Source organism: Dermacoccus sp. NHGro5, from assembly GCF_017565385.1.
Classification (GTDB): Bacteria; Actinomycetota; Actinomycetes; order Actinomycetales; family Dermatophilaceae; genus Dermacoccus; species Dermacoccus nishinomiyaensis.
The window spans coordinates 57672-103251 of the sequence record NZ_JAGEKQ010000019.1; the positions used below are offsets into that span (position 1 = coordinate 57672).

Annotated in this window: 40 protein-coding genes and 1 pseudogene (1 of these 41 running past the window's edge); 16 read left to right on the forward strand and 25 right to left on the reverse strand. The window is 69.3% G+C overall.

Features of this window, described 5'->3' with window-relative positions:
* The 3 genes from J4Z35_RS09585 to J4Z35_RS09595 form a co-directional block, all read right to left on the reverse strand.
* On the reverse strand, window positions 1-856 hold the 5' portion of the coding sequence (locus tag J4Z35_RS09585; protein WP_144693940.1) for a class I SAM-dependent DNA methyltransferase. 1097 nt of this gene lie to the left of the window's left edge; only the first 856 of its 1953 coding nucleotides appear in the window; the start codon lies at window positions 854-856; its stop codon lies beyond the left edge, outside the window.
* A 149-nt stretch (window positions 857-1005) separates the two neighbouring features.
* The gene (locus tag J4Z35_RS09590) at window positions 1006-1563 is read right to left on the reverse strand and encodes a hypothetical protein (RefSeq protein WP_208065538.1); all 558 of its coding nucleotides are present in this window, start codon (window positions 1561-1563) and stop codon (window positions 1006-1008) included.
* Window positions 1564-1887: 324 nt separating this feature from the next.
* Entirely contained in the window at window positions 1888-2034 is a 147-nt protein-coding gene (locus J4Z35_RS09595; RefSeq protein WP_200874248.1) for a hypothetical protein, read from the reverse strand.
* A 245-nt stretch (window positions 2035-2279) separates the two neighbouring features.
* Here J4Z35_RS09595 and J4Z35_RS09600 point away from each other — a divergent pair, with 245 nt between their 5' ends.
* Window positions 2280-4856 (forward strand): DNA topoisomerase IV subunit A, encoded by a 2577-nt coding sequence (locus J4Z35_RS09600; protein ID WP_243754996.1) that lies wholly within the window; start codon window positions 2280-2282, stop codon window positions 4854-4856.
* 386 nt (window positions 4857-5242) lie between these two features.
* The gene (locus J4Z35_RS09605; RefSeq protein ID WP_208065540.1) at window positions 5243-6124 is read left to right on the forward strand and encodes a sucrase ferredoxin; all 882 of its coding nucleotides are present in this window, start codon (window positions 5243-5245) and stop codon (window positions 6122-6124) included.
* 27 nt (window positions 6125-6151) lie between these two features.
* Here the strand turns inward: J4Z35_RS09605 and J4Z35_RS09610 are convergent, their stop codons facing one another.
* The gene (locus J4Z35_RS09610; RefSeq protein ID WP_208065541.1) at window positions 6152-7426 is read right to left on the reverse strand and encodes an AI-2E family transporter; all 1275 of its coding nucleotides are present in this window, start codon (window positions 7424-7426) and stop codon (window positions 6152-6154) included.
* 98 nt (window positions 7427-7524) lie between these two features.
* On the opposite strand from J4Z35_RS09610, the gene J4Z35_RS09615 reads away from it, so the two are divergent.
* The gene (locus J4Z35_RS09615; protein ID WP_208065542.1) at window positions 7525-8100 is read left to right on the forward strand and encodes an HhH-GPD-type base excision DNA repair protein; all 576 of its coding nucleotides are present in this window, start codon (window positions 7525-7527) and stop codon (window positions 8098-8100) included.
* 58 nt (window positions 8101-8158) lie between these two features.
* Here J4Z35_RS09615 and J4Z35_RS09620 read toward each other — a convergent pair whose 3' ends face one another.
* From J4Z35_RS09620 to J4Z35_RS09635, 4 genes are all read right to left on the reverse strand, one after another.
* Window positions 8159-8557: a hypothetical protein gene (locus J4Z35_RS09620; protein WP_241724650.1), complete on the reverse strand. Its 399-nt coding sequence runs from the start codon at window positions 8555-8557 to the stop codon at window positions 8159-8161.
* A gap of 177 nt (window positions 8558-8734) precedes the next feature.
* A complete protein-coding gene (locus J4Z35_RS09625) occupies window positions 8735-9361 on the reverse strand; it encodes a DNA-binding protein (protein ID WP_208065543.1) in 627 nt (208 codons plus the stop codon).
* 212 nt (window positions 9362-9573) lie between these two features.
* Window positions 9574-10854: an MFS transporter gene (locus J4Z35_RS09630; RefSeq protein WP_208065544.1), complete on the reverse strand. Its 1281-nt coding sequence runs from the start codon at window positions 10852-10854 to the stop codon at window positions 9574-9576.
* A complete protein-coding gene (locus J4Z35_RS09635; protein ID WP_074039166.1) occupies window positions 10851-13022 on the reverse strand; it encodes a DNA topoisomerase IV subunit B in 2172 nt (723 codons plus the stop codon). The genes J4Z35_RS09630 and J4Z35_RS09635 overlap by 4 nt, the downstream gene beginning before the upstream one ends.
* Before the next feature lie 282 nt (window positions 13023-13304).
* Here J4Z35_RS09635 and J4Z35_RS09640 point away from each other — a divergent pair, with 282 nt between their 5' ends.
* Together J4Z35_RS09640 and J4Z35_RS09645 are read left to right on the forward strand one after the other, a co-directional pair.
* Window positions 13305-13502: a hypothetical protein gene (locus J4Z35_RS09640; protein ID WP_006946873.1), complete on the forward strand. Its 198-nt coding sequence runs from the start codon at window positions 13305-13307 to the stop codon at window positions 13500-13502.
* 211 nt (window positions 13503-13713) lie between these two features.
* Window positions 13714-14214: a DUF456 domain-containing protein gene (locus tag J4Z35_RS09645; RefSeq protein ID WP_243754990.1), complete on the forward strand. Its 501-nt coding sequence runs from the start codon at window positions 13714-13716 to the stop codon at window positions 14212-14214.
* A gap of 69 nt (window positions 14215-14283) precedes the next feature.
* Here the strand turns inward: J4Z35_RS09645 and J4Z35_RS09650 are convergent, their stop codons facing one another.
* The 5 genes from J4Z35_RS09650 to J4Z35_RS09670 all read right to left on the reverse strand — a co-directional run bounded on the left by J4Z35_RS09650 (window position 14284) and on the right by J4Z35_RS09670 (window position 20642).
* Window positions 14284-14751, reverse strand: a complete 468-nt coding sequence (locus J4Z35_RS09650; protein WP_006946879.1) for a DUF3040 domain-containing protein — start codon at window positions 14749-14751, stop codon at window positions 14284-14286.
* A 162-nt stretch (window positions 14752-14913) separates the two neighbouring features.
* Complete coding sequence (gene dinB, locus J4Z35_RS09655) at window positions 14914-16062, reverse strand: DNA polymerase IV (RefSeq protein WP_074039165.1); 1149 nt, start codon at window positions 16060-16062, stop codon at window positions 14914-14916.
* Complete coding sequence (gene dnaE, locus J4Z35_RS09660) at window positions 16059-19805, reverse strand: DNA polymerase III subunit alpha (RefSeq protein WP_074039164.1); 3747 nt, start codon at window positions 19803-19805, stop codon at window positions 16059-16061. Before dnaE ends, dinB begins: the two co-directional genes overlap by 4 nt.
* 3 nt (window positions 19806-19808) lie before the next feature.
* On the reverse strand, window positions 19809-20285 hold the full coding sequence (locus tag J4Z35_RS09665) for an SAV_6107 family HEPN domain-containing protein (RefSeq protein WP_006946864.1): 477 nt from the start codon (window positions 20283-20285) through the stop codon (window positions 19809-19811).
* A gap of 51 nt (window positions 20286-20336) precedes the next feature.
* Complete coding sequence (locus J4Z35_RS09670; RefSeq protein ID WP_136788344.1) at window positions 20337-20642, reverse strand: DUF6504 family protein; 306 nt, start codon at window positions 20640-20642, stop codon at window positions 20337-20339.
* A 165-nt stretch (window positions 20643-20807) separates the two neighbouring features.
* Between J4Z35_RS09670 and J4Z35_RS09675 the strand changes: the two genes are divergently transcribed.
* Complete coding sequence (locus J4Z35_RS09675) at window positions 20808-21902, forward strand: polyprenyl synthetase family protein (protein ID WP_074039162.1); 1095 nt, start codon at window positions 20808-20810, stop codon at window positions 21900-21902.
* A gap of 15 nt (window positions 21903-21917) precedes the next feature.
* On the opposite strand, the gene J4Z35_RS09680 is transcribed toward J4Z35_RS09675, so the two are convergent.
* A complete protein-coding gene (locus J4Z35_RS09680; protein WP_074039161.1) occupies window positions 21918-22292 on the reverse strand; it encodes an Rv2175c family DNA-binding protein in 375 nt (124 codons plus the stop codon).
* A gap of 86 nt (window positions 22293-22378) precedes the next feature.
* On the opposite strand from J4Z35_RS09680, the gene J4Z35_RS09685 reads away from it, so the two are divergent.
* On the forward strand, window positions 22379-23272 hold the full coding sequence (locus J4Z35_RS09685; RefSeq protein ID WP_074039160.1) for a transglycosylase SLT domain-containing protein: 894 nt from the start codon (window positions 22379-22381) through the stop codon (window positions 23270-23272).
* A gap of 49 nt (window positions 23273-23321) precedes the next feature.
* On the forward strand, window positions 23322-25343 hold the full coding sequence (pknB, locus tag J4Z35_RS09690; RefSeq protein ID WP_074039159.1) for a Stk1 family PASTA domain-containing Ser/Thr kinase: 2022 nt from the start codon (window positions 23322-23324) through the stop codon (window positions 25341-25343).
* 77 nt (window positions 25344-25420) lie between these two features.
* Here the strand turns inward: pknB and J4Z35_RS09695 are convergent, their stop codons facing one another.
* Window positions 25421-26761: a 3-deoxy-7-phosphoheptulonate synthase class II gene (locus J4Z35_RS09695; protein WP_006946641.1), complete on the reverse strand. Its 1341-nt coding sequence runs from the start codon at window positions 26759-26761 to the stop codon at window positions 25421-25423.
* Between the two features lie 191 nt (window positions 26762-26952).
* Window positions 26953-27984, reverse strand: a complete 1032-nt coding sequence (locus tag J4Z35_RS09700; protein ID WP_074039158.1) for a lysophospholipid acyltransferase family protein — start codon at window positions 27982-27984, stop codon at window positions 26953-26955.
* Window positions 27985-28159: 175 nt separating this feature from the next.
* Here J4Z35_RS09700 and J4Z35_RS09705 point away from each other — a divergent pair, with 175 nt between their 5' ends.
* Window positions 28160-28720 carry a hypothetical protein gene (locus J4Z35_RS09705; RefSeq protein ID WP_006946580.1) on the forward strand — a complete coding sequence of 187 codons (561 nt, stop codon included), beginning with the start codon at window positions 28160-28162 and terminating at the stop codon, window positions 28718-28720.
* A gap of 71 nt (window positions 28721-28791) precedes the next feature.
* Here J4Z35_RS09705 and J4Z35_RS09710 read toward each other — a convergent pair whose 3' ends face one another.
* The 4 genes from J4Z35_RS09710 to J4Z35_RS09725 form a co-directional block, all read right to left on the reverse strand.
* The gene (locus J4Z35_RS09710) at window positions 28792-29472 is read right to left on the reverse strand and encodes an endonuclease/exonuclease/phosphatase family protein (protein ID WP_074039157.1); all 681 of its coding nucleotides are present in this window, start codon (window positions 29470-29472) and stop codon (window positions 28792-28794) included.
* On the reverse strand, window positions 29469-30455 hold the full coding sequence (locus tag J4Z35_RS09715) for an ROK family glucokinase (protein WP_074039156.1): 987 nt from the start codon (window positions 30453-30455) through the stop codon (window positions 29469-29471). Before J4Z35_RS09715 ends, J4Z35_RS09710 begins: the two co-directional genes overlap by 4 nt.
* Window positions 30452-31417, reverse strand: a complete 966-nt coding sequence (locus tag J4Z35_RS09720) for an ROK family glucokinase (protein ID WP_074039155.1) — start codon at window positions 31415-31417, stop codon at window positions 30452-30454. Before J4Z35_RS09720 ends, J4Z35_RS09715 begins: the two co-directional genes overlap by 4 nt.
* 121 nt (window positions 31418-31538) lie before the next feature.
* On the reverse strand, window positions 31539-32027 hold the full coding sequence (locus J4Z35_RS09725) for an SRPBCC family protein (protein WP_006946556.1): 489 nt from the start codon (window positions 32025-32027) through the stop codon (window positions 31539-31541).
* 107 nt (window positions 32028-32134) lie between these two features.
* Here J4Z35_RS09725 and J4Z35_RS09730 point away from each other — a divergent pair, with 107 nt between their 5' ends.
* Entirely contained in the window at window positions 32135-33940 is a 1806-nt protein-coding gene (locus J4Z35_RS09730) for an AMP-dependent synthetase/ligase (protein ID WP_074039154.1), read from the forward strand.
* 35 nt (window positions 33941-33975) lie between these two features.
* Here J4Z35_RS09730 and J4Z35_RS09735 read toward each other — a convergent pair whose 3' ends face one another.
* Window positions 33976-34830: a hypothetical protein gene (locus J4Z35_RS09735; RefSeq protein ID WP_006946609.1), complete on the reverse strand. Its 855-nt coding sequence runs from the start codon at window positions 34828-34830 to the stop codon at window positions 33976-33978.
* Between the two features lie 20 nt (window positions 34831-34850).
* A complete protein-coding gene (locus tag J4Z35_RS09740) occupies window positions 34851-35018 on the reverse strand; it encodes a hypothetical protein (protein ID WP_006946593.1) in 168 nt (55 codons plus the stop codon).
* Window positions 35019-35350: 332 nt separating this feature from the next.
* Here J4Z35_RS09740 and J4Z35_RS09745 point away from each other — a divergent pair, with 332 nt between their 5' ends.
* Window positions 35351-37177: a DEDD exonuclease domain-containing protein gene (locus J4Z35_RS09745; RefSeq protein ID WP_062258765.1), complete on the forward strand. Its 1827-nt coding sequence runs from the start codon at window positions 35351-35353 to the stop codon at window positions 37175-37177.
* Here the strand turns inward: J4Z35_RS09745 and J4Z35_RS09750 are convergent.
* Both J4Z35_RS09750 and trpD read right to left on the reverse strand, forming a co-directional pair.
* A complete protein-coding gene (locus J4Z35_RS09750) occupies window positions 37126-37407 on the reverse strand; it encodes an Lrp/AsnC ligand binding domain-containing protein (RefSeq protein ID WP_074039153.1) in 282 nt (93 codons plus the stop codon). The two genes, J4Z35_RS09745 and J4Z35_RS09750, sit on opposite strands and share 52 nt — an antisense overlap.
* Window positions 37404-38489, reverse strand: coding sequence for an anthranilate phosphoribosyltransferase (gene trpD / locus J4Z35_RS09755; protein ID WP_006946543.1), 1086 nt, complete (start codon window positions 38487-38489; stop codon window positions 37404-37406). Before trpD ends, J4Z35_RS09750 begins: the two co-directional genes overlap by 4 nt.
* 246 nt (window positions 38490-38735) lie before the next feature.
* On the opposite strand from trpD, the gene J4Z35_RS09760 reads away from it, so the two are divergent.
* The 5 genes and pseudogenes from J4Z35_RS09760 (at window position 38736) to J4Z35_RS09780 (ending at window position 45008) form a co-directional block, all read left to right on the forward strand.
* Complete coding sequence (locus J4Z35_RS09760; RefSeq protein WP_006946553.1) at window positions 38736-39389, forward strand: heme-copper oxidase subunit III; 654 nt, start codon at window positions 38736-38738, stop codon at window positions 39387-39389.
* Between the two features lie 61 nt (window positions 39390-39450).
* Entirely contained in the window at window positions 39451-40230 is a 780-nt protein-coding gene (locus J4Z35_RS09765) for a cytochrome c (RefSeq protein WP_006946652.1), read from the forward strand.
* 50 nt (window positions 40231-40280) lie between these two features.
* On the forward strand, window positions 40281-41390 hold the full coding sequence (locus J4Z35_RS09770) for a Rieske 2Fe-2S domain-containing protein (RefSeq protein WP_006946571.1): 1110 nt from the start codon (window positions 40281-40283) through the stop codon (window positions 41388-41390).
* Window positions 41387-43048, forward strand: coding sequence for a ubiquinol-cytochrome c reductase cytochrome b subunit (locus tag J4Z35_RS09775; RefSeq protein ID WP_006946606.1), 1662 nt, complete (start codon window positions 41387-41389; stop codon window positions 43046-43048). The genes J4Z35_RS09770 and J4Z35_RS09775 overlap by 4 nt, the downstream gene beginning before the upstream one ends.
* 940 nt (window positions 43049-43988) lie before the next feature.
* Window positions 43989-45008 (forward strand): annotated as a pseudogene (locus J4Z35_RS09780) (transposase).
* A gap of 405 nt (window positions 45009-45413) precedes the next feature.
* Here the strand turns inward: J4Z35_RS09780 and J4Z35_RS09785 are convergent.
* On the reverse strand, window positions 45414-45580 hold a 167-nt coding region (locus J4Z35_RS09785), incomplete at its 5' end, for an integrase core domain-containing protein (RefSeq protein ID WP_208065546.1).

Here is a 45580-nt window from a genome sequence, read left to right on the forward strand (position 1 = left end):
AGTCGAAGTGGTCGGCGCCGAACGCGTCCTGCGTCAACGAGTTGCCGTTGCGCATCTGCTTCGGGTCGATGTCCAGCATCATGAGGTCGGATTGCGCGATGGCCCACGTCTCGTCGTTGAGCTCCTGCCCGTGCACCTTCACCTCGGTGTTCGGGTTGAGAGCCAACATGTGCTCCATCGCCATCACGAGCATGCCGCCCGTGCCCGCCGCGGGATCATAGACGGTGCGCACCGGCAGGGGGCTCTCGACGAGCTCACGGTGCGCCTCGCCGCCGACGAGCAACTCGACCATGAGACGGATCACCTCACGCGGCGTGTAGTGCTCACCGGCCGTCTCGTTGCTCATCTCCGAGAAGCGCCGCAACAGGTCTTCGAAGATGTAACCCATCGCCTCGTTGCTCACGACGCTCGGCCGCAGGTCGAGGTCGGCGAAGTCGGCGAGCACGCGGTAGAGGATGCCCGCGCGATCCATGCGCGCGATCTTGTCGTCGAGGTTGTATGCCTCCATGACGACGTAGGCGTCGTTGCTCAGACCGCGGATGTAGTTCGACAGGTTCTCCGCGAGCGCCTTGTCGTCGCTCAGCAAGCTCGTGAACGTGAAGCGCGAGATGTTGTAGAACCGCTGCTCCGCCACCTTCTTCAGCATCATCGCCTGAGGGGCGGCGATCGTCTCGAACGTCTTCGCCTTGGCGAGCACGGCGGGCTTGGTGTCGACGAGCACGGCGTCCATGCGGCGCAGCACGAGCAGCGGCAGCATCACCTGGCCGTACTCGTGCTGACGGAACGTGCCGCGCAGCGTGTCGGCGACCTTCCAGACGAAGGCGACCTTGTCCTCGAAACCCTGCGGTGATGCCATGCGGGCCATTCAATCAGCACGCCCAGCGCGATCGGGCGTCAACGTGCGCGCACGACCTCCATGTCCAGGTGAAGCCGCAAGGCGGCGTCCGGCCACCATGGGGCCGACCGGGGTCTGAACGGCGAGCGGGGCGACGACACCCGAGCCATTCAGCCGGCCCGGCTGCCTTCGGCGTCGAGCCCATCCCCTGCGACGGCGTCCCACAGTTCAGCGTCCCCGCCTGCTTCCCACTCGCGTGACGCCTCTGCGTAGTCGTCTTGTGGACCCGAGGCGTCCATCCCGCTGGGATCCCATGCGAAACGCGCTGGCCACTCCTGCGGAGGCGGCCCGAATGCACGACGAGCCGTGCGGATCGTGAGCTGGCCGAACGCCGCGTTTCCTCCCGCACCAATGGCGGCCCCCACCCCGAAGGGGGCGACTCGGCCAAGGACCAGCACCCCGCGCCTCGTTCCGTACTTCGTCACGAAATGGGGTCCGAGAACGCCGTTGATCTTCGCGAGGGTGTCCCTGCTCACCGCGTTGACGGCACTTTTTGCCCAGTGCGGTCCGGTTCTCCCGGCGATCTTCTCGACTGCGACGCTGCCGGCGTTGCCGAGGGCCACGCCATAGAACAGGGCACGGCGTCGTTCCAAGTCGTCCACATCGAGATTGTGAATCGCCGCGTAGGTGAGGACGAGGAGCGCCGTGGTTTCCAGGTTGGCGCCCATTTCGGCGGTGGAAACGACAAGGCTCAGGGCTGTCCCGACACCGGGCGCGGCAGCTGCCGCGCCGAGCCTGCCCCCATGCCTGTCACGGCTGCGAGGTACTGCTTCTCAGCCGCCCGAAGGGCCGCCGCAGGTGAGCCGTCGCGCTTACCCCCGTTTGCTCCCTGACTCCATCCGCGCAGCTTCCGCACGTATGCATCCACCGCCGCGTTCTACTTGGTGAGCGCACCATCCACGACGCGCGTGAGGGCTCCTGGGCTCGCCGCTCCGTCGGCACCATTGGTGTTCTGAGTCACGTCAGCCATCATGCCAGCCAAGCCGGCACCCCTACAGCAGGTTCGCGCGAATCTGCCGCATGAGGTCGGGGTACGGGTCGACGAGGGTGCGCTCGCCGCGCGCCTCGCGTACGACGTTCTTCGAGAGTTCGCCCGGAAGGTAGTAGCGGCCGCGCGTCGTCCCCTCGGGGCTGAGCAAACCCGCGGCTGCCCGCGCAGCGCGGGAGCGGCGTGCTGTGGACGACGCCTGGGGCGTCTTGTGTCTCTATGTCCTAATGCAAAAGACATAGAGACATGACTGCCACGAGCGCGCTCACGCCCCCGCCGCGTGTCGCGAACCCCCGTCAGCGCGCGGATGCGCGAGGATGAGCGATGCACCCTGCCCGGGCACCGGGCGTCAGCGAGCTAGTGAGGAACGCAGTGGCACGCACGAAGAAGCCCGAGATGCCGGACGAGGACATCGTCGAGAACATCATCGACATCGATGTCGAGGACGAGATGCGGGCGGCTTTCCTCGAGTACAGCTACTCCGTCATCTACTCGCGTGCCCTTCCCGACGCGCGTGACGGGCTCAAGCCGGTGCAGCGGCGCATCCTGTTCTCGATGGACGAACTCGGCCTGACGCCGAACAAGAACCACGTCAAGTCCTCGCGCGTCGTCGGGGAGGTCATGGGCAAGTACCACCCGCACGGCGACTCGGCGATCTACGACACGCTCGTGCGCATGGCGCAGGACTTCACGATGCGCCTGCCGCTGATCGACGGCCACGGCAACTTCGGCTCGCTCGACCAGGGCCCCGCGGCGTCGCGTTACACCGAGGCGCGTCTCGCGCCCGCATCGCTGACGCTCGTGGCCGGCCTCGACGAGAACACCGTCGACTTCGTGCCCAACTACGACGACTCGCTGCAGCAACCGTCCGTCCTGCCCGCCGCGTTCCCGAACCTGCTCGTCAACGGCGCGAGCGGCATCGCCGTCGGCATGGCGACGAACATGGCGCCGCACAACCTCGGCGAGGTCGTGCAGGCCGCGGTCCACCTCATCAAGAACCCCGACTGCAGCCTCGACGACCTCATGCGCTTCGTGCCGGGCCCCGACCTGCCGATGGGCGGGCGCATCATCGGCCTCGACGGCATCCGCGACGCCTACCTCACCGGCCGCGGCACGTTCCGCACGCGCGCGACGGCGACGATCGAGAACGTCACGCCGCGCCGCAAGGGCATCGTCGTCACCGAACTGCCGTACCTCGTCGGGCCCGAGAAGGTCATCGACAAGATGAAAGACCTCGTCGGGCAGAAGAAACTGCAGGGCGTCTCCGACGTCAAGGACCTGTCCGACCGCCACCACGGCCTGCGCCTCGTCATCGAACTGAAGAACGGCTTCAACCCCGAAGCGGTGCTCGAGCAGCTCTATAAGCTGACGCCGATGGAGGAGAGCTTCGGCATCAACAACGTCGCACTCGTCGACGGCCAGCCGCGCACCCTCGGGCTCAAGGAGCTGCTGCGCGTCTACACGGACTTCCGCATCGACGTCGTGCGCCGACGCACCACGCACCGCCTCGGCAAGAAGGAGGACCGCCTCCACCTCGTCGACGGCCTGCTCATCGCGATCCTCGACATCGACGAGGTCATCCAGATCATCCGCTCCTCCGACGACTCCGCGACGGCGCGGGCGCGCCTCATGCAGGTGTTCGACCTGTCCGAGGCGCAGGCGACGTACATCCTCGACCTGCAGCTGCGCCGCCTCACGAAGTTCAGCCGCCTCGAGCTCGAGAAGGAAGCCGACGAGCTGCGCGCCGAGATCGAGAAGCTGCGCGCGATCCTCGCCGACGTCAAACTGCTGCACAAGGTCGTCTGCGACGAGCTGCTCGCCGTCGCCAAGGAATTCGGGACGCCGCGTCGCACTGTCCTGCTCGAGGGGAACGGCACGCAGGCGGTGGCGAAGACGGCATCCAAGTCGTCGATGCCGCTCGAGATCCCCGACGACCCGTGCTGGGTGCTGCTGTCGTCAACCGGCCTCATCGCGCGCACCACCTCGGCCGATCCGCTGTCGACCGACGGTGGCCGCCGCAAGCACGACGTCGTCCTCGCCGCCGCGCGCGCCAGCGCGCGCGGTGAGTTCGGCGTCGTCACGTCCGCAGGTCGGCTGTTCCGTGTCAGCGCGCTCGAACTGCCGCACCTCGTCGACACGCACGAGGCGCCCGTCCTCGACGGCGGCGCGCCCGTCGCCGCGTTCGTCGACCTCGCACCCGGCGAGAAGGTGCTGACGGTGACGTCGCTGCGCGCCGACTCCCCCGGCCTCGCACTCGGTACCGCGGCGGGCGTCGTCAAGCGCGTGACGACGGAGTACGCGAACAAGCCGACCATGGAGGTCATCACGCTCAAGGGCGACGACGTCGTCGTCGGTGCCGTCGAACTGCAGACCGGCACCGAGGAGCTGACGTTCGTCACGAACGAGGCGCAACTGCTGCACTTCAACGCTGCGAACGTGCGCCCGCAGGGCCGCACCGGCGGCGGTGTCGCCGGCATCAAGCTCGGTGCCGGCGCACGAGCGATCTTCTTCGGATCCGTCTCGCGCGACGGCATCGTCGTCACCGGCGCGGGGCACCCGAGCTCGCCGAACGGTGAGATCACCTCGCTCAAGGTCGCGCCGTTCACCGAGTTCCCCGCCAAGGGACGCGCGACAGCCGGCGTCCGGGCCCACCGCTTCCTGCGCGGCGAGAACCACCTGACGTTCGCGTGGGTCGGCTCCGCGCCGGCGCGCGCGGCGGATGCTTCGGGCAAGGCGATCGGCAAGCTGCTCACCCTCGACGACGCCGACGGCAAGCGCGACGGTTCCGGCGACACCGCCCCCGGCCAGATCGCCGCGATCGGCACGACGGCCCCCTACGCGTCGGTGGCCGCCGACGCGTCGTCCGCCGAAGTGGCCGAGCAGACGCCGGTGACGGCGGGCGAAGAGACGGGCGACGGTGCGATCGGCGACGACGGAAGCCGCCTCAGTCTGTTCGACGGTGACGACGCCTGAGGTTTGACGGGGTGGGTGCTGGCGCGGGGCGCTGCGGGCCTCTATGGCGGCGCCTGGTGCAGTTCGCATCGACAGCTGAGTCACGTGGTTGCCGCTGTGTCAGTCAGGACTGACTCAACCATCACCAAGTGACGCAGCTGCGTCGCCTCCGTCCGTTGATGGCGAGGGTGGCACTCCGAGCCACCGCGGTGCATCAGCCTGTGTCGGCCAGCTGAGTCAGTTGTTCGCCCGTGCGGCAGTCAGGACTGACACAACCATCACCACGTGACGCAGCTGCGGCGGGCGCGCGGGGCGACGGCCAGGGTTCTGCTGAGCGCGTGTCATCTGAGGCGCTCGCATCAGAGCGCGAGACCCATCGTGCCTTGGCGCGCCTCTAGGCTGGGGGCATGATGACGTCACCCAGTTCGTGCTCGCTCGATTGGGAAGCGGCCGGCATGCCTGCGTGGGGGACGGCGAAGGTGGCGCGCGTCATCGTCGCCGTCGAGGTGCCGGGCGCGTGGGGACGCGATGCCGTCGGCGACTCCGGGCTGCCGCAACCTGCAGACGCAACGCTGTACCTCATCCGTCGTGTCGGGCGACATGCCGTGGCGGGTGAGGCGGCCCGGGTGTTCGTCGGCGGTGGTTTCGGTGACGAACCGTGGCTCGTCGAAGCGACCCTGCGACGCGAAGACGTGACAGGTCTGCTCGCCGGCGATGTGGCAGATCGCGCGCGGTTGGCGTCTTTCGGTTTCGCCGCACGCCCCGAGCCTGTGCTGCTCGTGTGCACGAACGGCCGCCGCGATGCCTGCTGTGCCGTCCGTGCCCGGCCTGTCGCGGAGGCTGCGCATGCCGCCGCACCCGACAACGTGTGGGAGGTCTCGCACATCGGCGGACATCGGTTCGCGCCGACGGCAATTCATCTGCCGAGCGGCCAGACGTTTGGCCGGCTCACTGGTCAGGCGGCCGCTCACCTCGCAACGACGACGATGACTTCGACGCTCGATCCTGCTGTGCAGCAGTCGTTCTCATCGACCACACACCGCGGGCGAATCGACCTGCCGCCCGTCGCTCAGGTGGCAGAGACGTGGTGGCGCGAGCGCCATCCGGGCCTGACGATGGCCCCCGTCAACGACATCGGGGTGCCCGTAGCCGACCGCCAGGATGGGTGGCTCGTCTCCCTGCCCGACGGAACGACCCTGGCCGTCACGTCGGTCGTCGGTGAGCCGCTTCGCGACTCGTGCCTCAAGGACGCGAAACCTTCCGCGTCCTATAGCGCGCGCGTGAGCTGAGTTCTCGTCGATCACATGCTCAGGGCGTCATGCCTTCGTCGACCCGCCTGCTTCCGTGTTGACGGCACGGTCAGGCGCAGCATCGGCTGTTGAGTCGGCCCCCGCGAGTTCGACCGGGTCGCGCTGGCCCGGTGGGTCGTCATTCGTCGCAGAGTCGTCGTCGTCGAGATCCTTCTTCGCGTCGCGTTGCGCGGCGTCGAGCGTCGAGCTCGTCACCTCGTAGCGCGTCTTGTAGAGGTCGAGGATGGCCATGGCCGTCGCGGCGGCGGGCACACCGAGCAAACCGCCGGCGAGGCCGAACATGTTCGCGCCGGCGAGGGCGGATGCGAACGAGACGGCCGGGTGGACGTCGACGGCGCGTGCGCTGATGTTCGGCTCGATCGTGACGTTCTCGATCTGCTGGTAGACGATCGCGAAGATGAGGATGAACAGGCCGTTGATCGGTTTGTCGCTCGTCGCGCCGACGAGGACGGGCAGGACGATCGAGATGTACGTGCCGATGTTGGGCACGAACTGCGCGATGATGCCCGTCCACAACCCGAGCGCCAGCCAGTACGGCATGCCGATGAGCATCATGAACGTGCCGTGGATCGTCGCCGAGATCGTCGCGAGGATGAAGCGCGCCGCGACGTACCCGCCGACCTTTGCGACGAACACCTCCCACACCGTCAGCACGACGCGCTGCTGACGCGGCGGGAACAGCCCTGCCACCCAGGTGCGCAGACGCGGTAGGCCGGCCGAGATGTAGCAGGTGAAGAAGATGAGGACGAACAGGTTGAACGCCGTCGACACGACGCTCGTCACGAGCCCGAGGACGCCGCCGGCCAGCTGCGAACCGTAGTTCGCGACGTTGTCGGGCGTCAGGTTGACGCTCGAGAGCAGCTTGTTGATGTCGTAGTCGGTGTCGAACTTGCGGTTGACCCAGTCGACGCAATCCGTGACGAGGCCGGGTGCCGCACTGATGAGCGCCTGCACCTCGTCGACGAGGAGGCCCCCGAACGCGACGAAGAACCCGACGACGGCGCACGCCAGCAGCAGGACGACGAGACCCGTCGCGAGCGCACGCGGCATGTGCTTCGCGAAGCGCGACACGGCCGGTTCGATGGCTGCGGCGAGGAAGAACGCCATGACGACGTTGAAGACGACCGATCCCGCCGACCCCGTCAGATAACCGAGGGCGGTGAGCAGGGCGAGGGCGCCGATGACGATCCAGGTGGCATGCCACACCGACTTGAGGTCCAGAGCGACCTTGAGGTGCTGCGGTTCGTCGTCACCGACATCGGCGCGCCTGAACAGTGTCATGTCGTGGTCGTTTCGCTCGCTGAGTGGTCTGGCGTGATCCTCTCACGAGGTGGTGACATCGACATGTTCCTTGCGCCGAGCCGCCCTACGATGCCTGCATGCCCCGATTGCACATCGCCCAGAACGACCGTGCCGACGCCGTCATCTCGGGGCACTCGTTCGGGCTGCTCGTCGGGATGCTGCTCGAGCAGCAGATCGCGATGGAGGTGGCGTTCTCCGGCCCCGCCAAGATCTACGACCGGTTCGGCACGCTCGATCCGACGAAGATCGCCGCGATCGAGCCGGGTGAGTTCGTCGAGAAGTGCACGACGCCTCTCGCCCTTCACCGTTACGGCCGCTCGATGGCAGAGCGCGTGCAGAAGCTCGCCGTCGCCGTGCGCGACGACTACGACGGCGACACCCGCGCCATATGGGCGACGGATGACGCCGCCGAACTGCTGAGGCGACTCAAGGCGCTGCCCGGATTCGGCGACCAGAAAGCTCGCATCTTCGCGGCCCTGCTCGGCAAACGACTCGACGTCCGCCCCGACGGCTGGCGCAAGAGCGTCGGCCCCTACGCCGAGGACGGCTCGTTCCGCTCGGTGGCCGACGTCGTCGACGCCGACTCGCTGCAGAAGGTTCGCGAGACGAAACGTGAGATGAAGGCGGCGAAGAAGGCCGCAGCCCGATCGTGACGGCGGCGTCAGCGGCACCTCGCCAACGTTGGGCGAGGGACGCCGCGCTGCCAGGGGCTCAGGTGCGCAACCACGCCACGAGACCCGCGCAGCCGCACGCCCACAGGACGCTGACGAACGTGCCGATGATGAACCGCTCGGCAACGGCCGACTTCTCGCCGCTGCGCAGCTCCGGATAACGCCCGAGCCCCTTGACGGCGAGAACGATCGCGATCGCCTCCGGCCACGACGCGACGAGCCCCGCGAAGATCGCCAACCGCTCAAGCGCACCGATCCACGCGCCGCCACGCAGGATCGTGGCGGCCTGTTCGACCCCGTCCGAGGACTCCGGCAGGCTCTCCCCCACCTCGGACGACCGACGATCGACGCTGCGGAACACGAGCGTCGTCATGACACCACCACCCGCGAGCGCCAGTGACCCGAACAGCGTGACGACGAGAACAGCCCTGACATCCATGACCCGACGGTAGACGCCGCCACCGACAGTGGTGAAGACACAGGCCGGGACGACCCGTTCCGTCAGGCGCAACGCCGAGCCGGGTGAGGGCCGGGCTGGTGATCCGAGCGCGCCCACAGCCGTCATGCCGCGGGCGCACACGCTCAGACCATGTCGCCTCTCGAGCGGCGCCGCCCCTCAGCAGGGCTGAGCGCGCGCAGCGTCCATGAGTCGCACGGCGAGGCGCATGCCGGCGTCGCTCTCCTCGACGGCTGCGGCCCGCGCGCGTTGGCTGACGGCCGAGGGGGTGATGTCGAGTGCGGCGGCGACCTCGCGCCCCGTCAGCCCCTGCCCCAAGAGTTCGGCGACAGCCCACCCCGCAGGTGTGCGGCGATGCCAGAGCAGGTGCAGCAGCGCCAACGCCGCGTCGAGGTCGGCCCCCGCCTCGGGCGCCGAAGGAGCCCGAACGGCCACGCGCGCCGGCACGAGCCGGGACGCCTCGACCGCCTCACGCGCCGCGATGAACGCCTCACCCGAGGCGGCACGCACATCGTCGGGTACGGGCGTCACGACCGCGCCGATGCCGACCCCCACCCGCCAGCACCCGAGGCGCGCCAGCTGTTCGAGCGCCTCGACCGTATCGCTCGAACGCGTGAACAGGGCCTGGATCTCATCCCCCGCCGTCCGCGCGAAGCCGCGCGCAGACCCCCCGCTCGACGGGAGGGCGCGCAGCGCTCGCAGGGCGGAGGGCACGGCGTCGTCGCCAGAGCGGCTGTCGACCTGATCCGCCGTCAGCACCACGAGAGAGGATCGGAGTGAAGGCATGGACCTAAACTAGCGGAAGTTAAGGGGAAAAACTTCATTCGTAGAATCGTCCAGATCGACCATCCGCCGACGCTCAGCCTGACCACACGGCGCCAGAACGACGGGGACGGCCCCACTCCCCCGGCCAGCCGTCATCGCGGACACCCCTGCCCGAGACCGACGAAGCCAGATCACGGTTGCCGCACCCCGCTCGGCCCGGCGCGCCCCACGAGTCAGGCAGCGAGTCGATACCGCCGGAAGGACGGGACAAGCAGGCCCACGAGCACGACACCGATGACGACGCACACGCCGCCGAGCCACGCCGTCGTCGCCGCTCCGATCGCGGTCGCGCCGGCGCCGTGGATGACGTCCGCGATGCGTGGGCCGCCGGCGACGACGACGAGGAACACGCCCTGCAGCCGCCCGCGCACCTCGTCGCTCGCCGCCGTCTGAAGCATCGACGTGCGGAAGGCCGCGGAAACCATGTCGGCCGCACCTGCGATGACGAGGGCGATGAACGCGAGCCAGAACACGACGTCGACGCGCCCGTTCGCGAGCGCTACCGCCGCACCGAACCCGATGATGGCGAGGCCCCACACGAGCACCGCGGCCAGCACGGCGACGCCGTGTCGTCGCACGCGCGACACCCACCCGGAGAACACGCCGCCGAGCACGGCGCCGACAGGGATCGCCGCGAACAGCCACGCGAACGCGAAACCACCCCCGAGCGGACCGCCGAACGACTCGTGCGCGATCTGGGGAAACTCCGAGCGCGGCATGCCGAACACCATCGCGATGAGGTCGACGACGAAGCTCGCGAGCAGGACGGGGTGACGCGTCAGGTAGCGCAACCCGTCGAGAACCGACGAAAAACCGGCCTTGATGACCTCACCGATCGGCGGCAGCGCGGGCATGCGGAACACGGCCCACAGCGTCGAGAGCAGGCAGATCGTGTCGATCGCGTACATCCACGAGAACCCGAGCACGGGGATGAGCGCGCCGGCGAGCAGCGGGCCGGCAATGCCACCGGCCATCGCGACCGTCATGAGCAGCGAGTTCGCGGCGGGCAGCAACTCGGGTTCGAGCAGGCGCGGCAGCGACGATTGCAACGCCGGCTGGTGCAGCGCGAACAACGCCTGCTGTGCTGCGAACAGACACAGCATCACCCAGACGTTGACGCCGCCGGCTGCCGCCTGCGCCCAGAACAGCGCGCTCGCGACGACCAAGCCACCTGAGGTGAACAGCAGGATCCGTCGACGATCGTGCGCGTCGGCGAGCGATCCGCCGTACAGGCCGAACACGATGAGCGGCACGAGGCCGAACAACCCCGTCAGCCCGACGTAACTCGAATCGCGCGTCTGCGCGTAGATCTGCGCGGGCACGGACACGATCGTCAGCTGGGCGCCGATGACGGTGACGATGTCGGCGATCCACAACCGCCGGAAGGCGGGGTTGCGCAACGGCCGCGTGTCGGCGAGAACCGAGCGAAACCGTTGCAGCCGAGTCGAACTCATGCGTCGATGCGCTCGGTATCGAGATCGCTGGCGCTGGAGATGATGAAATCCTTGCGCGGCGCGACCTCGCTGCCCATGAGCAGGTCGAACACCTGCTCGGCCATCTCGGCGTCCTTGAGCGTGACACGACGCAGCGTGCGGTGGCGCGGGTCCATCGTCGTCTCCGCGAGCTGGTCGGCGTCCATCTCACCGAGGCCCTTGTAGCGCTGCGGCTGCTTGAACGTGCGGCCCTTCTTCTCCCACGCCGCGACGGTGGCTCGCATCTCGTCCTCGGAATAGGTGTAGATGACCTCACCCTTCGCGCGGCCCTGCGCGCTCACCTCGAGACGGTGCAGCGGCGGCATCGCGGCGTACACGCGCCCCGCCGCGACGAGCGGACGCATGTAGCGGAAGAACAACGTCAACAGCAGCGTGCGGATGTGGGCGCCGTCGACGTCGGCGTCCGTCATGAGGATGATCTTGCCGTAGCGCACCATGTCGAGGTCGAAACTGCGTCCCGAACCCCCTCCGACGACCTGGATGATCGAGGCGCACTCCGCGTTCTTCAGCATGTCGCCGACGGACGCCTTCTGCACGTTGAGGATCTTGCCGCGGATCGGCAGCAGCGCCTGGTACTCCGAGTTGCGCGCCGCCATGCCCGTACCGAGCGCCGAGTCGCCCTCGACGATGAACAGCTCGCTGCGCTCACCGTCGGTCGAGCGGCAGTCCTTCAGCTTGCCCGGCAGGCTCGAGGATTCGAGCGCCGTCTTGCGACGCTGCGTCTCCTTGTGGGCGCGCGCGCTGATGCGCGACTTCATCTCGGCGACGACCTTCTCCAGCAGTAGCCCGGCCTGCGCCTTGTCGTCACGCTTCGTCGACGTCAGGTGCGCGCTCAGCTCCTTCTCGACGACCTTGCTGACGATCGCGCGCACGGCCGCGGTGCCGAGCACCTCCTTCGTCTGGCCCTCGAACTGCGGCTCCGCGAGGCGAACGGTGACGACGGCTGTCAGACCGGCGAGGACGTCGTCCTTCTCGACCTTGTCATTGCCGACCTTGAGCTTGCGCGCGTTGACCTCGAGCTGCTTCTTGAACACCTTCATGAGCGCCTGCTCGAAACCGGTGTTGTGCGTGCCACCCTTCGGCGTCGCGATGATGTTGACGAAGCTGCGCACCTTCGTCTCGTACCCGGTGCCCCAGCGCAGCGCGATGTCGACGCCGCACTCGCGCGTCACGTCCTGGCTCGTCATGTGGCCGCTCGATTCGTCGAGCACCGGCACCGTCTCGGTGAACGACCCGCTGCCCTGCAGGCGCCAGATGCCGGTGACGGCGGCGTCGGGCGCGAGGTACTCGCAGAACTCGCTGATGCCGCCGTCGTGGAGGAAGGTCTCCTCGTGGGGGCCGTTCTCCCCCGGCGTACCGGCAAGGCCCCGCTCGTCACGAATGATGATGGTGAGGCCCGGCACGAGGAAACTCGTCTGACGAGCGCGCGCGATGAGCTGGTCGTAGTCGAACTGCGCGGTCTTGAGGAAGATCGTCGTGTCGGCCCAGTAGCGCACGCGCGAACCGGTGACGCCGCGCCTGGCCTTGCCGACAACCTCGAGCTGGCTGCCGGACTCGAACGGCGTGAACGGGTTCGTCGGGCTCTTCGCGAGCGGATCGGAGGAGTCGCCGTCGGCGAACGTGCCGGGCTCGCCGCGGCGGAAACTCATGCCGTACGTCTTGCTCGCACGGTCGACCTCGACGTCGAGACGCGAACTGAGCGCGTTGACGACGGACGCACCGACGCCGTGCAGACCACCGGAGGCCGTGTACGACCCGCCACCGAACTTGCCGCCCGCGTGCAGTTTCGTGAAGACGACCTCGACGCCCGACAGACCCGTGCGCGGCTCGACGTCGACGGGAATGCCGCGGCCGTTGTCGCGCACCTCGACGGAGCCGTCGGGCAGGAGGATGACCTCGATGCGGTCGCAGTACCCGCCGAGCGCCTCGTCGACGGCGTTGTCGATGATCTCCCAGAGGCAGTGCATGAGGCCGCGGCCGTCGGTCGAGCCGATGTACATGCCGGGACGCTTGCGGACGGCCTCGAGCCCCTCGAGCACCTGGAGGTGGCGGGCGGTGTAGTTCTCTTGGTTCTCGCTGGGCGACACCTGGGGAATCTCCTTGACCTTCGTCACGCGCACACTCGACATGTGCCTCGATACGCTATCGGACGAACCCCGTCGTTCCGCGTCGCCACGCGCAAGCCGCCCCTCGTGGGCGCTCCGGCATGTGGTGTGCATGGTGGTGTGCGGCCGCGGGTGCACGTGGGTCGAGGCAATCGCTCGGGCACGCGAGGACACCCGCAGATCGGAACCGGCTTCGCGGGAATGCCTGCACGTGGAAGAGTGTTGTTCATTGTCGAGAACCACATTCGTGTGGGTTCACGAATACGCGTGCGACGGCCCCCGCGCCGTCCGACGAGGAGGATGGATATGACCGCAACGATGGAACAGACGATGACCGCCGCCGACCGCTGCGACCGCTGTGGCGCCCAGGCGTTCATCAAGGCCGTCATGTCCGAAGGTCTCGAACTGCGCTTCTGCGGCCACCACGGCCGTGAGCACCTCGACAAGCTGCGGGAGGTCGCCGTCGAGGTCATCGACGAAACCCCCCGCCTCAGCGAGGTCTGAGCATCTCGCCCCTTCGGCACAGCGAACCGTTCGGCCCCGCGCCCTCGATCATCGAGGCGCGGGGCCGAACGCATGCCGGGGGCACTGTCGGACGCGCTCGGGCATGAGGCCTCGCGCGATGGGTGTCGTGCGATCGGTGCCGTGCGACTGACGCCGCGCGACGGCGGTGATCTCGGGCGCAGCGATGCGCTGATGGGCCATGATGAACACCATGGTGGTCTCCACAGAAACCTTGACGACGCTCGGTGCGGCCCTGCTCGTCGCGGTCGGCATCGCCGGCCTCATCGTGCCCGTCCTACCGGGCCTCGCGTGCGTCGTGGTCGGCGTGCTCGTCTGGGCCATCGGCCAGTCGAGCACGGCGGCATGGGTGGTGTTCGCTGTCGCGTGCATCCTCGCGGTCGCAGGCTATGTCGTGCAGGTTCTCGTGCCAGGGCGTCAGCTCTCGTGGGGTGGGGTCGCGCGGCGCAGCAACATCGTCGGGCTCGTGTGCGCGGTGGTCGGCTTCTTCGTCGTCCCCGTGATCGGACTGCTGCTGGGCTTCGTCATCGGCGTGTTCTTGGCGGAGAGCGCACGACTGCGTGATCGCGCACAGGCGTGGACAGCGACCCGCGTCGCCATCCGGGCAGCACTGACATCGGTGGGCATCGAACTGGCCGCAGCCGTCACGATCGCCGTCGGCTGGGCGATCGCAGCGTTCGCGCTGGCACGGTGAGCGGGGCGCGCTGAGCGTCATCGCTGCAGACGAGCAGCGAACACTCACGTCAGCGACTCCGCTGCCGATTCACCATCCCTGGTTCTCGTAGCGGCGACGCTCCCAGCGCTGCTCCATCCGCTGCATGAAGTCGCCCTGCGGACGAGGAGCCGAGGAGCGCGGCCGAGCGGTGCGCGCCGGACGCGCCATGCGCGGCATCCGTGACGCGGGGTGCGCGCCGGTCTGGGCCGTGATGCCCTCGAACGAGTTCGGGTCGACGACGTGCAGGGCGGGCCGTGACGGCGTCTGCACGGACAGCAGGGCACCCGCGGCGATGACGAGCATGCCGACGAGACCCAACCACATGTGCGAGGAGTACGTGCCGACGGCGGTGAGGCCGAGGCCTGCGAGGCAGACCGCGCCGGCGAGGAGGGCGCGACGACGCCGTCGACGGCGCTCCGGGTCGGCCTGCATCGCCGAGGCGAACTTGGGATCCTCGGCGGAAAGCTGCGCCTCGAGCTGCTCCAACGTGCGCAACTCATGCTCGGACAACGGCATGGTGGCCCTCCATCCCTTCGTCACCCCACATGGTGCACAGCTCGTGCGGCGGGTGACACATAACGTCAGTTGTAGCACTGCGGCGTGGTGCACGACGGGGAAAGTGCATCACACCCTGACCTTTCACGCCAGAGCCTGCCGCCGTGGGCCGCCCGTGCCCGCTCATCCGACGAGGCTCGCCGGGCGCACGATGCCTGCCCCGAACCGCGCGCTCGCCCGATCGATCGCCCGATCCGCCTCCCGCCATCCGTTCTCACGCTCCCCGAGCCGGATCTGCCGCGACGTCTGGCGTACGTCCTTCAACCCCTGCACCCGCACCCCGACGAGCCGCACCCGCGCGCGTTGCAGGGCGAGCGCGTCGAACAATTGCGCTGCGACGCCGTAGATCTCGCGGCTGACGTCGGTGTGCTCGGGCAGCGTGCGCGAGCGCGTGATCGTCGTGAAGTCCGAGAACCTCACCTTGAGCACGACCGTCCGACCCGCGACCTGCGCCGCCCGCATCCGCGCCGCCACCCGATCGCTCAGCTTGAGCAGCTCGCGCTTGATCTCGACGGCGTCGTCGAGGTCGGCGGGAAACGTCTCGTCCGAACCGATGCTGCGCTCGGGTTCGTGCGGGACGACGCGGCGCTCGTCATGCCCCCAGGCGAGGCGGTGCAGGGTGACGCCCGCGCTCTGCCCGAGGGCGCGCACGAGCGTGCGTTCGGGCAGGTGTGCGACATCGCCGACAGTGCGCAGCCCGAGGCGATGCAGTTTCTCCTTCGTCGTCTCACCCACGCCCCACAGCGCCTCGACGGGCAGCGGGTGGAGGAAGTCGAGGGTCTCGTGGCGCTCGACGAGGAGCAGCCCGTCAGGTTTCGCGTGCGTCGAGGCCAGCTTGGCGACGAACTTGACCGGCGCGATGCCGACCGAGCACGTGATCATCTGCTCGTCCGCGACGGCGTCACGCAGCTGGTGCCCGAGCGCAACCGCCTGACCCGGCGTCGGTGCCACCCCGCTCACGTCGAGGAACGCCTCGTCGAGCGAGATGGGTTCGACGAGCGGCGTCACCTGAGCGAACAGGTGCATGACGGCTCCCGAGATGCGCGAGTACAGCTCGGCGTCGGGTGGCAGCACCACCGCCTGCGGGCACAGCCTGCGCGCGCGCCCCATGGGCATGCCGGAATTCACTCCGAACCGTCGCGCCTCGTACGTGGCGGACAGCACCACCCCGCGACCCGCACCCCCGACGATGACGGGGGTGCCCACGAGTTCGGGGCGCTCGATGAGCGACGCCGAGGCGTAGAAGGCGTCCATGTCGACGTGCAGGATCATCGTTTCCATCCTCCTGAGCTTCCCGGGCTCGCGTGCCACAGGTGTGACGGAGCCTCACCCTCGCCGGGCAGTTCGGCGCGCGAGGCACGAAGCGCCTCCCCCGCCGGTTTGATGTCGGTGTACGGCGACTGCGCGAACCCCGACGCGTGCACGAGCTGACGCCGCCCGCGCGCGGCCCCGACCGAGCGCTCCGCCCCGCGCCGCTCGCTCTCCTCGACGAGACGGTGGACCCCGGCCTCGCCGTCGTGCTCCCACGCCTTCCACGCCTGCGCCAGATCCCATGCCCCCGTCGCGCGGATCGAGACCCCACGCGGGCCGGTGCGGCGCACGACGCCCCGCACGAGGAGCATCCACGCGTGGAAGACCGTGTCGGCGTAGGGGCCCTGGACGTCCTCGAAGAACGTCGCGTCGGCCGGGCCCGTACCGTCGTCGACGGTGAGGAAGATGACGCGTCGCCCCGAACGCACCGGCGGTGTCTGCGTGGCGACCTTGATGCCGGCGCACCACACCGTCTCGCCGCCGTGCAGCGACGCGAGGTCACAGGCCCGGCTGACGCCCAACGCCCGCACGAGAGGCGCGTAGAACTGCATGACGTGCCCGCTGACGTCCAACCCGAGGATGTCGAGCTCGGCCCGCACCTTCTCGGCCGGGGTGAACTCGGGCAGGCCACTGCTCACCGCCTCACCGTCGTCGAGCATGTCGAAGGCCAGCTGCGAGCCCTGCGTCTCGTACCGCTCGTGCGGCCGTCGCCCCTGCGCCTGACGACGCGCCGCCTCGACGCTGTCGAAAGCCATCACCGTTCCTGCGGCCCCGTCCGCGTTCACAGACGCGCCCACGCCCGGGGCCGAACTGATCATGCGACGGCGAGCGCCACGCGTCAGACGCGCCGAGGCGTGCCGATCCAACCGTTCGAGGTCGTCGAGCTCGAGCAGCAGATCTCGCCGCGTCGGTGCGCCGCATACGCCGGGTCGTCCGGTGCCGTGCAGTGCGTCGAAGGCGCCGACGAGCAGCAACCGCTCGACGACGGGCCGGCTCAGACCCGCCCGGCGCCACACGTCCGTCAGGCTCGTGTAGGGCTGGCCCTCCACGAGTGACGTCATCTCGCGCTCGCTCATACCCCTGACGTCGAGGAAACCGATGCGCAACCCGAGATGGTCGTCCTCGCTGCCCTCGCCCGGCACGCGCTCGACGCGGTACTCGCGGCGCGAGGCGTTGATGTCGACGCCCAGCACGGGCACGCCGAACGTCCGCACGTCGGCGAGGATGAGTCGCTTGGGGTACATCCCCGGGTCGTGGGTGAGCACGCCGGCGACGAACGCGGCGAGGTGATGGGTCTTCAACCACGCCGACTGATAGGTGGGGACGGCAAACGCGGCGGCGTGAGCCTTGCAGAAACCGAATGAGGCGAACGCGGCGAGCACCTCCCAGATGCGGTCGCGTTCCGCGCTCGTGTAGCCGCGGTGCTGCGCGGCCTCGCGCCACCACAGTTCGATCTTCTCCTGCCCGGTGCTCGAGCCCATCGCCCGTCGCACCTCGTCGGCCTGCGCCAGCGTGATGCCGGTCGTCTGCGCGAAGATGCGCAGCACCTGTTCGTGGAAGACGACGACACCCATCGTCTCCTCCAGTGCCGGGCGCAGACTCTCGTGCAGGTACTCGGGCGGCGCCCACCCCTGCCGCGCGCGCAGGAACGGGGTGATCATGTCGCTCTTGACCGGCCCGGGGCGGAACAGCGAGATGTCGATGATGAGGTCTTCGAAACGCTGCGGCCCGAACTTGCCGATGAGTTCCCGCTGCCCGGGCGACTCGATCTGGAAGCACCCCAGGGTGCGCGTCGTGCGGATGAGCTCGAAGGTGGCCTCGTCGTCGAACGGCACGCACTCGGGGTCGTCGAGGTCGACGACGGCACCCTCGACGCGTTCGATCTCGGCGACGGCGTGGGCCATGGCCGACTGCATGCGGATGCCGAGCACGTCGAGCTTGAGCAGCCCCAGCGTCTCGACGTCGTCCTTGTCGAACTGACTCATCGGGAAACCGAGCCAGCTCGCCTCCATCGGCGTGCGCTGCGCCAGCCCGGCGTTCGACAGGATCACCCCGCACGGATGCAGCGCGATGTGCCGCGGCAGCCCGTCGAGGCGCTCGACGAGGTCGAACAGCCGGTCGAGCTCCGGTTCGGCGAGCCCGCGCGCCCGCAGCTCGGGCAGCTCCTCGATCGCATGCCGCACGTCACGGGCCGCGACGTGCGGGAAGGCCTTCGCGATGACGTCGACGTCGGCCGGCACCATCCCGAGCGCGGCACCGGCGTCACGGATGGCGTGGCGCACCCGGTAGGTCTCCATCATCGACACGCACGTCACCCGCTCCCCGCCGAAGCGCTCCATGATGCGTTCGTAGATCTCGGTGCGGCGCGCCGACTCGACGTCGATGTCGATGTCGGGCAGCGACGCGCGGGCCCTCGTGCAGAACCGCTCCATGAGCAGTCGGTGCTCGATGGGGTCGACCCCGCTGATGCCGAGCAGGTAGGTGATGAGGCTGCCCGCGCCCGACCCGCGGGCCGCGACGCGCCCGCCCATGTCGCGGATGAGGTCGCAGACCTGCGCGACGGTGAGGAAGTACGTCGGATACCCGAGGTGACGCACCACGTCGAGCTCCTCCTCGAGCCGCTCCAGCACCTCGCACCGTTTCGCCTCCGACGCGTGCGGGTAGCGTCCGTTCACCGCGGCGTGACAGCGCTCGGTGAGCACCCGCTGCGGGTCGGTGCCCGTCAGGCCCAGCACCTCGACCTCGGGCAGGTGCACCGCCCCGATGCCGATGTCTCGGAACGGGTGCTGGACGCACGCCTGCGCCAGCCGGTCGCTCGCCCTGACGAGCTCGAGCGCGGCGCCGAGATCACCCAGCCCTTCGGCGAGCGCCTCGGCCTGCGTCAGCATCTGCGCCTCGGGGCGCAGATGGCCCTGAACACTCGTGCGATCCAGGTGACGCAGGTCGAGCGCCACCCCACGGCGCGCCGCGTCGAGGACGTCGGCAGTGATCGCCTCGTCGACCTCACCATGACGCACCCAGCCGCTCAGCACGGCGGGCACGCCGCACCGACGGGCGAGGCGCCACAGGTTCGTCGCGTGACGCCGACTGGCCATCGCCTCGGGCGGGCCGTCGTGGCAGGCCACCTCGAGGGCGAGCGCGCCGTGCGGGAGAGCGGTTCGCCAGCGACGCACCAGGGCCTCGGCCTCGGCGTGACGACCGCGCAGGAGTGCCTGCCCGACGTCCGAATCCGGGCCGAGGAGCACCGTGAGTGCCGGCTGGTTCGGTTCGCTCTCGTGCGTGACGTGCGCGGCCACCCGGTCGAGACTCGTGGCGGGCGCGCCGCGCTCACCGCTCAGATGAGCGTCGGTGACGAGACGGCACAGCTGGGCCCACCCCAGCCCCGGCGCGAGCCCCGACGCCGCACCGCGGGCGAGGACGGTGACGCGCGGGCTCCGCTCGTCCCGCGCCGGGCCACCCTTGGCGGGGGTACGCGCCCGCAGCACGCGCTCGGGCGCCAGCGCGAGGTCGACGCCGAGGATCGGCTCGAGGCCTGCGGCGGTGCACGCCTCGACGAACTTGACGCTGCCGTACAGACCGTCGCGGTCGGTGAGCGCGAGGCGTCCGTACCCGAGCTCGGCGGCGCGGGCGACGAGTGTCGCGGGTGGGGTCGTGCCGTACTGCAGCGAGTACGACGAGGCGACCCGAAGGTGCGTGAACTGCATGGTTCACCTCACCTGGACCGGGGTCATGCGCGAACCGACCGGCGCGAGCGGCGGGAGACCGGCGTGCTCGAGGACGATCTGCAGGAACGTCTCGGCCTGCCGCACGAGATCGTCGGCCTCTCGTGCGGCGGGCACGAGGATGCCTGCGCTCACGGCGCGGCTGCGGCGCCCGCTCTCGGTGAAGAACGCCGCCCATTCACCCAGCTCGGGCGCGTGCTGGGCGAGCGTCACCCACGCACTGCGCGGCTTGGAGCTGAGGCTGCGCGGCGCCTTCCACGCGAGCAACCCAGCAGCGGCGCGCAGCGCCGCGAGATGCGCCGCGACGTAGCGCTGCGAACTCGTCGAGACGGTGCAGGCCTCGACGAGGGTGTCGTGGGAACGCGCGACGAGGTCGAGCAGATCGGTGGAGCAGACGGCAGGGGCAGCGTTCGTCGAGGTGACCGACGTCGACGTGGTCGGGGCTGTGGTCAGGGTCGTCATGAGGCACTTCCTTCGTCGATGGGGCGGGAACGGGCGGTTCAGTCGATGAGCTCAGTCGGTGAGGGCGCGCAGCGACCAGCGCTCACCGTGGTGCACGAGGTGGAAGACCCCGCTCGAGGCGCGGCGCCCGGCCGTAGCCTCGACACGCCAGGTGCGTTGCTCGAGCCGGCGCTGGACGTCAGGGGCGCCCTGCTCGTCAGGTGTCGTGGGACGGGCCGGATCACGCCACCACGGCACCCGTTCACGCCAGGTGTCGAGCACCTGCGTCACCCGGTAGCGACGCCCGCGCCACTCGAAGACCACGGGCCTGCCGCACGCGTCGACCCCCATGGCGACGACGTCGTCGTACTCGCGCATCACACGACCTCCTCCTCGGTGGAGGGCAGAGCCCTCCCCACGAAAATCGAACTTCTGTTCGATGAGAAGAATGTACGACCGACGTCTGACAACCCCGTCAGGTCGCGGTTCCCACGCCGCTACGCGTAGGCTCACGGGTAGCCGATCTGGAAAAGGAAACGCACCGTGCCCGACTCTCTCGATGCGCCGCGCCTGCTCGAACGACTGCAGGAGACCCTCGATGCCGAGGTGAGCCATCAGCGCGACGTCCTCGCCCCCCTCGGCGGCCAGACCGACCTCATGCTCGACGCCGTCGCCACCCTCCTGCGCGGAGGCAAGCGTGTGCGTGCGTCGTTCCTGTACTGGGGTTACCGCGCCGCCGGTGGAGCCGACAGCGACGCCCTCGTGCGCTGCGCCGCGTCGATGGAGCTGTTCCAGGCCGCCGCGTTGCTGCACGACGACGTCATGGACGCGAGCGACACCCGACGCGGCATGCCCGCCGCGCACCGGGCGATGGCCGCCGCGCACCGCAGCCGCGGTCTCGACGGTGACGCCGACCGCTTCGGCGAGGCCGGCGCCATCCTGGCCGGCGACCTGTGCCTGACGTGGGCCGACGAGATGTACGCGACGAGCGGCCTGCCCGCCGACGAGGTCGCGCGCGGCCGCGCCGTCTTCGACCTCATGCGCACGCAGCTCATGGGCGGTCAGTTCCTCGACGTCCTCGAGGCCTCGACGCCCTGGGCGACGATGGGCACGCCCGAGCGCATCGCGCGTGCGCTGCGCGTCATCCGTTTCAAGAGCGCCAAGTACACGATGGAGCACCCCCTGCTCATCGGTGCGGCGAGCGCGGGCGCCTCCCCCGACGTCACGCAGGCCCTGTCGCAGTACGGTCTCGCGCTCGGTGAGGCCTACCAGCTGCGTGACGACCTGCTCGGCGTCTTCGGCGACCCGGCCCAGACGGGCAAGCCCGCCGGCGACGACCTGCGCGAGGGCAAGCGCACCGTCCTCGTCGCTCACCTGCTCGACGCCGCCGGTGACGAGCCGGAGGTCGGCACGTTCTTCGCCGAGCGTTTCGGCCACGACGACCTGCGCGAGGACGAGGTCGAACGCATTCGCGTGCTCGCTCGCGAATCAGGGGCCGTCGACGCCGTCGAAGCGCGCATCGCCGAGGGCGCTCAGCGCGCCCGCGCGGCGTTGGACGGCGTGCGCAGCCAGGTGCCGGCCGACGCCTACGCCGCGCTGGAGGCGTTCATCGAGTCGACGACGGCCCGCACGTTCTGACGCGGCAGCTCGCGATCAGAACGCGTCCTCCATGGCGCGCTTGCGCACCTCGGCCTTGCGGCCCGCGCGCAGCATGTCGATCGGTGCCCCGTCGATCGGGAGGGTCTCGTCCGGCGTGCACAGCCAGCGGATGGCCTCGTCGTCGTCGAACCCGCCGTCGTTGAGCACCGTGACGGTGCCCATGAGCGAGGCGAGCACGCCGCCGCCCTGGATGAAGGCGGCCGGCACCGCGACGACGTTGCGTTCCCCGACGCGGCTCGCGATGATCTCGCGGTCGGCGATCATCTGACGCACCTGGCGCAGCGACATGCCGAGCTCCTCGGCGAGGTCGGGCACGGTCAGCCAGTCGCCGACGAGGGTCTCGAGGTCAGGTGCGGTTGCGTCATTCACCCTCACAGGGTGCCAGAGACTCTCTCATCGGCGCACGTCGAGCGCGCCTCCACCAAAACGTCACAGCCGCGACCTAGCGTGGACACATGCCCGCCCTTCTCGCCCTGCCCGTCGCCGTCCACAGCGCCGCCCAGCCCGTGCACCACCAGCTGCGCGGCCCGCAGTCGCACGCCGAGACACCGACGTCACACCGCGCGAACGCCGCGAAGAAGCCGGTGCGCAGGATGGCGACGACGCGCGTGCGCGCCGGCGACACCGTCTACGGCATCGCGCGACGCATGCACTCCAGCGTCGCCGCCATCGTCAAGGCGAATCCCGGCATCGAGGTGCGCCGCCTGCTCCCCGGCACGACGCTGCGCGTCCCCGTCGCTACCTCCGCCGCGCACACGCCGTCACCCCACCCGGCAACGAAGCCCACCCGCTCGGCAACGAAACCCGCAGCCACGCCGCACCCGGGCCCCTCGACGCACGCCCCGAAGCCGAAGCACGTCGTCCGCTACGCCGGGACAGCGGCGGCGCGCGGCTATCCGGCGTCCCTCGTCGCCTCCGGTGACCGCCACCGCCGACAGCTCGCCGCGGCCGACCTGCCCGGGCAGGCGCAGATCCGCGCGATGATCACCTCGACCGCGAAGCGCTACGGCGTCAGCCCGAAGCTCGCCCTCGCGATCGGCTGGCAGGAATCGGGTCACCGGCAGAGCGCAGTCTCGGTCTGCGACGCCCTCGGCACGATGCAGGTCATGCCCACGACCGGGCAGTGGGCCGGCTCCATCGTGCATCGCCACCTCGACCTGCTCGACACGCAGGACAACATCACCGCAGGCATCGTGACGCTGCGCTTCCTCACCGAGCACGCGCACGATCAGAACGAGGCCATCGCCGCCTACTACCAAGGTCTTGGAGCAGTGCGCGCGCACGGCATGTACCCCGACACCCGCCGGTACGTCGCGAGCGTCAATACCCACATGAAACGCTTCTCCTGACACGGGCGTGCACAGCCGACGCACACGCGGAGCCGCCTAGACTGCGCTCGTGGAGCCGATCCAAGCCGACCCCCTCATCGGGCAGCTGATCGAACGCCGCTATCAGGTGAGAAGCCACCTGGCCGACGGCGGGATGGGGCGCGTCTACGTCGCGCACGACACACGCCTCGAGCGCGACGTCGCGTTCAAGGTGCTGCGCGCCGACCTCGCACGCGACCCCGCCTTCGTCACCCGCTTCCAGCGCGAGGCGCGCGCCGCCGCACGGCTCAGCCACCCGCACGTCGTCGCCGTCCACGACCAGGGGCGCGACGGTGACGTCGTGTTCCTCGCGATGGAACTCGTCGACGGCGTCACGATGCGCGACGTCATCAACCGTGGCGGACGCCCCACCGGCGAGCTGCTCGCACTGTTCGAGCAGGTGCTCGACGGGCTCGGCGCCGCCCATCACGCGGGCCTCGTCCACCGCGACATCAAGCCCGAGAACATCCTCATCAGCTCGCGCGGGGTCGTGAAGATCGCCGATTTCGGTCTGGCGCGCGCCGTCTCGTCGGCGCGCTCGTCCGTGAGCGCCGACAACGAGATGCTCATCGGCACCGCCTCCTACCTCGCGCCCGAGCAGGTGGAACCCGTCCGATTCGGCCACTCCGGTCCGCGCGGCGACGTCTACGCCTCCGCCCTCGTCCTCGCCGAGATGTTGACGGGACGTCGCTCGTTCGATGGCGACTCCCCCGTCCAGGTCGCCTACCGCCACGTCCACGAAGCGCCGCATCCACCCTCGAGCGCTGACGCGTCCCTGGCCCCCCTCGACGCCTGGTTCACCCGCGCGACGAGCAAGATGCCCGCCGATCGTCCGGCCGACGCCACCGCCTCCGCCCACGAACTGCACGCCGCGCGCGCCCGGCTGACGCCCGAGGCCCTGGGGCACCCCGCCCCGCCGGCCGCCCACGTCACCGTGCCAACCGCCCAGCTCGACGTGCCGGCCGCCTCGCCGGAGGCCTATCGCGTCGAGGGCACGATCGCTCCTGGTGCCATCCCAGCCACCGGCCAGGACGGCGGCAGGCCGACCGGGGCCCCGACCGGCCCACAGGGTGCTGACGAAGGCCGGAACGCGGCGCTGCGCCCTGCCCACACGCACGTCATCCCGGCGACGACCACCCAGACGCTCGGCGCGACACCCGCGGGCGGCCCGCGCCGTCGTCGTCGCTGGCCGTGGGTCGCCGCAGCCGCGACGGCGATCGCTGCCGGCGGCCTCGCGCTCGCCCTGACGGTGGGGCCGCTGACGTCGACCGACATCCCCGAGGTAAAAGCTCGACCTCAGGGTGAGGCCATTTCGACCCTCCGTTCCGCCGGATTCGACACGCGCGTCACGCTGGCTGATTCCGACTCCGTCCCGGCCGGCCGCGTCATCTCGACCTCACCCGAGCAGGGCTCGAGCCATCGTCGCGGCACCGACGTCACCCTCGTCGTGAGCAACGGACCGAGGATGGTCGACGTCCCCGCCGTGGCCGGCCTGCAGCGCGACAAGGCTGAAGCCAAACTCAAGAGTGAGGGTTTTGGCCACGTGACGCACACCGAACGGCACGACGTCCGTGAGGCGGGAACGGTACTGTCGGTCTCTCCCGCGGCGGGCGCCCACATCCGTCACGACACCACCGTCACCCTCGTCGTCAGCTCGGGGCCGGAGGAGTTCCACCTGCCCGACGTGGCGAAGCAGGCGCAGGAGAACGCGACGACGACGCTGCAGGAGCGCGGCCTGACGGTCACGACGCGCGAGGAGTTCTCCCCCGACGTCCCTTCCGGCTCGGTCATCGGCACCGACCCGACGAGCGGAACCCAGGTGAAGACGGGTGACACGATCACGCTGCGCGTCTCGAAGGGCGTCGAGATGGCCGACGTGCCCGACGTCACCGGAATGAAGGCCGCCGAGGCCCGTTCTCGCCTCGAGGACGCGGGCTTCCACGTCGACGGGGCGTCCTGGCTCGACGAGCTGCTCAGCTCCACCGTCAGCTCGCAGACCCCGTCGGGCGGCTCGCGCACCCCCAAGGGGAGCAGCGTCACCCTGAGCTTCTGACGGCGCACCATCGGAACATACGACGATGCCCGCCCACCATGAGGCGAGCGGGCATCGTCGTCAGTTCGACACGGACGTCACTGCGCGCGAGCGCTCAGCATCTCCGCGACGAGGTAGGCCAGTTCGAGGCTCTGCTGGTGGTTGAGACGCGGGTCGCAGGCCGACTCGTACCGGCTCTCCAGATCCTCGTCACGCACCTCGACGCTGCCGCCGAGGCACTCGGTCACGTCGTTGCCCGTCAGCTCGACGTGCAGGCCACCCGGGACGGTGCCCGCCGCCTCGTGAACCTCGAAGAAGCCGCGCACCTCGTCGACGATGTCGTCGAGACGACGCGTCTTGAAACCGCTCGCGGATTCGAACGTGTTGCCGTGCATCGGGTCGGTGATCCACACCGGCGCCGCGCCCTCGGCCTTGAGTCGCTCGACGATGGGCGGCAGCGCCTCACGGATCGTGCCCGCGCCCATGCGCGTGATGAACGTCAGACGGCCGGGCTCACGCTCGGGGTCGATCTTGTCGATGATGCGCAGCAGGTCGTCCGGGTCGGCCTTCGGCCCGACCTTCATGCCCACCGGGTTCGACACGCGGGAGACGAAGTCGATGTGCGCACCGTCGATCTCGCGCGTGCGCTCACCGACCCACAGCATGTGCCCGGACGTCGCGTACGGGCGGCCCGAACGCGAGTCGACGCGCGTCAGCGGACGCTCGTAGTCGAGCAGCAGCGCCTCGTGGCTCGAGAAGAAGTCGACGGCGCGCAGGGCGTCGAAGTCGACCCCGCAGGCGGCCATGAACCGCATCGCGCGGTCGATGTCCTTCGCCGTCTTCTCGTAGCGCGCGTTGGCGGCGTTGGCGATGAAGCCCTTGTTCCAGTCGTGGACGTTGCGCAGGTCGGCGAAACCGCCCTGGGTGAACGCGCGCACGAGGTTGAGCGTCGCCGCACTCGTGTTGTAGGCCTGCAGCAGTCGCTCGGGGTCGGGGCGACGCGCCTCGGGCGTGAACGCGAAATCGTTGACCATGTCACCGCGGTAGGCAGGCAGAGTGACGTCGCCGCGCGTCTCGGTGTCCTTCGAGCGCGGCTTGGCGAACTGCCCGGCGATGCGGCCGAGCTTCACGACGGGCGTGCTCGCGCCGTACGTCAGCACCGCAGCCATCTGCAGGATCGTCTTGACGCGGTCACGGATGTTGTCGGCCGTCGCCGAGGCGAACATCTCGGCGCAGTCACCGCCCTGCAGGACGAACGCCTCACCGCGCGACGCTGCAGCGAGGCGGGTGCGCAGATCGTCGCACTCGCCCGCGAAGACGAGCGGCGGATAGGTGGCCAACGTCTCGCGCACGCGCTCCAACGAACCGTCATCCGGCCACGACGGCTGCTGCTTGGCAGGCAACTGCGGCCACTCGAGACCCACGGGACGCGTGGGCACGGACGGGGTGTTCTGCGTTTCGGGCGTGGTACTCACCCGAGCGAGCCTAGGCGTCGAAGCACGATGGCGCACATCGGCCCTGACTGTGAGACATCACGGGCGACGTGCGAGCCGGACTCGCGGGCGGCGATGCCAGGTCGACGCCCCGGCCCGAGAGCCCAGGGCGACGCCCGGTACAGCGTCGGCGATCGTCAGCCGGCGTCGCGAGCGCCGTGCGCGTCGCCGTCGGTGCCGTCGGTCGTGATGGATTCGACGCGCTCGACAGATTCGACACGCTCGACGGACACGGACGTCTCGCCGTCATCGATCGTGAAGGCGTCATGAGCCGGGGCGTCATGAGCGGCGTCGTGGACCGCGATGTCCTCGACGTCGGCCGTGACGTCGGCTGCCTCGCCGGCGGGCGCGTCGTTGTTCTTGATGTCCTTGCCGTCCTTGTCCGAGCCCTTGCGCGGCAGGCGGGCGGCAGCGTCTTCGAGGGCCGCGGTGGCGCTGCCCTGGATCTCCTTGGCCACCTGCACGGCGCCCTCACCGAGGGAGCGGGCACGCTCGCCGACCGACTTCTTGCGCGACGCGGCGTACTCATCAACGTACTCCTGGCCGGACAGCAGCATCAGTTCATACATGATCTCGTCGGTGATGGAGCGCAGCACGAAACGGTCGGAGCCCATGCCGTCGAAGCGCGAGAAGTCGAGCGGCGCGCCGAAGCGCACGTGCGGCTGCGCGTAACGGCCGAACTTCTCGCCGGGAGGTGCGACGGTGTCGGTGTCCATGACGGCGACCGGGATGACGGGCACGCCACTCTCGAGCGCGAGACGCGCGATACCGGTCTTGCCCTTGTAGAGACGGCCGTCGGGCGAGCGCGTGCCCTCGGGGAAGATGCCGAACAGCTCACCGGCGGCGAGGATGCGCTTGCCGGTCGCGAGCGCACCGGCCGCGGCGGAACCGCTCGTGCGATCGATCGGCACCTGACCCGTGCCGGAGAAGAAGCCCTTCTGCAGACGCCCCTTGACGCCGGGCGTCGTGAAGTACTCCGACTTCGCGACGAACGTGACGCGGCGTTCGACGACGAGCGGGACGAACAGCCAGTCCGAATAGGAGAGGTGGTTGATCGCCAGGATCGCCGGGCCGGCGTCGGGAATGTGCTCGAGGCCCTCGACCGTCGGGCGGAAGACCGTTCGAAGCGCAGGCCCGACGAGAACCCTCTTGAGAAGCCAGTAGAGCACGGGAAGTCTTCCTCTCGGGGTGCAGGACGGCTTCACTCTACTGGGTCACACCGGCCTGCACATGCCGCCACGGCGACGCAGCGTGCCAGGATGAGCACATGCGAACCCGGCCCCGCACCTGCCCACCGACGTCCGCGCCCGGGCGGGCCACCTCGCGCATCGGCGAGGCGCTGCGATGAGCACCGAGCCCCGCGACCGCGACTGGGACGCCGAGTTCGCCCAGATCACCCGGCATCTCGACCTCGACGCAGCGTCGGAATCCGCGACGCGCCGCGGCGCCCACCGGGATCTCTTCGAGCCCACATCCGACGAGACCACGCCCATGACGCCCGCCTCGCCGGCCCCGGCCGACGACGGTCCTGTACCCGGCTTCCGGCCGCAGTGGCGCATGCCGGACGAGCAGCCATGGGTGATGACGCCGCCGCCTCACGGGCAGGCTGAGAGCGCTGCAGGTCAACACGACCACGACGATCTCGATGACCTGGACGAGGAACCCTTCGTCCCGCCTGAGCCCGCACCGTTCGAGACCGGTGACCCGGCGAGCGTCATCATGCTCGCCTGCTTCGTCCTCGGGCCGGTGTGGCTGCTGTACCTCACCCTGTTCGATCGTGAGGCGGCCACGCTGTGGTGGCTCGTCGCGGCGGGGCTGCTCGTCGGCGGCTTCGCCCTCGCCGTCGCGAGGCAGCCGAAGAACCGCGACGAGCACGACGATGACGACGACGGCGCCCGCGTCTGAGCCTCTACGACTGCCGGCCCGAGCGGCCTCGTCCGATCCCCCGGGCCCTCCCAGCGGACGTCAGTCGGTCGTCAGTTCGACGTCACCGTGACGTCGACGACGAGCGGGCGGTGATCGGTCGCGACCGTCATGTCGTGTTCCACGGCGCTCATGTCGACCGTCTCCAGCGTCAGCGACGGCGAGGCGTAGACAAAGTCGATGCGCTTGTGCGGTTCGGCGGCGTTGAACGTGTTGATGCGCGGCCCCGCGTCGACGAGCCCGTGTGCCTTGAACTCCCGCCCCGCGGGCCCGTTCTCGAGCTCGTTGAAGTCGCCGGCGATCGCCCACGGCACGTCGCCCGGCAGGTTCGGGTCGGCGATGAGCTCACGCGCGTGCCCGGCGCGCATCGAGCTGTAGAGCGACAGATGCGTGCTGATCGCGAGCCACTTCGCCTCGCCGGGCAGGCACACCTCGGCCCATGCGTAACCGCGCGGCTCCTGCGGACGCGGCACGGTGTAGAGGCCGTGGCCGCTCGCGGCGACGTCGAGGCGCGGCGCCGTCACGATCGCGGTGCTCATGCGGTGACGGTTGCCGCCGCCCCACACGAGCCCGACGGATTCGGCGAACTCGGCGATGCGATGGTCGGAGAACGGATGGCGCGGCATCTCCTGCAGGCACAGCACGTCGGGCGCGGCGTGCCGGATGACGCGCAGCAGGGCCGCACGGTCGTCCTTGAGGCCGCGCACGTTGTACGACATGAGACGGGTGGTCATGCGATGTCCTCCTCGACGGCGCTGCGCGCCAGGTCGGCCGCGCCGATGAGCCCGGCCTCGTTGCCGAGCTGCGCCTGCACGATTCGTGCCTCCGGGCGGTACCCGCGCCCCGGCAGCTGCTTGCGGAAGGCCTCGCGCGCCGGCTTCAACAGCATCTCGCCGGCTGCCGACACGCCGCCGCCGATGACGAACGCGCCCGGGTCGAACGCACTCGCGAGGTTCGCGAGGCCGGTGCCGAGCCACGAACCGATCTCGGCGAGCAGTTCGGCCGCCGTCGCGTCCCCTGCAGCCGCGGCCTGGGTGATCATGGGCCCGGTCAGCTTCGTCAGGTCGCCGCCGATCTCGGCCTCGATGTCGTGCGCCATCGGCGACTGCGCCGCGAGCAGCGAGCGCGCCTCGCGCACGAGCGCGTTACCGCTGGCGTACTGCTCCCAGCAGCCGCGGTTGCCGCACTCACAACGGATGCCGCCGGGCACGACCTGCATGTGGCCGAACTCGCCCGCGATGCCGTACCGGCCGCGCTGCATCACCCCGTCGACGAGGATCGCGCCGCCGATGCCGGTGCCGAGGTTGACCATGATGACGTGGCTCTCCCCCGCCACCGCGCCGAAACGCCACTCCGCCCAGCACGCGGTGTTGGCGTCGTTGTCGACGAAGACGGGGAACGCGCAACGGGCGCGCAGGTTCTCGCGCAACGGCTCGTTGCGCCACGACAGATGCGGCGCGAAGACGACGGTCGAGCGGTCGGCGCCGACGAATCCCGCCGCGCCGATGCCGATGGCGCTGACCTCGCCGAGGTCGTCGCGTTCGGCGGCATCCTGCAGTTCATCGACGACGCTGACGAGTAGGTCCTCGACGACGGCGGCCTTCGTCGAGCGGTGCGGCGTGTCGCGGCGAGCGCGCGCGATGACGGTGCCGCGCTCGTCGACGAGGCCGCCCGCGACCTTCGTGCCGCCGATGTCGATTCCGATGGCGAGACTCATGCACGCCCCCTCTCTGCGAGCGCTGCGGCGCCGATGACGCCGGCGTCGTTGCCCAGTTGTGCGACGACGAAACGCGGCGACGGACGGTGCCCGCCGCCCGTCAGCTCGTCGGCGAAGTGGATGCGAGCCGATTCCAGGACGAGGTCGCCCGCCTCCGCGAGCCCCCCGCCGATGACGAAAACGGCCGGGTCGAGCACGGCCGCGAGTGACGCGCAGCCCTCGCCGACCCAACGGCCGATCTTGCTCAGCAGCGCCAGGGCTGCCGCGTCGCCCTCTTGTGCCGCTGCCGTGACGTGCGCGCCGCGCAACGCCTCCGGATCGCCCGCGCAGGCTTCGCGAAGCCGCGCGGCCTCGGTCGCGCCCGAAGCAACGAGATCGCGCGCCTCACGCACGAGCGCGGACCCGGAGGCGTACACCTCGAAACAACCGCGATTGCCGCAACCGCACAGGTGACCGCCCGGCACGACACGCATGTGCCCGATCTCGGCGGCGATGCCGTGGCTGCCGCGCATGAGTTCGCCGTCGAGGACGATGCCGCCGCCGACACCGGTGCCCAGCGTCACCATGACCATGTCGTCGACGTCCGCGCCGCCACCGTGGAGGAACTCGCCGTAGGCGGCCGCGTTCGCGTCGTTCTCGATGACGACGGCGTGCCCCGTCGCTTCTTCGAGGCGTGCGCGCAGCGGCTCGTGCCGCCAGGCGATGTTGGGGGCGAACAGGACGTTCGCGCCCTGCTTGTCGATGTATCCGGCGCACGCGACCCCCACCTTGGGCGCCTCGACGCCCTCGGCACGCGCCGCGGCGCCCAGCTCGTCGATGAGTTCGACGGTGGCGGCCACGATGGCGTCGGGCTCCTGCGCGGGCGTGTCGCGGCGCGCGCGGCGCACGATGGTGCCGCCGGAGTCGACGAGGCCCCCGGCGATCTTCGTTCCACCGATGTCGATGCCGATGCTGAGTGTCACGCTCGTTCCTCACTGCTCGCGGACGGCGACGGCGCATGGGCCGTCACGATCATCCTGACGGGGCGGGGCGCCGAGCCCAAATCGGGTGGCGCCCCGGTGGCGGGGCCGTACATGCGGCGCCTCAGGCGGTGGCGTTCGCCCCACCGTGATCGAGATCCGGCGCCTCGGCGTGCGCCTTCAACGCATCGAGGGCCGCGGTGATGATCTGCGTCTCGACCTTCCGGCGCAACGCCGTGTGCAGCGGAAAGCCGGGCCGTGCGTGCAGGGCATACGCGACGTCGGTGGCGTCGCCGTCAGCACGCAGGTCGTAGTGGCCTTGCATCGCCTCGATGTGCTGCGCCTCGACGAGTTGCCACGCCACCCGTGCGCGGTCGGCGCGACGAGCCACCGTGTACGCGAGCGTCACGACGTCCTTGAACGGGCCGGAGGCGAACGTCAGCTGTGCCTGGTCGACGTCGCCGGAGGGCGTTCGACTCAGCACGACGGCTCGCGCGACGTCCTTCGACCACTGCGGGTAGGCCGGCAGGTCGAGCACCACGTCGAGCACCCGAGCGCAGCTCGCCTCGATCCGGATGCGGCCCTCGCTGAGGGCGTCGCTGTTCGTCGTCATGACACCGAGGGTATGCGCCGAGCGGCGGCAGGGTCGTAAGGTACGCATGACGACGGGCCTCACCGACCGCCGCCACCGACCCAGTACCGACCCAGCGAGGATCCGCAATGCGTGAAGTGAGCACGAAGCTGCTCGTGCCGTTCGACGAGGAGCTCGCGCTTCCGCACATCGTGGTGCGCAACGCGTCCGAGGATCCGCGAGGCATCGGTTACGCCCGGCGTGAGGGCGCGACGTGGGCCGGGGTGACACACGAGGAATTCCTCGCGCAGGTCGAGACGCTCGCCAAGGGGTTCATGGCGGCGGGCGTCGAAGCGGGTGACCGCGTCGCGCTCATGAGCACGACCCGCTACGAGTGGACGCTCACCGACCTCGCGCTGCTGACGTGCGGCGCTGTCGTCGTGCCGATCTACGAGACGTCCTCGAGCGACCAGGTCGCCTGGATCCTCGCCGATTCCGAGGCCGTCGCCGTCGTCGTCGAGAACCAGGAGATGGCGCTCACCGTCTCGCAGGTACGCGAGCGCTGCCCCCATCTGCGCGACGTCTGGCAGATCGACGCCGGCCACCTCGACGAACTGCTCGAGGGTGCCCCGGAGGTCAGTGACGCGCAGATGCGTGCGCGCCGCGACGCCGTCGACGCCGACCACGTCGCAACGATCATCTACACCTCGGGCACGACCGGCCTGCCGAAGGGATGCGTGCTGACGCACGGCAACTTCGTGTCGTTGTCGCAGAACTGCCTCGCGCTGATGGACGACCTCGTCAACGGCGGTGAGGAGAACAACGGCACCCTGCTGTTCCTGCCGCTCGCCCACGTCTTCGCCCGCCTCATCCAGTTCGTCGCGATCGCCTCACGCACACGCCTCGCCCACACGACGATCGGGACGCTCGTCGACGACCTCGGCACGTACGCGCCGTCGTACCTGCTCGGCGTGCCGCGCGTGTTCGAGAAGGTCTACAACTCCGCCGAGCAGCGCGCGCAGGGCGACGGCCGCGGCAAGATCTTCGCCGCCGCCGCCGACACCGCGATCGCCTACAGCGAGGCGACGAACGCCGGACGCCGCGCGCCGCTCACCCTGCGCGTCAAGCACACCGTGTTCGATCGACTGGTCTACGCGAAGCTGCGCTCGGCGTTCGGCGGTCATCTGCGCTACTCCATCTCCGGGGGCGCTCCCCTGTCGGCCCGGTTGGCGCACTTCTACAACGGCATCGGCCTGCCCGTTCTCGAGGGATACGGACTCACCGAGACGACGGCTCCCGCCTGCGTCAACCCGCCGAAGGCGCTGCGCATCGGCACCGTCGGCCCCGCCTGCCCCGGCGTCGGCCTGCGGATCGACGACGACGGCGAGATCCTCGTCAAGGGCATCAACGTCTTCCGCGAGTACTTGCACAACCCCGAGGCCACCGACGAGGCGAAGATCGACGGCTGGTTCCGCACCGGCGACCTCGGTGAACTGGACGCCGACGGCTACCTGACGATCACGGGGCGCAAGAAGGACATCCTCGTGACGGCGGGCGGCAAGAACGTCAGCCCCGCCAAGCTGGAGGATTCCCTGCGCTCGCACCCCCTCATCGCAGAAGCCGTCGTCGTGGGCGACGCCAAACCGTTCATCGCGGCGCTGCTGTGCCTCGACGAGGAGATGCTGCCCGGCTGGGCGAGCGCGCACGGCATCACCGACCTGGACCCCGCAGACGCAGCACAGGATCAGCGGGTACTCGACGAACTGCAGAAGGCCGTCGACCAGGCCAACACCCTCGTCTCCCGCGCCGAGTCGATCCGCGCCTTCCGGGTGCTGACCACGCCTCTGACTCAGGAATCCGGGCACCTGACGCCGTCGCTCAAGGTCAAGCGCAACGTCGTGCTCGACGACTACGCCGACGTCATCGACTCGATCTACTCCTCTCCCCGCACCTGAGACAGCTCACGCCGCCTCGTCGCCGTCGTCACCCCTCACCGGAGCCGACCTGACAGCCAGGTGGTGAAGCTCTCTCGACCCGCGACGAGTGGCGCCGCGCCTGCGGTCGCGTCACGCGGTCGGGCGCGCACTAGGGCGACGACCCGTGCGGTGCCTGCACCATCGGCGAGATACGTGACGTAGGCGTGCGCCCATTCGTATCCGAGCTCGGTGCCCACCTGCTCCTGCGGGGGCGGTGAATCCCCGATCTTCTTCTGCGGCGCCGCTTGGGCGAGCGTCGGCCAGCGGCTGCGTTCAGGCACCGACACGAGAGGTGCGGCCGTCCACTCGGCGGCTCCCTCCTTCAGCCACCACTGCGTCGCGTCCGCGCCGAACTGCCCGAGCCACAGATGCGTCAGCTCGTGCGCGAGAACGACCCGGCGGCCGCCCTCCGTCAGCGACGAGGCGACAGAGGGCGCGAGGAACACACCCTGCCTCGTGGTGACGCCCGCGGTGTCGGCGTCCAACCCGTCGGCACTCGCCGCGAACTCCGCGTCGTCCCGGCAGAGCGTCACCCGCAGATCACCTTCGAGACCCGCCGGCCGCGTGGTGCCCCACACCTCAGCGATCCGGTGCGCGGCCGCCTCGACGCGCGCGCGCCACTGCGCCGAGGCATCGTCCCCGGCCCCTGATGGCGAGGACGCGCCTTCGTCGAGCGCGTTCGGCAACCGCAGCACCACGCGCCCGAGGACGGTGTCGATCGTGAGGCTGGAGACCCCGCCATCGGTTCCGCCACTTGCCTCGGCTGACGACGACGTGCCCCCGGGTCGGCGCTCGCACCCTGCGAGCCCCAGGATCGCCCCCGCGGGCGCGATGACGCCTCCCAGGACGAAGTGGCGTCTCGACAGCATGGCGCAAGCGTAGGAGGTTCTCACACGGCGGCGCGCAGACCGGCGAACGGAGCGCTCTCCAGCAGCGCTGACGCCGCGTCCTCATCACCGACGAGACCGGCGCTGCAGAGCATGTCGAGAACACGGTGGTCCTCCTCCTCCCAGACGGGGCCGCTGGTGACGGCGGGCATGTCCAGGAACGTCTTCATGACGCACGTGTCGCACGCACGACCTCGTGCCGGGCACGAATCACAGGTGATGAGCATGACGCCTCCTCGAAGCGCTGATCGGTCGATTCCCCAACGGGTCTCGATGTGTTTCGCACGCTAGGTTCGAGCACCGACAACCCCGCCGTCCCGGGCGATTCGGGGGTCATCGACACGTTCGTCGCGGTCGAAGATCGCCCGCGTCCGACCTCCGCGACCGCCCGTCGCGGCGCGCCTCGTCCCCGCCGCGCCGCCTGCCCGTCCCCACCCCCTTGAAAGGCACCGGCCACCGCCTCATCCGGGGGTTGTCACCACCGCCGTCTAGCGTTCGCGACATGGTGACGAACACGCAGACGAATCCGACCGCGGTGCAGGGCTGCCTCGACGATCTCGGCACCCCGTTGCACGACGTCACCTTCGTCATCGTCGACCTCGAGACCGCCGGGGGTCGCCCGGGCGCGCAGGGCATCACGGAGATCGGCGCCGTCAAGGTCCGTGGCGGCGAGGTGCTCGGCGAGTTCGCCACCCTCGTCGACCCCGGCTGCGCGATCCCACCGCAGATCCAGCGGCTCACCGGCATCACGACGGCGATGGTGCACGACGCGCCGAAGCTGGCATCGGTGCTGCCCGCATTCTTCGAGTTCCTCGGGCCCGACGCCGTCCTCGTCGCCCACAACGCACCCTTCGACGTCGGCTTCCTCACGGCGGCCGCACGGGATCTCGAGGTCCCGTGGCCCGCTCCTGCGGTCGTCGACACGGTCAAGCTCGCCCGCGCCCTCGTGCCGCGCGACGAGGTCCGCAATCACCGCCTCGGCACGCTCGCGGCCCACTTCGGCGCAAGTGTCAACCCGAATCACCGCGCCCTCGCTGACGCCCAGGCCACCGTCGACGTCCTGCACGCCCTGCTCTCGCGAGCCGGCAGTCTCGGCGTCACCTCGCGTGAGGAACTGCTCTCCTTCAGCGCGAAGGTGCCGGCGGCGCGGCGCCGCAAGGCCACCCTGGCCGACGGCCTGCCCGCCGAGCCCGGCGTCTACGTCTTCGAGAACGAGGACGGAAAGCCGCTGTACGTCGGCACGTCCGGCAACCTCCGCACCCGCGTGCGTTCGTACTTCACCGCGTCGGAGAAGCGTCGCGAGATGGGGCTCATGGTCGATCTCGCCGCCCGCGTGACGCCCATCCCCTGCGCGACGGCGCTCGAGGCACACGTGCGTGAGATCCGGCTCATCGCCGAGCATCGGCCACGGTTCAACCGACGCTCGAGCCGGCCGGAGAAGATCGCATGGCTCAAGATCACCGACGAGAAGTTCCCGCGCCTGTCCGTCGTGCGCGAGCAGCGAGCCGACGAGGCGACGTACCTCGGCCCGTTCCGCACGATGGTCGCCGCGCGGCTCGCCCGCGATGCGGTGCACGACGTCCGCCGCATTCGCCAGTGCACCACGCCCATCCGCGCCAAGGGCGGCACGGCGTGCGTCCTGGCGGAGATGGATCGGTGCGATGCGCCCTGTATCGGAGGCATCACCCAGCGCGATTACCTCGACCTCGTGTCGAGGTTGAGGCAGGAACTGCTCAACGAGCCCGGGTCCATCGTCAATGACGTCGAGGCGCGCCTGGCCCGCCTCGCGGGGCAGGAACGCTTCGAGGAGGCCCGCGCTGGGCGCGACGCCCTCATCGAGCTCCTGCGTGGGCTCGACCGTCACCAGCGCCGGGCACCCATCGTCAACAATCCGCATCTCATGGCGGCACGGCCACGTCGGGGCGGCGGCTGGGAGTTCGCCGTCATCCGACACGGTCGGCTCGCGGCGAGCGGTGCCTCACGACCCGGTCAGGATCCACGGCTGACGATCGAGGCCTTGCGGGCGACGGCCGAGGCCGTCGCGACCCCGCCTGCACACCGTTCCGCAGCGCTTGAGGAGGAGACGGAGGTGCTCCTGCGCTGGATCGCGCGCGCAGGCACCCGCATCGTCGAGACGGACGCGCCGTGGGTCAGCCCGCGGGATGCCGCGACACGCTACCTCGACGATCTCGATCCCGTCGTCCGCCGCGCGCACGAAGCGGCAGCCGTCGAATCCGGCGTGCTCGCGCATCCCGGACAGGGGCGGGCGACGACCCGTCAGTCGTCGAGCCCCAGATCGAACCCCGCGTCGAGATCGCGTTGGGAGTAGGTGCGAAAGGCCAGGTGCGTGTCGGTCTCGAGCACGCCGTCGACCTTGTTGATGCTTCCGGAGATCACCTCGGCGAGTTGCTCGTACGCCGTGACGCGCACCATCGCGATGAGGTCGACGCCTCCGGTCACCGAGTAGACCTCCATCACCCCGGGCACGTCGGCGACGTGCTGGGCCACCTCGGGGATGCGTGCGACGTCCGCCTTGATGAGGACGATGGCGGTGATCATCGGGTCTCCTTCATGAGGGGCTCGGAATCGGCGTCTACGGCACTCGAACCGTGGATCCAGACGTCGAGGGTGCGTTGCGCGGCGCTGGAATCGACGGCCTCGGCAGCGCGCGTCATGCCCGCACGGATGCCGGACGCGAGGTCGTCCGCGCCACCGAAGAGGCTGCCGCGCTCGTACTGGGCGACGAGTGCGAGAGCCGCGCCGGCGTTAAGCAGGACGGCGTCGCGCACGGGCCCGCGCTTCCCGGCGAGGACGTCACGGACGACCTGAGCGTTGAACGACGCGTCTCCGCCGCGCAGCGCCTCGATCGGGGCTGGCGACAGCCCGACCTGCTCGGGCGAGATGCTCTCTTCGATGACCTCGCCGTCGTGCACCCACCACAGGCTCGACGTCGTCGCCAGGGTGAGCTCGTCGAGGCCGTCGTCACCCCGGAAGACCGCCGCATCGGCGCCGCGTTGCGCGAAGACGCCAGCCATGACCGGTGCCATCCTACGGTTCGCGCAACCCACAGCAGCGATGGCTGGGCGCGCCGGATTGGTCAGGGGGCCGAGGAAGTTGAACGCGGTCGGGACGGCGAGCTCCCGCCGCGTCGCGGCGGCGTGCCGCATGGCGGGGTGGAAGCTCTGGGCGAACAGGAACGTCATCGGGGCATGCGTCACGTCTTGCTGCAGCTCGTCGACGTCCGCGCTCAGGTCGACCCCGAGCGCTTCGAGAACGTCAGCCGTCCCGGTCGAGCTCGAGCTGGCTCGGTTGCCGTGCTTGGCCACCTTGACCCCGGCACCGGCGCACACGAGCGCGGCCATCGTCGAGATGTTGACGGTGTGTGCCATGTCGCCGCCCGTGCCGACGATGTCGAGGGCCGGCACGTCGAGCCTGAACGGCCGGGCGTGCTCGACCATGACGTCGGCGAGCCCCCGCAGCTCCTCCACCGTCTCGCCCTTGCTGTGCAGTGCGACGAGGAACGCCGCGAGCGGAACGGGGGCGACCTCCCCGTTCATCACGGCCGTCATCGCGGCGTGGGTCTGCTCTGGCGTCAGGTCCTCCCCACGCATGAGCTGGGCCACGAGGCTCGGCCACTTCATGACGGATCTCCTTGCACGTCGTTCGTCGTACCACCACCCTAAGCGGCGCCGTGACCGTGCGACAGGCGCGTCCACCGACGTCCCGCGTCACCGTGCTAGGCGCTGACGTGCGGGGTTGCAACCGCGTCAACACACACAGGAAGAACACCCTTCAACACCCAGCGAGCACACAGAGCAGATAACGAATATGTGTCCAATTGGGGGGCCGCTGTCATGATCGCTGCCAGGGCAGGACATAATGTCCGGGTGGCGACCGCAACTACAGCTCAGACGAGCGAACACGGCATCCCCGCCGGGCACGCACCGGCGACCCGACCCAACCTGACTGCCGTAGGCACGATGGTGTGGCTCGGGAGCGAACTCATGTTCTTTGCCGGATTGTTCGCGATGTATTTCACGATCCGCTCCGTGGCAGGCGACCTGTGGCACGAACGCACGTCGCACCTGAACGTGACGCTGGCGGCCATCAACACGACGATCCTCGTGATCTCGTCCGTGTGGTGCCAGCTCGGCGTGTTCAAGGCGGAGCACGGCATCCCCCACCGCACGGGCAAGCTGCTCGAGGTCGGCAAGTGGGGAATGCGTGAGTGGTACTCCCTCACCTACCTGTTCGGCGCGATCTTCGTCTCCGGCCAGATCATGGAGTACGCCACGCTGCACGAGGAGGGCATCTCCCTCGACAGCGACGCCTACGGCTCGATGTTCTACATCACGACCGGCTTCCATGGCATCCACGTGACCTGTGGCCTTCTCGCGTTCCTGCTCATCATCGGACGCACGTTCACCTCGCGCACCTACAGCCACCACCAGGCCACGGGCGCGATCGTGACGTCCTACTACTGGCACTTCGTGGACGTCGTGTGGATCGCGTTGTTCGCTGCCATCTACCTCCTCAAGTGATGCGCGACACCACTAGCAGAACCCGAACCCTGACTCCCCCGACCGCCGACAGGATGTCCTTGTGAGCACTCTCGCCGCCCGCCGCCGACACCCGGCCTCCCTGTTCGTCGTCCTGCTGCTGGCCCTGGTCGTCACCGGTGGCCTGTACGCAGCCTTCGCGCCGAAGAGCGCCAAGGCCGAGACGACGTCCGCCAGTGACGTCAACGCTGGCAAGCAGCTGTTCCTCGCGAACTGCTCGACCTGCCACGGCACGAACGCCACCGGCACGTCCGCCGGCCCCTCCCTCGTGGGCGTCGGCGCTGCCGCCGTCGACTTCCAGGTGGGCACCGGCCGCATGCCGCTCGCCGCGCCAAACACGCAGGCGCAGCGCAACACGAAGCAGTTCAGCGACAAGGAGATCGCCCAGATGGCCGCCTACGTGGCCTCGCTCGGCACCGGTCCCAACGTCCCCGAGAAGCAGTACACGACCCCGGGTGGCAACTCGGCCAAGGGTGGCGAACTGTTCCGCGTCAACTGCGCCATGTGCCACAACTTCGCCGGCTCGGGTGGCGCGCTGACGCGAGGCAAGTACGCGCCGCCGCTGACGTCCGTCTCGGGCAAGCACATCTACGAGGCCATGCAGACGGGCCCGCAGTCCATGCCGGTGTTCAACGACACGAACCTGTCGCCGCAGGACAAGAAGGACATCATCACCTACCTCAAGGACATCGAGAAGCAGCCTGCGCAGGGTGGTCACACCCTGGGCAACCTCGGCCCGGTCTCCGAGGGTCTGTTCGTGTGGACGTTCGGCATCGGCCTGTGCATAGCGGTGGCTGTCTGGCTCGGACGTAAGGCAGCGTGATGAAATTCCCCCGCTTCGGCTCTGACTCGTCAGACAGGAAACGCAACGAAATGAATGAAACCGGCGCGCATGCGCTCCCCGGTGACGGCCACCCGGACAACGCTCCGGTGAGCCCGAACGACGGGCACGTCGAGCGTTCGGGCGCACTACCCGAGCACTTCTCCGACCCGGGCCTGCCCCCGCACGTCCACCGTCTCGGTGACGAGGATCCGGCTGCGGCCAAGCGCTCCGAGCGCCAGGTCGCCATGCTGTTCCTGCTCTCGATGATCGCGACGATCGCGTTCGTCGTCTGCTACTTCGCGGTCGGCCGCGAGTCGATCATCTCGGTTCCTTTCATCGGCCCGATGAAGGCGCTGCACTTCGCTCTCGGCCTCACGATGGCGATCTCCATGCTGGGCATCGGCCTGGGTGCCATCCACTGGGCTAAGACGATCATGCCCGACGAAGAGGTCGTCGAGGAGCGGCACGAGCTCAAGTCCGACGACGAGGCCTGGGAAGCCGCCGCCAAGATCATGACGGGTGGCGCGGAGGCCGCGCAGCTGAAGCGTCGCCCGCTGCTCAAGTGGACGCTCGGTGGCGCTCTCGGTCTGTTCGCCGTCCCGGTGGCTCTTCCGCTGCTCGGTGGTCTCGGCCCCATGCCGAAGAACGACCTCGCGACGACGCTCTGGGACGAGAAGATCAACGGCCGCGGCCGCCGCCTCATGCGCGACCCCGAGGGCACCGCGATCCGCGCCTCGGACGTCACGCTGGGTTCGGTCTTCCACGTCCTGCCGGAGGGCATCAACACGACGGAGCACCCCCTCAACGAGAAGGCGAAGGCCTCCGTGCTGCTCGTGCGGCTCGACGAGGAGAAGATCAAGTCGGAGCGTCAGCGCAAGTGGGGTGTTGACGGCATCGTCGCCTACTCCAAGATCTGCACACACGTCGGCTGCCCCGTCGGCCTGTACGAACAGCAGACGCACCACCTGCTGTGCCCGTGCCACCAGTCCACGTTCGACATGACGGATGACTGCAAGGTCATCTTCGGCCCCGCCAAGCGTCCGCTGCCGCAGCTGAAGATCTCGGTCGACGACGAGGGCTACCTCGTTGCTGACCAGGGCTTCAAGCGCCCGGTCGGCCCGAGCTTCTGGGAAGACAACGGGAAGGAACTCAAGTCATGAGCACCGCTGCCTCTTCCGCGAGCGCAACGCACCCCACAACACAGCGTCAGGACCCGCAGGGCGGCCTGGCTGGCATGTCCAACTGGTTGGACGAGCGCACGGGCGGCGCCAAGGGCGTTCGCTTCCTCATGAAGAAGGTGTTCCCCGACCACTGGAGCTTCATGCTCGGTGAGGTCGCGCTGTACTCCTTCGTCATCCTCATGATCACCGGTACGTTCCTCACGTTCTGGTTCGTGCCGTCGCAGGGCGAGACGATCTACAACGGTCAGTACGTCCCGATGCAGGGCATCCAGATGTCGGAGGCCTACGCCTCCGCGATCGACATCTCGTTCGACATCCGTGGTGGGTTGCTGATCCGTCAGCTCCACCACTGGGCGGCGCTGCTGTTCATCGTGTCGATCATGATGCACATGTTCCGCGTGTTCTTCACGGGCGCGTTCCGCAAGCCCCGCGAGATCAACTGGGTCATCGGCACCCTGCTGTTCATGCTCGCGATCATCGAGGGCTTCATGGGCTACTCGCTCCCGGACGATCTGCTCTCGGGTACGGGTATCCGCGCCATGGAGGGCTTCATCCTTTCGGTCCCGATCGTCGGCACGTACATCTCGTACGCGCTGTTCGGTGGCGGCTTCCCCGGCGAGATGATCATCCCCCGCTTCTTCACGCTCCACATCCTCATCATCCCGGCGATTCTCGTCGCGTTGCTCGCCGCACACCTCATCCTGCTCGTCGTGCACAAGCACACCCAGTACCCCGGCCCGGGCCGCTCCGACAAGAACGTGGTCGGCTTCCCCCTCATGCCGGTGTACATGGCGAAGGCCGGTGGCTTCTTCTTCGTCGTGTTCGGTATCACGGCGCTGATCTCGGGTCTCATCACGATCAACCCGATCTGGATGTACGGACCGTACGAGCCGACGCAGGTGACGGCCGGTTCGCAGCCTGACTGGTACATGGGCTTCGCCGACGGTGCTCTCCGTCTGCTGCCCGGCGTGTTCGAGTTCCAGCTGTTCGGCCACACGTGGAGCATGAACATCTTCCCGGGTTCGATCGCCTTGCTGCCGTTGTTCTTCGGCGCCATCGCGGTCTACCCCTTCATCGAGGCCTGGGTCACGGGCGACAAGCGTGAGCACCATGTGCTCGACCGTCCGCGCAACGCTCCGACGCGCACGGCGATCGGCGTGGCGTTCGCGACGTTCTATGCGGTCCTCATGTTCGCGGCCGGCAACGACCTGATGGCGATCAAGCTGCACATGTCGATCAACGACATCACGTACTTCTTCCGCGTCATGGTCTTCCTCGGCCCGATCCTCGCCTACCTCGTGACGAAGCGCATCTGCCTCAGCCTGCAGCGTCGCGACCGCGACCTGGTGCTGCACGGGCGCGAGTCCGGACGCGTCATCCGCACGCCGGAGGGTCGATTCTTCGAGGCGCACGAGCCGCTCGACGAGTACACGCGTTGGCAGCTCGTGAGCTACGAGGCCGGTACTCCGAGCCAGATCGAGCTCGATGGTCTTTCGGGCAAGGAGCGGAGGAAGGCGAAGCGTCGCAACCGCTGGACCAACTTCTACTACAAGGACAGCATCGCCCCCGTCACTCCGGCCGAGCTCGAGGCAGCTCACCACCACGGTGACGACCACGCTCTCGAGGGCGCTCACTGAGTCGCCCGCGAGGATAACGCCGAAGGCCCCCGACATCACTGATGTCGGGGGCCTTCGGCGTATCTCGGCCGGGAGGCGTCAGGACGACGCTCCATGGCCACCTCAGGTGGGCCGGCCAGGGAGGAAGGGCAGCTTCCCGGGTGCAGGCGTCTGCGGGTGCCAGGTCGCCACGCGCTTCGGGTGACGGCGCTCCGCGATGCTCCCGGCCTCGCCCGGGGATGGTGCGCTGGACGCACCGCATCGCCTCGATCCCCCTCGCCCGCGTTTGTCTCGCATTCGTCACCGGTCGTGAGGGTGTCGCCCACGCATCAGCTCATGCGTCCACGTGGTCCGGAGGGATTCTCCCCCGTCTCATCGTGCCGTACAGCGGTGCCTCGCTCGGCGGCCGGAGCCGTTCGCTCATCGTGCCCGGAGCCGCCTCGTGCTCACGTCAGGGCAATGTCGCCATCGTGCCCGGAGCCGCCTCATACTCACGTCAGAACAATGTCGCCATCGTGCCCGGGGCCGTTTCGTCCTCTCATCCCGGCCCCGGTCGTCGCTCAACGGCTGGAGGCCGTGGGGAGGCGGCCGACGCCCTACCAGCCTTCCCTGCCCCCCCGCCTGCGACCGGGCACCCCTGCAAGCGGGCATGAGGGCGCCGCCTCGGGAAGCAAGGAGCGCGCACCACGCTGTGAGAGGCGGCGGGCGCCCAGCAGCGTCTCTGCATGGTCCTGCGCCTGAGCTGACGGCGGCGCGCCCAGCAAGTCGCCCGTCGGTGCCCTGCGATGACGGCGGCGATTGGCCCTGGCCTGCTGTGCCGGCAGCGTAGCCGCGGCGCAGATGAGTCCCTGATTGTGGTGAAACACCGGTCGTCGCGCCCCCGGCCTCTTGGACGTGGGCGCAGCCACCGCGTGATCATTCGAGTCAACCTCCTACAGAATCCTCGAACAAAGTCATCCCGATATCCGCACCTCACATTGTCGACCTGCCAGCGTTCTGGGCGAAGCCCTGGACGAAGCCAGCCGGACATGATGCGCGCCACTTGCCGCAAACCATTGCTCAACGCTCTGCCGTCCGCCGACGCTGACGCCGTGATCGGCGCCGAGTGGGGCCTACCCAGCCCGACACGCACGACCCACCGCAATGGCTACCGCCACCGCGACCTCGACACCCGCCTCGGCACCCTCGACATGGCTGTGCCGAAGCTGCGCTCAGGCGCCTACTTGCCGGACTGGCTCATGGAACGACGCAAACGAGCCGAGTCCGCACTCATCACGGTCGCCGCTGACTGCTACCTCGCCGGCGTGTCCACGCACCGCAGGGCTCCCCCGCTGCGCGCGACGCGGGGTTCGTAGCGGGTGATACCCCCAAGCTGGCGAAAAACCCTCGGCACCAACGCGCCGTCGAGTCCCAGGTCAGCCGTATGGGCGCCGACCTCGACCCGCTCCACGACGACTTCCGCCACCGCCCCCTCGACGATGCAGGCCCGTTCACGTTCGTCACCGCCGACGCCCTCACGATGAACGCGCGTGAAGGACGCCGCGTGATCAACACCGTCGTCTCGCTCGCCACCGGCGTCAACAATGACGGCCACCGTGAAGTGCTCGGCCTGCGCGTGGCCACGAGCGAAACCGGGTCAGCGAGGAACGAGTTCTTCGCCGACCTCGTCGCCCGCGGCCCGAGCAGTGTCCTGCTCATCACCAGCGAGGCCCACCGGTCTGTGCGAAGCGATCAGCGCGAACCTGCCCGCCGCGAGCTGGCAACGATGCCGCACTCACGACGCCGCGAACTCGTCGGAATCTTCCCCAACCGCGACGCGATCGTGCATCTCGTCGGCGCCATCCTGGCCGAACAAACCGATGAACGGGCCGAAGGACGACGCTACCTCGGCCTCGACGTCCTCGCCCGCTCACACGCGGCCATCCTCACCGACCCGCCCACCGAGCCAGGACACGAACCCATGCCCGCACTCACCGCCTGAACCCACCCCGCGAAGGAACACACCGTTACACCACCGCCAGAGACTTGACCGCCGGCGCGCCCAGGAGCGACGCGCGCGAGCGCGAGCGAGCCGCCGCGATCCCCGCACTCTCGCAAGATCCGCTGCGTGAGTTGATCGTGCTTCGCAGTAGTTTGATCGTGCTTCGCAGTTGCCGACGCGATTCGCAGATGGGCACGTCATTGGCGAAAGGGGGACGGAAATCGCAAACGTGCGGAAGCTGTCAACCTGATTGGAGTCACGTGGGGTTGAGTTGGGTGATTTCGGGTGTTGTGGCGGCGATGGGGCGCCGGCCTCGGTAGCGTTCGGGGTTCGCGGCGTACTGCGCATCCAGGACGGCTTGGCGTTCGGTGTGGACATTGAAGCGTCCCGGGTTTCGTGCCGCTCCTATGCGGGTGCCAACTCTCGGTTGAGGTTGGCGTAGTAGGCGGTCTCGTACTCGGCCGGGGTGGTCATGGCCAGAGACGAGTGGAGCCTTCGGTTGTTGTACCACTCGACCCATCCGGCGGTGGCGTACTCGACGTCGGCGATGGTCTTGTACGGGCTGTCGTGGA

Bases quoted from the DNA above. Each gene is read 5' to 3' on its own strand.
- J4Z35_RS09590 (WP_208065538.1), bottom strand. From the start codon at position 1,563: ATGGGCGCCAACCTGGAAACCACGGCGCTCCTCGTCCTCACCTACGCG.
- J4Z35_RS09600 (WP_243754996.1), top strand. From the start codon at position 2,280: ATGCCGGACGAGGACATCGTCGAGAACATCATCGACATCGATGTCGAG.
- J4Z35_RS09605 (WP_208065540.1), top strand. From the start codon at position 5,243: ATGATGACGTCACCCAGTTCGTGCTCGCTCGATTGGGAAGCGGCCGGC.
- J4Z35_RS09610 (WP_208065541.1), bottom strand. From the start codon at position 7,426: ATGACACTGTTCAGGCGCGCCGATGTCGGTGACGACGAACCGCAGCAC.
- J4Z35_RS09615 (WP_208065542.1), top strand. From the start codon at position 7,525: ATGCCCCGATTGCACATCGCCCAGAACGACCGTGCCGACGCCGTCATC.
- J4Z35_RS09620 (WP_241724650.1), bottom strand. From the start codon at position 8,557: ATGGATGTCAGGGCTGTTCTCGTCGTCACGCTGTTCGGGTCACTGGCG.
- J4Z35_RS09625 (WP_208065543.1), bottom strand. From the start codon at position 9,361: ATGCCTTCACTCCGATCCTCTCTCGTGGTGCTGACGGCGGATCAGGTC.
- J4Z35_RS09630 (WP_208065544.1), bottom strand. From the start codon at position 10,854: ATGAGTTCGACTCGGCTGCAACGGTTTCGCTCGGTTCTCGCCGACACG.
- J4Z35_RS09635 (WP_074039166.1), bottom strand. From the start codon at position 13,022: ATGTCGAGTGTGCGCGTGACGAAGGTCAAGGAGATTCCCCAGGTGTCG.
- J4Z35_RS09640 (WP_006946873.1), top strand. From the start codon at position 13,305: ATGACCGCAACGATGGAACAGACGATGACCGCCGCCGACCGCTGCGAC.
- J4Z35_RS09645 (WP_243754990.1), top strand. From the start codon at position 13,714: ATGGTGGTCTCCACAGAAACCTTGACGACGCTCGGTGCGGCCCTGCTC.
- J4Z35_RS09650 (WP_006946879.1), bottom strand. From the start codon at position 14,751: ATGCCGTTGTCCGAGCATGAGTTGCGCACGTTGGAGCAGCTCGAGGCG.
- dinB (WP_074039165.1), bottom strand. From the start codon at position 16,062: ATGATCCTGCACGTCGACATGGACGCCTTCTACGCCTCGGCGTCGCTC.
- dnaE (WP_074039164.1), bottom strand. From the start codon at position 19,805: ATGCAGTTCACGCACCTTCGGGTCGCCTCGTCGTACTCGCTGCAGTAC.
- J4Z35_RS09665 (WP_006946864.1), bottom strand. From the start codon at position 20,285: ATGACGACCCTGACCACAGCCCCGACCACGTCGACGTCGGTCACCTCG.
- J4Z35_RS09670 (WP_136788344.1), bottom strand. From the start codon at position 20,642: ATGCGCGAGTACGACGACGTCGTCGCCATGGGGGTCGACGCGTGCGGC.
- J4Z35_RS09685 (WP_074039160.1), top strand. From the start codon at position 22,379: ATGCCCGCCCTTCTCGCCCTGCCCGTCGCCGTCCACAGCGCCGCCCAG.
- J4Z35_RS09705 (WP_006946580.1), top strand. From the start codon at position 28,160: ATGAGCACCGAGCCCCGCGACCGCGACTGGGACGCCGAGTTCGCCCAG.
- J4Z35_RS09710 (WP_074039157.1), bottom strand. From the start codon at position 29,472: ATGACCACCCGTCTCATGTCGTACAACGTGCGCGGCCTCAAGGACGAC.
- J4Z35_RS09715 (WP_074039156.1), bottom strand. From the start codon at position 30,455: ATGAGTCTCGCCATCGGAATCGACATCGGCGGCACGAAGGTCGCGGGC.
- J4Z35_RS09725 (WP_006946556.1), bottom strand. From the start codon at position 32,027: ATGACGACGAACAGCGACGCCCTCAGCGAGGGCCGCATCCGGATCGAG.
- J4Z35_RS09730 (WP_074039154.1), top strand. From the start codon at position 32,135: ATGCGTGAAGTGAGCACGAAGCTGCTCGTGCCGTTCGACGAGGAGCTC.
- J4Z35_RS09735 (WP_006946609.1), bottom strand. From the start codon at position 34,830: ATGCTGTCGAGACGCCACTTCGTCCTGGGAGGCGTCATCGCGCCCGCG.
- J4Z35_RS09740 (WP_006946593.1), bottom strand. From the start codon at position 35,018: ATGAAGACGTTCCTGGACATGCCCGCCGTCACCAGCGGCCCCGTCTGG.
- J4Z35_RS09745 (WP_062258765.1), top strand. From the start codon at position 35,351: ATGGTGACGAACACGCAGACGAATCCGACCGCGGTGCAGGGCTGCCTC.
- J4Z35_RS09750 (WP_074039153.1), bottom strand. From the start codon at position 37,407: ATGATCACCGCCATCGTCCTCATCAAGGCGGACGTCGCACGCATCCCC.
- trpD (WP_006946543.1), bottom strand. From the start codon at position 38,489: ATGAAGTGGCCGAGCCTCGTGGCCCAGCTCATGCGTGGGGAGGACCTG.
- J4Z35_RS09770 (WP_006946571.1), top strand. From the start codon at position 40,281: ATGAATGAAACCGGCGCGCATGCGCTCCCCGGTGACGGCCACCCGGAC.
- J4Z35_RS09775 (WP_006946606.1), top strand. From the start codon at position 41,387: ATGAGCACCGCTGCCTCTTCCGCGAGCGCAACGCACCCCACAACACAG.